The sequence below is a fragment of the Oricola sp. genome, assembly GCF_022763245.1.
Taxonomy (GTDB): Bacteria; Pseudomonadota; Alphaproteobacteria; order Rhizobiales; family Rhizobiaceae; genus Oricola.
Window position 1 is genome coordinate 1 of the sequence record NZ_JALEGV010000028.1, and the last position, 56838, is coordinate 56838.

A 56838-nucleotide genomic window follows, 5' to 3' on the forward strand; every position below is an offset into this window, starting at 1 on the left:
GCGGCTGCATGGGCTGGATCTGGCCGGATTGGCCCTGGCTCGGCGCGGCGGGCGTCGGTTGCATCGGCGCGGGCTGGCCGGGGCCGGACTGCATCGGTTGCGGCGGCTGCATGGGTTGCATCTGCCCGGACTGGCCCTGGCTCGGCGCGGCGGGAGCCGGCTGCATCGGCGCAGGCTGGCCGGGGCCGGACTGCATTGGCTGCGGCGGCTGCATGGGCTGCATCTGGCCGGACTGGCCTTGGCTCGGCGCGGCGGGTGTCGGCTGCATCGGCGCGGGTTGACCGGGCCCGGATTGCATCGGCTGCGGCGGCTGCATGGGCTGCATCTGTCCGGACTGGCCCTGGCTCGGCGCGGCGGGAGTCGGTTGCATGGGCGCGGGCTGGCCGGAGCCGGACTGCATCGGCTGCGGCGGCTGCATGGGTTGCATCTGGCCGGACTGGCCCTGGTTTGGCGCGGTAGGTGTCGGCTGCATCGGAGCGGGTTGCATCGGTGCAGGTTGCATGGGCTGCATCGGTTGCATGGGTGACGGCTGGTTGGGATCGGGCTGGGGCTGCATCGGCTGAGCCGGTTGCGGCGGGACCGGCGGCGTCATCGCGGGGGCCGATTGCGCGTTTCGCTGCAGGTTCTGCTGGTAGCCCTGCGGCGTCCATCCGCAATGCGCCTTGAAGATGTCGAGCGCGCTTCTGGAGCCCCTGAGGCCGATTTCCGACCGGCCGCCGTTGAAGAAAACGATCGCGACATGGCCGGCCTGCAGGGCAGGGATCAGCGGATCGTCATAGGCGACCGACAGGACCGGCGTGAACCCGATCATGCCGAACTCGACGGTTTCGGCGGTGTAGGTGTAGGCGGTGCCGTCGATCAGGAAGGAGATCGGCGCGTATTCGCCGTTGCGGCCGTTTTCGGTGGCCGCCGCGTTGACCGTGATGGTGGCCGGCTGGCCGTTGCCGGTGCAGGCGATGATGATGCCGGTCTCTTCCTCGCAGTTGCGGCAGTCGATCGCGGCGATCTCTTCATAGACGCCGGTGTTGGACCAGACGGGCTCATAGGCGGATGCCGATGCAACGGGGAAGGCGAGGGCCGCCAGCAACGCTGCGGCTGCGTAGTCTTGCCGGGGTCTGAAACGGGAATGCGCTGCCGAAAAACCTAATACTCGCGCGCACTTCCACATCTGCACCCCACCATTTTTCGCAAGCCCCGCGCCACCTTAGAGAAAACGCCGGGTTGTTCAATGCGGTTTCGGGATTTTTGTTCCGCTACGACAGTGCGGGCAAGAGAGGGCGGTCGCGAAGCCAGTATCCGCGCGGTTCCTCCAGGCGGTGGCGCAACAAAAAAGGGCGCCCCGAAGGACGCCCATGACTGGATGGTCGTTGTCCGAAACGCCTTAGCGCTTGGAGAACTGGAAGGACCGGCGGGCCTTCGCCTTGCCGTACTTCTTGCGCTCGACGACGCGGCTGTCGCGGGTCAGGAAGCCGCCCTTCTTCAGGACACCGCGCAGCTCCGGCTCGTAATAGGTGAGCGCCTTGGAGATGCCGTGACGAACGGCGCCCGCCTGGCCGGACAGGCCGCCGCCGGACGCGGTGGCGACGATGTCGTACTGGCCGGCGCGGTTGGCCGCGACGAGCGGCTGCTGCAGGATCATCTGCAGGACCGGACGTGCGAAATATTCGGTGAAGTCCTTGCCGCCGACGGTGATGCGGCCGGTGCCCGGCTTGATCCAGACGCGGGCGACCGCGTCCTTGCGCTTGCCGGTCGCGTAGGCGCGGCCGTGGGCGTCGAGCTTCTGGACATGAACCGGAGCTTCGGGAGCGTCGGCAGCGACGGCGCCGGTTGCTTCGCCGAGTTCTTCGAGGGAGTTGAGTTCAGCCATGGTGATCAGGCCACTTTCTTGTTCTTGGGATTAAGCGCGGCGATATCCAGCACTTCCGGCTGCTGCGCCTCGTGCGGATGTTCGGTGCCGGCGTAAACACGCAGGTTCTTCATCTGGCGACGGCCGAGCGGGCCGCGCGGGATCATGCGTTCGACAGCCTTCTCGAGGACGCGCTCCGGGAACCGGCCGTCGAGAAGCTTCTCAGCGGTGCGTTCCTTGATGCCGCCCGGATGGCCGGTGTGCCAGTAATACTTCTTGTCCGACCGCTTCTTGCCGGTGAAGACCACTTTCTCGGCATTGATGATGATGACGTTGTCGCCGTCATCGACATGCGGGGTGAAGGTGGGCTTGTGCTTGCCGCGAAGGCGCATGGCGACGATGGATGCGAGACGTCCGACGACGAGACCTTCGGCGTCGATCAGCACCCATTTCTTCACCACGTCCGCGGGCTTCTGGGAGAAGGTACCCATTGGTGTGTTCCTTGGTTCACGATCCCGAACCGGCCGGGCCGGAGCGGGCTTTTCTTGTTGCTTGGATTGCCGATTGACCGGCAAAAACATATCGCGCCGGACGGGTCCATGCGCGATTGGCGGTGTCATTAGGCGGGATCGGTGCGCGCGTCAAGCGGTATTTTGCGCACCTTTTGCGATTATATCAATGAAAACAATGACTTGAAAATACGGTATTATTTTACCGTATAGAATTGAGTGCAATCGCGAGGTTTCCTGGTCGCATGTCGCGCGCTGGTTCGCCTGACGGCAACATGATGAAGCATCGCGCAGGGGAACGATTGTATTCGTCCGAAAGGCAGGTGGATTGACCGCCGGGCGGCAAGTGTTGCCAGACGACGATGTTTCGCCGATTGTGTCGTCATGAGAAGACGCGATCTCGCCGACCTGCTGTTTTCATGGATTGTCCTGATGTCGCTGTCGGGCACCGCGACTGCGGCGACCTGCGCGGGCGGGCCGGGCTGGGAGAGCCGGGAGATCGCCGGCGAGGTGAGGCATCCGGACCCGTTCCTGCACGAGGCCGGCGCGCAGACATTCCTGCTGGCCCCGTTCGAACACGGGTGGCGGATCGGGATGCTGGACCGCGACGGACTGGACGTCCCGGTGTTCGCGGCGCCTCGGCATCCGGTCGAGACCAATCCGGCGACGCTCGCCGGATGGCATTTCCGCAATCGAGACAACACCGCGCCGAACACCGGCGATGTCAACGCGCCGCAGCGTGAGCGGCGATTCGCATTCGGCACGCTGGCGGAGGATGCCGCCAATCCCGGCGCATCGCCGCCGGGTGCCGAGGGGCTGGGCGGCCTCGGCGTCCTCACGATCGCGGATTTCGAGCTGACGCCGCCCGCGGCCGGAGAGCGGGCGGGCTTCAGGTCGCTCGCCTTCACCGTCTGCCTGGTCTGGAAGGGCGGCGGCGACAGGCTCGCGCCGATTGTGGACGACGATCCGAGCGTGGCCTTCGACGCGGCCGTGGCGACGATGAAGGGATGCGGGCTGGATACAGCGCTCTTCGCGGTGTCCGACCACATGGGGAAGCGGGGAGACTTCGTGCAAACCGCCTTTTTGACGCCCGACATGGACGGCGACGCCGTTCCCGACCTCGTCGTGCCGGTGTTGCGGCGCGATGACAACGCGCCGGCTCTCGCGGTCTGCCTTGCGGGCACGGACACGCTGCTGCTGGCGGGGTTCGACGGCCGGATCGGGCGGCATCTCGATCCGGCCTACTTCGGCCGCGCGGACGGTTGGGGCGTTCACGAGGGTCCGGTCGGGTCATCGCCCGAGGAGGGCGCGCCGCCGCAACTGACCGCGGACGCGATCAGGCTGAGCAAGGAGGAAAGCTCAAGCGTCCTCCTTTATCTGACGCCTGACCTTACATTCTCAAGCTATTGGCAGGGTGACTGAAATGATCGGCAAGAAGACGATCGTCATCGCGTTGGTGCTGGTGTGGGCCGGCGTGTTCTTCGGCTCGTTCCTCGCTTCGTCGGCGATCGAGGGGCCGCGCAACATCGACACCGGCTTCAGGCGGCTGGACGTGCTCGCGCAATACCACATCGTCGCCATTTCGCTGGCGATCGTCTCCGCAGTGCTGGGGATTGTCTGGCGCCGGCAGGCGGCGCGGATCTTGCCGATCGGTCTTGTGCCGCTTTCGGTGACGGCGCTGCTGGTGGTTGGCGTCCTGGTCGTGGCGACGTTCCTGCGGGATAGCCCGGCGCCTCAGCCGCCCCTCACGCCGACGGCGCCGGCAGCGTCGGCCGTCGATCAGCCGGCGACGTGACCCGGCCTCAGCGCGGCGGCACCGAATAGGTCAGCGATCCCTGCGCGATCAGGTCGTCCTCGGCGTCCTTGATCGCGACGCTGGTGACGACCAGGCGCTTGCCGAGTTTCAGGAGCGTGCAGGTGGCGTAGAGCGGGCCGGGGGCGGCCTTGCGCATGAAGTCGAGATGGACGCTCGTCGTCACCGAGAGGCCCTTCAGGCCGATATGCGCCATGATCGCGTAATAGGCGGCGAGGTCGGCCAGCGTGAAGAGCGTCGGGCCGGAGACGGTTCCGCCGGGGCGCAGATGGGCGTCGGTGGCGTCGAGCCGGAGCGTCAGGTAGCCCGGACCGAGGTCCTCGATGTGATAGACCTTGCCGTCCCTGAAGGCCTGGGAAAACTCGCGGACGATGTAGTCCTCGAGTTCTTCTGCGGTGACGACCGGTTCGGGGTGCTTGCTCATGCGCGGGCCTTGATCGGAGTGCGGTGAAGGATTGACTCGGTACGTCTGACTTGCCGCCGGGTTTGGCGTGCTGGTAGATATCCGTCAACCGATACCTTTGGGAGGAGCCCCGATGTCCGCACGTCCCGCCCTTGTCGAAACGCCGCCCGTCACCAGCGACCGGATCGGCCCCGTCTTGCGCCTGACGCTCTCCAACCCGCCGGCAAACGCGCTGTCGATCGCCACGATGGAGGCGCTGATGGCGGCGCTTGCCGAGGGGCGCGAAGACGCCGACGTGCGCGTGATCGTCATCGCGGCGTCGGGCAAGGTGTTTTCCGCCGGCCACGACCTGAAGGAAATGACCGTGCACCGCGCCGACGAGGACCGGGGCAGGGCCTTCTTCGAAAAGACCATGCGCATGTGCGCAGAGCTGATGCAGGCGATCGTCACGCTGCCAAAGCCCGTGATCGCCGAGATCGACGGGCTGGCGACGGCGGCGGGCTGCCAGCTCGTCGCGTCCTGCGACCTGGCCATCTGCACCGACACGTCGAGCTTCGCGACGCCGGGGGTCAATATCGGGCTGTTCTGCTCGACGCCGATGGTGGCGCTGACGCGCAACGTGCACCGCAAGCAGGCGATGGAGATGCTGCTGACCGGCGAGACGATCGACGCATCGACGGCGCGCGAATTCGGCCTCGTCAACCGGATCGTGCCGAAGGACTACCTCAACCAGGTTGTCCAGAAATATGCCGAAGTGATTGCCTCGAAATCGCCTCTGACACTGAAGACCGGCAAGGAGGCGTTCTACCACCAGGCCGAGATGAGCCTTTCGGACGCCTACGACTATTGCGCCAATGTGATGGTGGAAAACATGCTGTTCCGCGACGCCGAGGAGGGGATCGGAGCGTTCCTGCAGAAGCGCAAGCCGGAGTGGACGGGGGAGTAGGGGCGCCTCGTTCAAGGGCATGCGATTTGCGTTGGAGGACGCCCTGACGGCTGCTAACCTTGCGTCATGGTTGAACCTCGGAAAACAGTTTTCACGCGAGAGCTGATCACGGCCGATTCCCTCGGCGAACCGTGCGAGCGAGTTTCGCGCGTCGCGGTGGCCGCGGTTTTCCGCAATTCGCTGGCCGGCCGTTTCGAGCGTGACCTGTCCGCCCTTTTCGAGATCGGCGCCGTTCTGGGCCAAGATCTCGCGCGGCAGGCCGTCGCGATGCTCGACGGGCCGGCGGTGTCCTATGGCAAGGCTGCAATCGTCGGCGCTGACGGTGACATGGAGCATGGCGGAGCCGTCATTCATCCCAAGTTGGGCGCGCCCATGCGCGCCGCCGTCGATGGCGGGGAGGCCGTCATTGCCTCCAATGTGAAAGTCGGGGGCATCGGCGCGTCGATCGATCTGCCGCTCGGCCACAAGGACAATCCCTGGTCGTTCGACCATTTCGACACGATGACGCTGTGCGTGCCGGACGCGCCGCGGCCTGACGAGATCGTCATGTTCATCGCCTATGCCACGCGCGGTCGACCGATTCCGCGATGCGGCAGCGGGCCGGTGAAATAGACGGGAACCGTCGCCGCGAACCGGCGCGGCCTGGTCGCGCGGCTGAATTGACAGTCGTTTCCGTTCCCTTTATGTTCTTCTTTTGAGAGAGGGCCGCCATGAGTTTCGATCCACGCATATCCATGATCACGCTCGGCGTCGCCGATCTGGCCGCCGCGACGGCGTTTTACGAGAAGCTCGGTTTCGAGAAGTCGTCTGCCTCGCAGGAGAGTGTCACCTTCTTCAAGATGAAGGGCACGGCTCTGGGGCTGTTCGGGCGCGACTCGCTGGCGGAGGATGCCGGCGTCGCGGAGGAAGGATCGGGGTTTCGCGCGGTTACGCTGGCGCATAATCTGGGCAGCGAGGCGGAAGTGGACGCGGCATATGCGCATGCGCTGGCCTGCGGCGCGACGGCAGTGAAGAAGCCCGAGAAAGTGTTCTGGGGCGGCTATTCCGGCTATTTCGCGGATCCGGACGGGCATCTCTGGGAACTGGCGTTCAACCCGTTCATGGAAAACGACGAGAACGGCTTCATGCAATTGCCGTAATGGCGCCTAGGATCGCGCCCCGGGCCGAAAGAGACCGGGGGTGGCGACGATGGCACGCTTCAGACGGGTTGCGCGGGGCCGTTTCGGGCCGGTGCTGGCTGCGATCGCGATGCTCATGCCGATGGCGGCGGATGCTGCCTCGGACGACGGAACGCGGCCCGGCTACGAGACGATCATTCTGGACGCGGACGACACCGCGAATGCGGAACTGGCCCGGTTCATGGAAAGCGCGGGCCGGGCGCTGTGGCGCTTTTCCTCGGGCTTCGGCAAGAGCCGGCCGGCAAGCCCCGCCGGCGAGGTCTTCACGGAAAGCGTCGCCGTCTATCTCGGCACGACGGAACTGACACCTGACGATCGGTTCGACCTTTTGGGCCGGATCCCGCGCGACGAGGTTCTTGCCATGCTCGGCCAGATGGCGGCCGACGAGCCGATCCGGACCATCGGCGCGCAGGCGGGCGGGGCAAGGATCGTCAACGCGCTGATCTCCGACGGAATGACCCGGCCGAACGTCCAGTTGCGGGAAGAAATCTGCACAGCGTCGTTCGAGCGGCTGACGCATACGCGGATGACCGCGCTGCTCGAAGCGACCGGCACGACGATCGAGGCCTGGGGCGTCGCCGCCGCCCCGGGTGACGAGGCCGATTATCTTCGCGACAGCCTGCCGCTGCGTTGGGAGCGCGGGCAGTTGCTTCATGTCGATCTGGACGCGCCGCCCATCCGGTCGTGCTGCTGGGGCTATGTCGTGATGCCGGACGGCAGCGGCTCCTATGTGCAATTCGCATTCGGCCGGGGCGCGTTCCTGCCTTACCTGTCGAGCCATGCCTGTTTCACGCGCACGCCGGATGGCTGGCGCGTGAGCACGATCGCTCTGCGGATGCGACCCCGGTGAGGGCGACGCGGCTCGACATCAAGGCGCGAAACGGGAAGAGTGCGCGCGACGGGACCGGGGCACACGCAGGGTCGGAGGAGCATCGATGACGAAACGCATGACGACGAGAGGCCTGTCGCTGGCCGCCGCGCTCTTCCTGGCCATCGTCCAGCCGGTTGCGTCGGCGGCGCAGGGCATGTCCTATCCCGCCACGTCGGTGCGCATTTCCTTCCCGCCGGACTTCCTGATCGAGGATGTCGTGGCGCGCGCGCTGGAAGCCACACGCGCCTATGAGGCGGGCGACGAGGAGACGTTTGAGCGCGTCGAAAGCTTCCTGGCCGACAGCGTGGTCTTCTATATCGGCGACGTCGAACTCTCCGGCGACGAGCGGTTCGACCATTGGGGCCGCTACGACAAGACGGACGTGTTTTGGCAACTGGGCCGCAAGACCGCCTACGGCAACATCAAGATCGATGAAGCGGAGGCGCGCGGGGTCGGGCTGCTGGAGGAACTGCTCGCGGATGGCGTGATCGGCCTCAATTCATGGCTCGGCGGGGAATATTGCACGTCGTCCTACGGCAAGCTCGCGCATGACGAGATGGCCGCGCTGGTGGAGGAGACCGGCACGCTGGTTCATGACTGGCGCGTCGCCACCAAAGCCTCCGGCGCGTTCGAGTTTCGCGAGGGCGAGACGCCGCTGACATGGGAGGAGGGGCAGTTGCTCCTGGTCGATCCCAAGTCGCCATTCATCCGGGGACATCTTCGCATCGTCACGCCCGACGGCAGCGGCGCCTATGTCCGCATGGACGACGGGCAGACCGGGCTGCAGCCCTATCTGAGCAGTCATGTCTGTTTCGAGGAACGCGAGGACGATTGGGCGATCAGCGCGATCGCCCTGCGCATTCCCTAGTTTCGCTTCGCCACCACCGCGCAGAAAAAAGACGGCCCCATGAACCACGACAGCTATTCCGACGCCTATGTCCGCTCCATCCTCACCAAGGTGAAATCCATCGCCGTGGTCGGCGCTTCGGCCAACGAGGTGCGGCCGAGCTACTTCGTCATGAAATACATGCTCGACAAGGGCTTCGACGTCATCCCGATCAATCCCGGGCGCGCCGGCAAGACCATTCTCGGGCAGATGACCCATGCGCGCCTGGCCGACCTGCCCGAACCGGTCGACATGGTCGACATCTTCCGCGCGTCGGCGGCGGTGCCGGGTGTCACCGACGAGATACTGGCGATGAAGACGCTGCCGAAGGTCGTCTGGATGCAGCTCACGGTGCGCGACGATGAAAGCGCCGCGCGGCTGGAGGAGAAGGGCATAGAGGTCGTCATGAACCGCTGCCCGAAGATCGAATATGGCCGGCTTTCCGGCGAGATCGGCTGGACCGGCGTCAATTCCGGCACGATCTCTTCGCGGCGACCGGAATTGCGCCAAGGGTTCCAGAGCTTCGGCATTCGGCGGAGCTAGCCTGCGGCCCGCCGGGCAAAACGCGTTCGCTCGCAGGGCAAAAGATAGAAAAAATCGTCTTTGACAGCTTCGTCATTCCCCGCCACAACGTGCGACGACATTGATCAGGAGGAGGGAAGCATGTCCCAGCGTATACCCGGTTTCGACACCCTGGCGATCCATTCCGGCGCACAGCCGGACCCGGCGACGGGCGCCCGCATCACGCCGATCTACCAGACCACGGCCTATGTCTTCAACGATGCGGACCATGCCGCCTCGCTGTTCGGCCTGCAGGCGTTCGGCAACATCTACACCCGCATCATGAACCCGACCCAGGCCGTGCTCGAAGAGCGGCTGGCCGCGCTGGAAGGCGGCACGGCGGCGCTGGCGGTGGCTTCGGGCCATGCCGCGCAGATGATCGCGCTGCACACGCTGATGACGTCGGGCGACAATTTCGTCGCCGCGCGCCGGCTCTATGGCGGCTCGATTAACCAGTTCGGCCATTCCTTCAAGAATTTCGGCTGGGAAGTGCGCTGGGGCGACGTCTCCGATCCGGCGAGCTTCGCCGCCCAGATCGACGACCGCACCAAGGCGATCTTCATCGAAAGCTTCGCCAATCCGGCCGGCTACGTCACCGACATCGAGGCGATCTCCAAGGTCGCGCGCGAGGCTGGCGTTCCGCTGATCGTCGACAACACGATGGCGACGCCCTATCTGATGCGCCCGATCGAACACGGCGCCGACATCGTCGTGCATTCGCTGACCAAGTTCCTCGGCGGTCACGGCAACTCGATGGGCGGCGTGATCGTGGACGGCGGGACGTTCGACTGGTCGGCGTCCGACAAGTTCCCGATGCTGACGCAGCCGCGCGACGAATATGCCGGCATCGTGCTGCACGAGACCTTCGGCAATTTCGCCTTCGCCATCGCCTGCCGCGTGCTCGGCCTGCGCGATCTCGGCCCCGCGATCGCGCCGATGAACGCCTTCCTGATCATCAACGGCATCGAGACGCTGGGCCTGCGCATGCAGCGCCATTGCGACAACACGCTGGCCGTCGCCAAGCACCTGAAGGACCATCCGATGGTCGAGTGGGTGGAGTATTCCGGCCTGGAGGACCATGCCAACCACGCGCTGCAGCAGCGCTACAGCCCGAAGGGCGCCGGCGCGGTGTTCACCTTCGGCGTCAAGGGCGGCTACGAGGCGGGCGTGAAGTTCGTCGAGGCGCTGGAGATGGTGTCGCACCTCGCCAATATCGGCGACACGCGCACGCTGGTGATCCACCCGGCTTCGACGACGCACCGCCAGCTGACCGACGAGCAGCGCGCGGCGGCGGGTGCCGGCAATGACGTCGTGCGCCTGTCGATCGGCATCGAGAATGTCGATGACATCATCGCCGATATCGATCAGGCGCTGGCCAAGGCGGGCTGATTGATCTTGCGCAATGGATTGCGCCGCCGGTTTCGATAGGCTCCCCGTTCATCTGAAACGGTGGAGGTCGCATGACACGTCTTCGAAACACGGCCGGCGGCGCGATCGCCCTTCTCGGGGCCATCGCCGCCGGCGTGCCGTCCGCGAACGCCCAGTCGTCCGATCCGGCCTGGCTCGACCAGCTGTCGGAACAATTGGCGAGCGAGCAGGACTGCGCGGTCGATTATTACCTGAACATCCGCGAGAGCGAACTGGCCGGGCGCCATACGTTCGAGGCGCGCGCGCAGTGCCGCGACGGACGCCAGTTCGACGCCAGCCTGACCGAGCCGGCCGAGGCGTTCACGATAAAGGAATGCGGCGTGCAGGTCTGCTAGGCGGCATCCTTCAGCGCTGACGTCTCGTTCGTGCGCACCATCAGGAAGGCCACGATCGCCATCAGCACGCAGATCGATGACAATCCGATGGCGGTTCGAAAGCTGAAGAACTGGCCGAGAAGGCCGACGGCCGGTCCCGAGACGACGCCGGTGATCATGATCGTGTTGACGTAGAGCGACGTGGCGCGGCCCATGCGGTTGCGGGCGAAGCTCTGGACGAAGCTGACGCCGACGCTCGCATAGATCCCGTAATAGGCGCCCTCGAGTGCTTGCGCGACGATCATCGTCGGCAGGCTTGTGACGCGCCAGAGTGCGAAGATCGCGACGAGCGCCAGGAGCGACGCCGAGAGCAGGATGGCGCGGTGGGAGAACCGTTTCATCATGACGGGAGTCGTCGCGATGATGGCGATCTCGACGGCGGTCTTGACGGAAAAGGCGAGGCCAGGCGCGAAATCCGGCAGGTGCACCTCTTGCGTGTAGAAGAGTGGCAGCGCGACGAAGCAGAGGCTGTGGGCAAGCGAGAGCAGGAAACACGCGGACAGGGCTTGCCACAGCGCGGTGTTGATCCCCCCGGCGGCGTTCGCCCCGGCTGCCGGCGTGTCCTGCCCGCCGGCGAAAGTCCGCGGCACGGCCCAGAGGCCCGCCACGAGGCGGATCGCGCCGATGAGGAAGGCCGCGGCGAAGACCTGGTGCGGGCCGATCCCGTCGACGAGCGTGAAGGCGAAGGCGGGGCCGAGCATCCAGGCCGTGGAGGTGGTGCCGCGCAGGAAGGCGTTGAAGCGGGACGCGTCGAGGCCGCTTCGATCGGCGAATTGGCGGCCGAAGGTGAACACTACCGCCATGAAGGTGCCGCTCACCGCGAAGCCGAGCGCGCCGATCGTGACCAGGACCCAGAAAGCCGGGAAGAGGTAGACCGTGAGGCAGGCCGCCATGTAGGCGACGGACGAGGCCGCGATGAGCGGAAAGAAGCGGCCGCCCTCGTCGAGCCATCGTCCCGTGAGCCGGTTGAAGGTGACCGTCAGGAGGACGGCGGCGCCAGTGTAGAGGCTGATGCGCCACGGCTCCGCGCCAAGGCCTTCCACGATGTAGTAGGGCATGAACGGCACGATCATGGAGTTGGATACCGTGCCGACGAGAAGCAGCAGCAGAAGGGAAAGGGCCTGCCTGTTTCTGAAAACGTCCATCGGAAATCGCCTTGGGAGAATGCGTGCGCACGCAGCGTCTGCGCGAGGGGGAAGGCCTCATATCGAAAGCGACTGTGACAAGCGCATGAATGATGCTTAGGTATCTTGAAACACGCCGTTCCAACGAAGATCGAAACGATGAGAATCGCAGTCGTCGGGGCCGGGATCGCCGGCCTTTCCACCGCCTGGTCGCTGGCCAAGCAGGGGCATCAGGTGATCCTGTTCGAGCAGGCGACGGTGCCGAACCCGCTCGGCGCGTCGGGCGACCATCATCGAATCATCCGCCGCGCCTACGGGGCCGGGTCGGGTTACGGAGCGGCGATCACCGAGGCCTATGACGCCTGGGACGAATTGTGGGCCGATCTCGGCGCCTCATGGCTCGACGCGCGCGGCTTCATGGCGGTCAGCCGGGAGCCGGGAGACGAGGCGGAAGACTACCTGAACGGGCTGCGCGAGGGCGGCTGGCCCTGCGAGGTGCTGGAGCCGGGGGCGGCGGCCGAGCGCTTCCCGTTCCTCGATCCGGACACGCTGCGCTATGCCTTCGTGTCGCCGGAAGGCGGCGTACTGCATTGCCGGCGCATCGCGTTCGGACTGGCCGCCTGGCTGCAGGCGAACGGCGTGTCGCTGCGCCAGGGAATGCGCGTGACGGAGGTCGATCCGGCTGCCGCGTCGGTGACGACGGAGGACGGCCGCCAGATCGAGGCCGACTACGTGATCGTGACGGCGGGCGCCTGGGTGACCAAGCTGTTTCCCGATCTCGTTTCCGACCTGACGACCTATCGCACGGCCGTGGTCTATCTGAAGCCGCCGGCGCATCTGGCGGACGCCTGGGCGCATGCGCCGGTCGTTCTCGACGTCGGCGGGGAAACCGACGGCTACATCCTGCCGCCGACGGCGGAAGGCGGCCTCAAATTCGGGTCCGGCCTGCACAAGTTCCGGAACGCGGACGCCGACGCCAACCGGGACGCGGTGGAGGGCGAGGGCGAGATCCTGCGCAACCTGTTCTCGCCGCCGATGCGCGACATCGAGCAATATGGCGTCGAGAACGTCGTGACCTGTGCCTACACGTTTACCGCCGACGAGCGCTTCTTCGTGCGCCGGCAGGACCGCTGCCTCGTCGTCTCGGCCTGTTCGGGCCACGGCTACAAGTTCGGCGCGGCCGTGGGCCGGCGGGTCGCCAAGTTCGTCGATCATGGCGATTTCGAAGCCCTGCAGGCGTGGATGCGGGCCGAGGCGTAGAGGCTCCGGAGGGAGGTGGATACCGGGCTCGATACCGAAAGCGTCGAGTAGTCTGGCCGGTGATTCTGCACGTGGCTTGCGCAAATCGATGCCATGCGAAGTCGCGGGTTCGCGGGCGCTTGCGGTCAGCCGCGTGTGTCGCGCAGGAAGGCGAGAAGCCGGTCGGTGACCTCGTCCGGGCGTTCCAGCGGCAGCCAGTGGCCGGCGCCCGCAAGGACGTGGGAGCCGCGCAGGTCGGGCACCAAAGACGGCATGGCGGCGATGATGTCCGTCATGCCGGGAATGGCGAGGCCCGGGTCCCGTTCGCCGATCATGAAGAGGGCCGGGACTGTGACCCTGGTTCCGGCAAACGCCTGCTGCAGCTGCCAGTTGCGGTCGAGATTGCGGTAGTAGTTGAGGCCGCCGGTGAAGCCCGACCGTTCGAAGGCCTCGACCATGGCGGCGAAATCCGCCTGGGGCACGAAGGCCGGCGGGCTGCCGGGATCCGGCAGGGGAGACAGGAGACCGCGGGCGCGGTCGACCATCCCGAAAGGATTGGGCGTCGCGTCGCCCGGCGCGCGCGGTCCGGCCTCGCCGCTCGCCGCGAAGAGCAGTTTTCGGAGCGTCGTCGCGGTGTCGCGTGCGAACTCGGCGTCCGCGACGCCCGGTTCCTGAAAATAGAGGGTGTAGAATTCGGCGTCTTCGGTCCGCGGGAAGATCTGCGTCGGCGGCACGGGCGGCTGGCCCATCATCGGAACGCTCATCGCCGCCACGGCGCGAAAGCGGTCTGGCCGCATCAGGGCCGCCTGCCAGGCGATGGTGGCGCCCCAATCGTTGCCGACGATGACGGCCTGCTGTTCGCCCAGGGAGTCGAGCAGCGCCACAAGGTTGCCGACCGCGTGGATGACCGAATAGCGGTCGACCTCCGCCGGTGCCTCGGACGCGCCGTAGCCAGGCATGTCCGGCGCGACGGCCCGGTATCCGGCGCCGACCAGCGCGGGAATCTGGTTCTTCCACGACAGCTTCGTTTCCGGGAAGCCATGGCACAGGAGCACGAGCAGGCCGTTCCCCTCGTCGAGGACACTGAATTCGAGGGTTCGGGTGGTGACGGTTTTTTCTGTCATGTCTTGTCTCTTGGCGCGCCGCCCGGCTGGCTGGCGCGCGACGAGCGCGATCGGGGCCAACAGGACGTTGCGGCGCAGCATGGGGTTTTCCAAATTATGCGTAACTGTATATGTTGCGGAAAATCGCTGACGTCAAGTTTGTGAAACATAAAAAGTTACGGAAAGCTCCGATGAGAAAAAACGCGCAGTTGCCCCGCATGCTTCACGTGCTGGTTCACATGGGTCTGCTGGACGGCCGGGAGACGTCGGAGACGATCGCGCAGATGCTCAACACCAATCCGGTGGTGGTGCGCCGGACCCTCGGGGCGCTGCGCGACGCGGGGATCGTCGCGTCGGAGGGCGGACGGGGCGGCGGCTGGAAGCTGGTGAAGGCGCTGGCGGATATCACGGTCCTGGATGTCCAGAAGGCGCTGAACCCCGGCGCGATCCTGCCGGCGGCGCTGTCCGACGATCATCCGGCCTGTCCCGTCGAGCGGGCGTCCAACGCGGTCCTGGAAAGCGCCCATGCGGCGGCCGAGCGAGAACTGATGCGCAGCTACGGCGCGACGACGCTTGCCGACATCGCCGCGACGGCGCTCGAAAGCGCGGCTGCAGGTGCCTCGGAACGTCCGGGTTGACGCGCGCCGGCGGATGCGGTTTTCACCGCGCGCCGCCGGTTAAGCTAAACACCATCGCCCGTCTTGCGGAACCGGAGGGGGGCGCCCTATCTATTGGGCGACAAAACAGCCGATTCCCGGGCGCGATTCGTGTCGCGCCGCAATTCGAAATTCCGAAAGGGCTCACATGGGCAATCCGATCGACGCCGCAATGTATCTCATTCCGACGGTTATTGAGCAGACCAACCGCGGTGAACGCGCCTATGACATCTATTCGCGCCTTCTCAAGGAGCGCATCGTCTTCGTGACCGGTCCGGTCGAAGACGGCATGGCGTCTTCCGTCTGCGCCCAGCTCCTGTGGCTGGAAGCGGAGAACCCGAAGAAGGAAATCGCGATGTACATCAACTCGCCGGGCGGGGTGGTGACGTCGGGTCTGGCGATCTACGACACGATGCAGTTCATCAAGCCGCCGGTTTCGACGCTGTGCATCGGCCAGGCCGCCTCCATGGGCTCGCTGCTGCTGGCCGCCGGCGCCAAGGACATGCGTTTCTCGCTGCCGAATTCGCGCATCATGGTCCACCAGCCTTCGGGCGGCTACCAGGGGCAGGTGACCGACATCCTGATCCATGCGCGCGAAGTTGAATCGCTGAAGCGCCGCCTCAACGAGATCTACGTGCAGCACACCGGCCGCTCCTATGACGACATCGAAGATGCGCTGGAGCGCGACAACTTCATGACGGCGCAGACGGCGCTCGAATTCGGCCTGATCGACCGCGTGATCGAATCCCGCGCGGCGATCGAGACGACCGACAGCTCGGCCGGTTAGCGCGTCGCGGGTGTCGCGGCATGGTTACGCAACGTCGGCTTGTGCAAGCCGGCGTTCGATCTTTGGCCTTAAAGGTTCTGTAAAGGTCAGGCGTCGAATGTGTGGAATCGTTGCGTACGCCGCTGATATGTGTACGAATGCGGTTTGAAGCATTTGTGACGCGGCATGTGTTCGATCCGGACGCCGGGTCGTGAAATTGAAGTCGGGATCGCATGATCGGACGGGTTGTCCGGAGGGCGCGATCCTCTGAAAGGAACGAGAATGAGCAAGGTTGGCAACAGTGGCGGTGGTGGAGGAGGCGACTCCAAGAACACCCTCTACTGCTCTTTCTGCGGCAAGAGCCAGCACGAGGTGCGCAAGCTGATCGCGGGCCCGACCGTCTTCATCTGCGATGAATGCGTCGAACTTTGCATGGACATCATCCGCGAGGAGAACAAGTCCTCCATGGTCAAGAGCCAGGAGGGCGTTCCGACGCCGCAGGAAATCCTCGGCGTGCTCGATGACTATGTCATCGGCCAGGGCCATGCCAAGCGGATCCTCTCGGTGGCCGTGCACAACCACTACAAGCGTCTCGCCCATGCCGAGAAGAACGAGGATGTGGAGCTCGCGAAGTCGAACATCCTGCTGATCGGGCCGACGGGTTGCGGCAAGACGCTGCTGGCGCAGACGCTGGCGCGGATTATCGACGTGCCCTTCACCATGGCCGACGCGACCACGCTGACGGAAGCCGGCTATGTCGGCGAGGACGTTGAGAACATCATCCTGAAGCTGCTGCAGGCCTCCGACTACAATGTCGAGCGCGCCCAGCGCGGCATCGTCTACATCGACGAGATCGACAAGATTTCCCGCAAGTCGGACAATCCGTCGATCACGCGCGACGTGTCGGGTGAGGGCGTCCAGCAGGCGCTTCTGAAGATCATGGAAGGCACGGTCGCTTCGGTTCCGCCGCAGGGCGGGCGCAAGCATCCGCAGCAGGAATTCCTGCAGGTGGACACGGCCAACATCCTGTTCATCTGCGGCGGCGCCTTCGCCGGCCTCGACAAGATCATCTCCGATCGCGGCCGCAACACGTCGATCGGTTTCGGCGCCTCCGTCGAATCGGCCGATGACCGGAAGGCGGGCGAACTGTTCCGCAAGGTGGAGCCGGAAGACCTGTTGCGCTTCGGCCTGATCCCGGAATTCGTCGGCCGACTGCCGGTCCTGGCGACGCTGGAGGATCTCGACGAGGAAGCGCTGGTGCGCATTCTGACCGAGCCGAAGAACGCGCTCGTCAAGCAGTATCAGCGCCTGTTCGAGATGGAGGATGTGAGCCTCATCTTCCACGAGGACGCACTGCGCGCGATCACCCGCAAGGCGATCGAACGCAAGACCGGTGCGCGCGGCCTTCGTTCCATCATGGAAGCGATCCTGCTCGACACGATGTTCGAACTGCCGGCGCTGGAAGGCGTGCGCGAAGTGGTGATTTCCGAGGAAGTCATTTCCGGAAGCGCGCGACCGCTCTACATCTATGCCGACCGGGCAGACGACAAGGAAAACGCGTCGGCCTGACGCTCGTCCTTCATCGCAGTTTCGTGAAAAGGCCGGGCGACCGGCCTTTTCCTTTTTGAACTGTGCGTCGCACCATTGCGCAACGCGCGCAACGGCGCGAAACTCATCCCCGAATCCGCGATGCTGCTTTGCAACAAGCGTCACGCGGCTTGGTTTCAATCCGTTGAAATCGGCGGCCCGCAGAACCAAGTAGAAGGGACGTTCCCGAAACGGGGCCATCAGGCACGGCAGGGAGCGTCCGAAAGCCTACAAAGGCACGAAAGGAAGTGACTATGGCTGAAGCCGAACAGAAAACGACAACGGGTGGAAATGACGGGCTCTACGCCGTTCTTCCGCTGCGTGACATTGTTGTTTTCCCGCACATGATCGTACCGCTCTTCGTCGGCCGCGAGAAATCGATCCGCGCGCTCGAAGACGTGATGGAAAACGATCGGCAGATTCTGCTCGTGACACAGAAGGACGCGGGTGACGACGACCCGACGCCCGACGCGATCTACACCCACGGCACGGTCGCCAACGTTCTCCAGCTCCTCAAACTTCCCGACAACACGGTGAAGGTGCTGGTCGAGGGCGTCTCGCGCATGGAGATCAGCGGCTATTCGGACCGCTCGAACTACCTGGAAGCAGAGGCCACGTCGATCGGCGAGCCCGAGGAAGACGAGGTCGAACTGGCCGCGCTGGCGCGTTCGGTCGTCTCCGAGTTCGAGAGCTACGTGAAGCTCAACAAGAAGATTTCGCCGGACATCGTCGCGGCGGTGACCCAGATCGAGGAGCCCTCCAAGCTCGCCGACACGGTCGCCTCGCACCTGTCGATCAAGATCGGCGAGAAGCAGGACATTCTCGAAACGTCGAGCGTGAAGTCGCGCCTTGAAAAGGCGCTCGGCCACATGGAGTCGGAGATTTCCGTGCTGCAGGTGGAGAAGCGCATCCGCAGCCGCGTGAAGCGGCAGATGGAGAAGACGCAGCGCGAATATTACCTCAACGAGCAGATGAAGGCGATCCAGAAGGAGCTGGGCGACGGCGAGGACGGCCACAACGAGTTGGCCGAGCTGGAGGAGCGCATCGCCAAGACCAAGCTCTCCAAGGAAGCGCGCGAGAAGGTCGACACCGAGGTCAAGAAGCTCAAGCAGATGAGCCCGATGTCCGCGGAAGCCACCGTCGTGCGCAACTATCTGGACTGGATGCTGTCGATCCCGTGGAAGAAGAAGTCGAAGGTCAAATACGACCTCGACGTCGCCCAGGAGGTGCTCGACCACGACCATTACGGCCTCGAAAAGGTCAAGGACCGGATCGTCGAGTATCTCGCCGTCCAGAAGCGCCAGAACAAGCTGAAGGGCCCGATCCTGTGCCTCGTCGGACCGCCCGGCGTCGGCAAGACCTCGCTCGGCAAGTCGATTGCGCGGGCGACGGGTCGCGAATTCGTGCGCATGGCGCTTGGCGGCGTGCGTGACGAGGCCGAGATCCGGGGTCACCGGCGCACCTATATCGGCTCGATGCCCGGCAAGGTCATCCAGTCGATGAAGAAGGCGAAGAAGTCCAACCCGCTCTTCCTGCTCGACGAGATCGACAAGATGGGCATGGATTTCCGCGGCGATCCGTCGTCGGCGCTTCTCGAGGTGCTGGATCCGGAACAGAACGCCACGTTCATGGACCACTATCTGGAGGTCGAATACGACCTGTCGGACGTGATGTTCATCACCACGGCGAACACGCTCAACATTCCGGCTCCGCTGATGGACCGCATGGAGATCATTCGCATCGCCGGCTACACCGAGGACGAGAAGGTGGAGATCGCACGCAGGCACCTGCTGCCGAAGGCGATCCGCGACCATGCCCTCCAGGAGGGCGAGTTCTCGATCTCCGACGAGGCGCTGCGGCAGGTCATCCGCACCTACACCCGCGAGGCGGGCGTGCGTAACCTCGAGCGCGAGCTGATGACGCTGGCGCGAAAGGCGGTGACGGAGATCCTGCGCACCGACAAGACCGAGATCGAGGTCACGCCGGACAATCTGGACGATTTCCTCGGCGTGCCGCGGTTCCGGTTCGGCCAGGTCGAGGGCGAGGACCAGGTCGGCGTGGTCACGGGTCTGGCGTGGACCGAGGTCGGCGGCGAGTTGCTGACGATCGAGGGCGTCATGATGCCCGGCAAGGGCAAGATGACGGTCACGGGCAACCTGCGTGACGTGATGAAGGAATCGATTTCGGCTGCGGCGTCCTACGTCCGTTCGCGCGCTGTCGATTTCGGCATCGAGCCGCCGAGCTTCGAGAAGCGGGACATCCACGTCCACGTGCCCGAGGGCGCGACGCCAAAGGACGGTCCGTCCGCCGGCATCGCCATGGCCACGGCCATCGTCTCGGTGCTGACCGGCATTCCGGTGCGCAAGGACATCGCCATGACCGGCGAGATCACCCTGCGCGGCCGCGTGCTGCCGATCGGCGGTTTGAAGGAGAAGATGCTTGCGGCCCTGCGCGGCGGCATCAAGACGGTGCTGATCCCCGAAGACAACGTCAAGGATCTCGCCGACATTCCGGAAAACGTGAAGAGCGAGCTCGAAATCATCCCGGTCGGCCGCATCGGACAGGTTCTGGATCATGCGCTCACGCGCAAGCCTGAACCCATCGAATGGAAGGAAGCGGTCGATTCGGTGACGGGCGATGTCGCCCCGATCGAGGACGATGGCGTCACCAACCTGGCGCATTGACCCACCTGAGATGGTGAGAAGTTGTAAACGCCGCTGAAAAGCGGCGTTTTTCCTTTGATTTTCCGGCGTTTCCGGGGCATTGCGCTTCGGCTTGGCGACGAATCCGTTTATGGTCGCGCCTGTTTACGGTCGGTCAGGTCGCGCAAGCGTCCGGCGACCGCTCTGATCGAGAAGGAATTTGACAATGAATAAGAACGAGCTTGCCGCCGCAGTGGCGGAAAAGACGGGGCTAGGGAAGGGTGATGCGGCGTCTGCGGTCGACGCCGTGTTCGAAACGATCACCGAAACGCTGAAAGCCGGCGGCGACGTCCGCGTGCTGGGCTTCGGCAATTTCGGCGTGAACCAGCGTGCCGCCACCACCGGCCGCAACCCGCTGACCGGTCAGCCCGTCGACATTCCGGCCAAACGCGTGGCGAAGTTCTCCGCCGGCAAGGGCCTGAAGGACGCGCTCAACAGCTGACGTCAGCGACATCGCGAATGTCATCTGAACCGCGGTCATCGGAAGATGGCCGCGGTTTTTCTTGTTCAGGCCGGGATCAGCGGCGGCGGGCGCGGTTGAAGGAGGCGGTCAGGAGCTGCGTCATGTGGGCGTCACGCGCCGAGCCGGACTTGCCGCCCATGACCACGGCGACGAGCGAGCGGCCGTTGCGGCGCACGGAGGCTGCGAGATTGTAGCCCGAAGCGCGCGTGTAGCCCGTCTTCAGCCCGTCTGCGCCGGAGACCATGCCGAGGACCTTGTTGTGGCCGCGCACGGTCTTGCCGCGATACTCGAAGCTCGTGAGGCGGAAATAAGAATAGTGCTGCGGGAAGTCGCGGCGCAGCGCGAGCGCCAGCGTCGCCATGTCGCGCGCGGTGGTGCGCATCGCGGAATCGGGCAGGCCGGACGCGTTGGTGAAGACGGTGCGGCTCATGCCGAGCGCGCGCGCCTTGGAGGTCATGCGGCGGGCGAAGGCCTTTTCGCTGCCGCCGAGCTTTTCGGCGACCGCGGTGGCGACGTCGTTGGCCGACTTGACGACGAGGGCCCGCAGGGCGGTGTCGACGTCGATGCTGGAGCCGGCCTTCATGTAGAGCTTCGACGCCGGTTGCTTCGCTGCATTGGCCGAAATGGTGATCTCGGAGGTTTTGGACAGCCGGCCGGTCTCAAGCGCCTCGAAGACGAGATAGATGGTCATCATCTTCGTCAGCGACGCGGGATAGCGCGTCTGGTCTTCGGCGACGGCGTAGAGCGTCTTGCCGGAGTTGGCGTCGATGACGATCGACGCGTATTTTGAGGCCTCGGCCTGCGGGGCGGCGATTTCGAGCGTGTCGGACACCGAGCAGGCCGAAAGCGCGGTGACGGCCAGGACAAGCAGGAGAGAGGCGAACGATCGGCGGATGCGGGAAGCGGGGCTCAGAGCGGGCTCCATCGGCGAAGTCGGTCGGTGGCGGGGCTACTCAGCGTCAATAGCATGAAGACGGCGCGTGTCCAGCGAAGCTTGGCGCGGCAGCCGCAACGCCCGAAAAAGCCCGCGCGGACGGCGCGGTCCAGGTGCTCTTTGCGGGCTTTGTGGCTTGCTGGCGGCGCCTCGGAGGCAGGGTGATTCGCCGGCGGTGCGGCGGCCGCCGGGCGTCTGTCAGCCTTGCGTGAAGGCGTCTCCATAGGTGTCGCGCAGCACGTTCTTCTGCACCTTGCCCATGGTGTTGCGAGGCAGGGTATCGACGAAGCGCCAGGCGCGCGGATGCTTGAAGCGGGCGAGGTCGGCGTCGATGGCGGCCTGGAGCGGGCCGAGATCGAGCGGTTGGCCATCGTCCGTGACGATGACGGCGACGACGCCTTCGCCGAAGTCGGAATGCGGCGCGCCGATGACGGCCGATTCGACGACGCCGTCGAGCTTGTCGAGAACGGATTCGATTTCCTTGGGATAGATGTTGTAGCCGCCGGCGATGATCAGGTCCTTGCCGCGGCCGACGATGGCGACGCGGCCGTCTTCCGTCTGGGTGCCGAGGTCGCCGGTGACGAAGAAGCCGTCCCCGGTGAATTCCTCGGCGGTCTTCTCCGGCATGTTCCAATAGCCCTTGAAGACGTTCGGCCCGCGCACCTGGATGCTGCCGACCTCGTCATGAACCGGATCGCCGGCGTCGTCGCAGACGCGCACCTCGACGCCGGGCAGGGCGTAGCCGACGGTGCCGGCGATTCGGTCGCCCTCATAGGGGTTGGAGGTGATCATGCCGGCCTCGGTCATGCCGTAGCGCTCCAGGATGCGGTGGCCGCTGCGTTGTTCGAAGGCTTCGTGGTTTTGCGCGGTCAGCGGCGCCGAGCCGGAGATGAACAGGCGCATATGCGCGCATTCGTCGGCGGAGAAATCCGCCTGGTCCATCAGGCGGGTGTAGAAGGTCGGCACGCCCATCATCACGGTGGCGTCGGGCAGGGCGGCGCGCACCGCCGCGACGTCGAATTTCGGCATGAACAGCATCGGCGAGGCGTTCAGCATGGCGCAATGCAACGCGACGAACAGGCCGTGGACATGGAAGATCGGCAGCGCGTGGAGCAGCACGTCGCCCGGCTGGAAGCCCCAATAGTCGACAAGCGTCAGGCCGTTGGAGGAGAGGTTCGCGTGGGTGAGCATCGCGCCCTTGGAGCGCCCCGTCGTGCCGGATGTGTAGAGGATCGCGGCGAGATCGTCGTCGGCGCGCTCCAGGATGCTTTCATGAGGCGCGGCGTCGGCCGCGTGCTGCATCAGCGTTCCGCCGCCCTCGGCGTCGAGGGTGAGAATCGTCGGCGGGGTCCAGTCGAGCGTGCCGGCTGCGTAACGGTCGCGATTCTCCGGGGTGCAGACGAACAGAGCGGGCTCGGCGTCGCCGAGGAAATAGCCGACTTCCGACGGCGTATAGGCCGTGTTGAGCGGGATGAAGACGGCGCCGGTGCGCAGGCAGGCGAGATAAAGGGCGACGGCTTCGGCCGACTTTTCCACCTGAACCACCACGCGATCGCCGGGCTTGACGTTCGAGGCGACAATCACGCCGGCGATGCGCGCGGCCAGCGCGTCGACGTCGCCATAGGTCAGCGTTCTGCCGGTCATGACGAGGCAGGGCCGGTCGAGCCGATCGCGGAAGCGCTCGCTCAGAATGGCGTAAAGGTTCTGGTTCATCGGATTGTCCTCCCGTCAAAGTCCGGCCCCATGGGCTTTGTCGAGCCGGGCGGCCGTGTCAAGGCGGGCGCGCGTGACGCGTTATTCACGTCAGGTTTGCCCTGCCTGGACCGGAAAACATTCTTTGGAAAAGGTGGTGGGCGGTGAGAGGCTCGAACTCCCGACATCTTCGGTGTAAACGAAGCGCTCTACCAACTGAGCTAACCGCCCGGACCGTGGCGCGTATCTAAGCGCGAAACCTTCCCGATGCAAGCATTTGTCGGCTCGCGCGCCGCTCTCGGGCGAGGGGAAATCGGTCGTCGTCACAAATTTGCAATTCGGGTGAATTCGTACGCTTGACAGGGTTTGGGATACACCTTAAGTCACCGCTCACGCTTCGACCAACAAGGTCGTCGCAACCGCGCGGGTGTAGCTCAGTTGGTTAGAGTGCCGGCCTGTCACGCCGGAGGTCGCGGGTTCGAGCCCCGTCACTCGCGCCATTTTTTCAATGGCTTAGGTTGCAAAGTGAAACTTCCCCTTCTGGGGGAAGCAAAGCGTTCGCGCTCCGCGCGGCCCTGCGTCGCGCAGGCTTTCCAGACCGCAAATTCGACATCAAACGACCGGCCATCAGGGCGTCCACGGACTGTGGGCAATCGACGCGAAGCCGCTCGATCCATCGGGTCCTTTCCGGATGGCTCACGGGGCGAATCGGATTCGCACCGCTTCCGGCCAGAACCTTCAAGACAGTGTCGATCGTTTCGGACGTTTTTTCGATCACGTCCTCATCGAAGACGGGCGACGAGCAATCGGCGGTCCGCGCATGCGCCGCGCTCTTCGGATCTCTTCGCTGTTGTCCAGAAGGGGAGGTGCATTGGCGCGCCGTCGGAATCATATCATGACAAAAATTGTCAGGTTTTTTCCGTGGCTTGCGATGGCAAGCCGTTGACGCCGAGAGCGAATTTTCGCGCTGCTTTTGGCCTATTGTGCACTTGCGTAGAGCCTCCCCAAGGTCTAACCCGTCACCATCGGAAAAGCGGCAGGCGCCCCTTGTTGAGGCCCGCGGGAAACGCCCTCGACGCCGTGTGCCGCGCAACGAAACGGTGAAGCCCTATCATGGACGCAGTCGTCGCCTCCTATTTGCCAATCATCATCTTTCTTGTGGTTTGCGCCGTCATCGGCGGCGCCCTGATGATTGCCCCCTTTGTCGTCGCCTACAAGAACCCGGATCCCGAGAAGCTGTCCGCCTATGAGTGCGGCTTCAACGCCTTCGACGATGCGCGCATGAAGTTCGACGTGCGCTTCTATCTCGTCGCGATCCTGTTCATCATCTTCGACCTGGAAGTCGCCTTCCTGTTTCCCTGGGCGGTTTCCTTCGGCGAACTCGGCATGTTCGGATTCTGGTCGATGATGGTGTTCCTCGGCGTGCTGACCATCGGCTTCATCTATGAATGGAAGAAAGGGGCGCTGGAATGGGATTGAGCGACACCACTCTCGTCGCGCCGCAGCCCAGGGGCGTGATCGACCCGAAGACCGGCAAGCCGATTGGCGCCGATGATCCGTTCTTCGGCGAGATGAACAACGAGCTCGCCGACAAGGGCTTCCTGGTCACCTCGACCGACGAGCTGATCAACTGGGCGCGCACCGGCTCCCTGATGTGGATGACCTTCGGTCTCGCCTGCTGCGCCGTCGAGATGATGCAGATGTCGATGCCGCGCTACGACTGCGAGCGCTTCGGCTTTGCGCCGCGCGGCTCTCCGCGCCAGTCCGACGTGATGATCGTCGCCGGCACGCTGACCAACAAGATGGCGCCGGCGCTTCGCAAGGTCTACGACCAGATGCCCGAGCCGCGCTACGTCATATCAATGGGCTCCTGCGCAAACGGCGGCGGCTATTACCACTATTCCTATTCGGTTGTGCGCGGTTGCGACCGGGTCGTTCCGGTCGACATCTACGTGCCGGGCTGCCCGCCGACCGCCGAGGCGCTGCTCTACGGCGTCCTCCTCCTGCAGAAGAAGATTCGCCGCACCGGCACGATCGAACGCTGATCGCGCACAGGCAACGGAGCCGCACAGACGATGGCAACCACCGAAACGCTCACCGACTTGTCCAGCACGCTTTCCGATTCGCTGGAAGGGATCGATTACGAAGCGTCGATCGCCTATGGCGAACTGACGCTCGTCACCGATTCCGGCAATCTGATCGAACTGCTCACGGCGCTTCGCAATGACGTGCAGTTGAAATTCGTGTCGATCATCGACGTGACCGCCGTGGACTATCCCGGCCGCGCGCGCCGCTTCGACGTCGTCTATCACCTGATGTCGCCGACCCTGAACCAGCGCCTGCGCGTCAAGATCGAGACCGACGAGGACACGCCTGTGCCGAGCGCCGTCAGCGTCTTCCCGGGCGCCAACTGGTTCGAGCGCGAAACCTACGACATGTATGGCGTGCTGTTCTCCGGCCATCCGGACCTGCGCCGCCTGCTGACCGATTACGGTTTCGAGGGACACCCGCTGCGCAAGGACTTCCCGGTCACCGGGTTCGTCGAGGTGCGTTACGACGACGAGCAGAAGCGCGTCGTCTACGAGCCGGTGAAGCTGCGCCAGGAGTTCCGCGATTTCGATTTCCTTTCGCCATGGGAAGGCACGGATTACGTGCTGCCGGGCGATGAGAAGAAGAGTCAGTAGTGGGTAGTCGGTAGCGAGTAGGGTTATGTTGGTTTGACGAGGTGGCTAGGAAACCTGCGCAGTCATACAGGGACCTTCTGGTCTGGGACGCCGCAATGGCGCTCGCCGAAGTTGTCTATCGTTTCACGCAGTCGTTTCCAAAGGAAGAGGCATACGGACTGACTTCGCAGATGAGGAGAAGCGGCGTATCTATCGCTTCGAACATCGCCGAGGGATATGGCCGGGAAAACCGCGGATCGTTTGTCCAGTTTCTTCGTGTGGCGCAGGGCTCGCTGAAGGAACTCGAAACGCAAGCGATGATCGCGAAACGAGTTGGAATAATGCCGGCAGAGGACGAAAAAGCGCTTCTGGACCGATGTGAAGAGACAGGGAAAATGCTGCGGGCCTTGATACGTACGGTCCAGAGCAAGCAGGCGGGCGAATAGACAGAGTGATCCATGAAAACTACTGACTTCTCACTACTGACTACTGACTTTCCCGCGCGGAGCGCGTCATGATCGAGCATAACGTTCGTAACTTCACGATCAACTTCGGCCCGCAACACCCTGCGGCGCATGGTGTTTTGCGTCTCGTCCTCGAACTGGACGGCGAGGTGTGCGAGCGCGTCGATCCGCATATCGGCCTCCTGCATCGCGGCACCGAGAAGCTGATGGAGCAGAAGACCTATCTGCAAGCCGTGCCCTATCTCGACCGGCTCGACTATGTCGCGCCGATGAACCAGGAGCATGCCTATGCGCTCGCCGTCGAGCGGATGCTCGACCTCGAGGTGCCGAAGCGCGGCCAGCTGATCCGCGTTCTCTATTCCGAGATCGGCCGTATCCTCTCGCACATCCTCAACATCACCACGCAGGCGCTCGACGTCGGCGCGCTGACCCCGCCGCTGTGGGGCTTCGAGGAGCGCGAGAAGCTGATGGTGTTCTACGAGCGGGCCTGCGGCGCGCGCATGCACGCGGCCTATTTCCGGCCCGGTGGCGTGCACCAGGACATCCCGCAGCAGCTCGTCGAGGACATCGGCAACTGGATCGACCCGTTCCTGAAGGTGGTGGACGATCTCGACAACCTCCTGACCGCCAACCGCATCTTCAAGCAGCGCAATGTCGATATCGGCGTCGTCAAGCTGGAGGACGCCTGGGCGTGGGGTTTCTCCGGCGTCATGGTGCGCGGCTCGGGCGCCAAATGGGACCTGCGCAAGTCGCAGCCCTATGAGTGCTACGAGGAGATGGATTTCCAGATTCCGATCGGCAAGAACGGCGACTGCTTCGACCGCTACCTCATCCGCATGGAAGAGATGCGCCAGGCCGCCAAGATCATGCGGCAATGCGTGGATCGTCTGCTCGGCACGGAAGCGGTCGGCCCGGTCTCCAACACCGACGGCAAGGTGGTTCCGCCGAAGCGCGGCGAGATGAAGCGCTCGATGGAAGCGCTCATCCACCACTTCAAGCTCTATACCGAGGGCTATCACGTGCCCGCCGGCGAAGTTTACGCCGCCGTCGAGGCGCCGAAGGGCGAATTCGGGGTCTATCTGGTCTCCGACGGATCGAACAAACCCTACAAGGTGAAGCTGCGCGCGCCGGGTTTCGCGCATTTGCAGGCGATGGACTTCCTGTGCCGCGGCCACATGCTGGCCGACGTCTCCGCCGTGCTCGGCTCCCTCGATATCGTGTTTGGTGAGGTGGACCGCTGATGTCTGTTCGTCGTCTCGCAGAAGAAAACGTCCAGCCGGCCGAATTCGCCTTCAATCCGGCGATGTCCGCCGAGGCGGAAAAATGGATCGGGAAATACCCGGAAGGCCGCCAGCAATCCGCCGTCATTCCGCTGCTCATGCTTGCGCAGGAACAGGACGGATGGGTGACGCGTGCCGCCATCGAGCATGTCGCCGCGAAGCTCGACATGCCGAAGATCCGCGTGCTCGAGGTCGCGACCTTCTACACCCAGTTCATGCTGCAGCCCGTGGGCACGAAGGCGCATGTGCAGGTGTGCGGCACGACGCCGTGCATGCTGCGGGGCGCAGAGGACCTCAAGCGGGTCTGCCAGAACAAGATCGCGCATGATCCCTTCGCGCTGAACGGCGACGGCACGCTGTCTTGGGAAGAGGTCGAGTGCCAGGGCGCCTGCGTCAACGCGCCGATGGTGATGATCGGCAAGGACACCTACGAGGACCTGACGCCGGAGCGCCTGGAAGAGATCATCGACGCCTTCGAGGCGGGCAATGGCGACACGATCACACCCGGACCGCAGATCGACCGCGCCTTCTCGGCGCCGGCCGGCGGCCTGACGACGCTGACCGACGACGGGCCGGCAACGCCGGGCTACGGCAGCGACGCCAGCTCCACGATCAAGGTCGCTGCGACGGCGAGCAGCCTGATGCCCAAGGTAAAGCCGGTCGAACAGACCGTCGAAGGCGGCAATCCGACCATGAAGCTTGCCGCGACCGCATCAGGCCGTGCGAAGGCGCCGGACGCGGAAGAGGCGGCATCGGACGATGCCGAACCTGCGCTCGACGACGCCAACCGTCCCGCCGGCATCGACAAGCCGGACCAGCCGGACGACCTGAAGCTGATCTCGGGCGTCGGCCCGAAGATCGAGGGCGTCCTCAATTCGCTTGGCATCTACACCTTCGCGCAGGTCGCGCAGTGGAACGAAGCCGAGCGCGCATGGGTGGACAGCTATCTGAAATTCAAGGGCCGGATCGACCGCGACGAGTGGGTCAAGCAGGCCGACGCCCTGTCGAAAGGCCCTGAGGAATATGCCAGGGTGTTCGGCAAGGAGCCGCGGTGAAGGGACTGAGTGATGCTCGCTGACAAGGATCGCATTTTCACCAATATCTACGGCCTGCGCGACAAGAGCCTCGACGGCGCGATGGCGCGCGGCCATTGGGACAACACCAAGGGCCTGATCGACAAGGGTCGCGACTGGATCATCGACGAGATGAAGGCGTCGGGCCTGCGCGGGCGCGGCGGTGCCGGCTTCCCGACGGGCCTGAAATGGTCGTTCATGCCGAAGCAGAATGACGGGCGGCCGCATTACCTCGTCGTCAATGCCGACGAGTCCGAGCCGGGCACCTGCAAGGACCGCGACATCATGCGCCACGATCCGCATACGCTGATCGAGGGCTGCGTGATCGCCGGCTGCGCCATGGGCGCGAACACGGCCTACATCTACATTCGCGGCGAATATATCCGCGAGCGCGAGGCGCTGCAGCGCGCCATCGACGAGTGCTACGCCGCCGGCCTTCTCGGCAAGGACAACAAGTGCGGCTGGGACATGGACGTCCATCTGCATCACGGTGCCGGCGCCTATATCTGCGGCGAGGAAACCGCGTTGATCGAAAGCCTGGAAGGCAAGAAGGGCCAGCCGCGCCTGAAGCCGCCATTCCCGGCCAATGTCGGACTCTATGGCTGCCCGACGACGGTCAACAACGTCGAATCCATCGCGGTTGCACCGACGATTCTGCGGCGCGGCGCGTCGTGGTTCTCGTCGATCGGCCGCGAGAACAATGTCGGCACGAAGCTCTTCATGGTGTCGGGGCACGTCAACAATCCCTGCACCTTCGAGGAAGCGATGGGACTGCCGTTCCGCGACATCATCGAAAAGCATTGCGGCGGCATTCGCGGCGGCTGGGACAATCTGCTGGCGGTGATCCCCGGCGGCGCGTCCTGTCCGGTCGTGCGCGGCGAGGACATGGCCGACGCGATCATGGATTTCGACGGCATGCGCGAGCTGAAGTCCTCCTTCGGCACCGGCGGCATGATCGTCATGGACAAGTCGACCGACATCGTGAAGGCGATCTGGCGCATCGCGGCCTTCTTCAAGCACGAGAGCTGCGGCCAGTGCACGCCGTGCCGCGAGGGCACAGGCTGGATGATGCGCGTGCTGGAGCGCATGGTGCAGGGCAACGCCCACAAGCGCGAGATCGACATGCTGTTCGAGGTGTCCAAGCAGGTCGAGGGTCACACGATCTGCGCGCTCGGCGACGCGGCCGCATGGCCGGTGCAGGGCCTGATCCGCAATTTCCGCCCGGAGATCGAGCGCCGTATCGACGAATTCTCCCGCAATTCGCACGGGGTTCCGCCGGTCTTGGAAGCCGCGGAATAAGACATCAATTGGCCGCGTGACGGCCGGGCGGATCAACCGCCGAAACGAGGAAACGCAAGGGGTAGGGGAAAACGAACGGACGCTGAATACCCAAGGAGGTTTCAATGCCGGAATCGACGCACCCGGAAGTGAAAATGAGCACCGATACTCCCTTCGCCGGTCTGGCCGGCGAGATGACCGAAATGCAGAAGGACGCCATCGCCTGGATGACGAATGCCTCTGCGACGCGATTCGGCGGGCTCCCCAACCTCGCGGCCCATCCGATGGGCGCGGTGGCCGCGGCCTCGGCGATCGGCATGGGCATGGCCAGCCAGATGTTCGGCATTTTCGCCGGTTCGATGGCGGGCGCGATGCAGGCCGCCAACATGCTCGCCAATGAGACGACCGGCGGGCCGCCGGCACCGTTCGGCCTCGTCAATCCGATGAGTTTCGACCTGGCGGCGGGTTCGTTTGCCGACGACAAGACCGAACAACCGGAAGCGGTCGTCGCCCCGGTCGTGGAAAAGGTCGCGCCGAAGCCTGTCGCAGCCCACAAGCCGGTTGCCGGCAAGCTGGAAGCCAAGACGCCGGCAGTGAAGACGCCAGTCGCCAAGAAAACAGAAGCCAAGAAGAGCGAGACCAAGGAGCCCGAGGCGAAGGCCGTCGAGGCCAAGACGCCAGCGGTGAAGAAGTCCGTGGCCAGGAAGCCGGCAGCCAAGAGCGTGGCCGCCGCACCGGCCGTGAAGGCAAAGGCTGCACCGGCGAAGAAGGCAGCGCCTGCGAAGGCGAAGCCGGCGAAAGCCGCACCCGCCGCGGCGGCGAAGCCCGAGCCCGTGGCACTCGCGGAACCTAAGGCGGCTGCGACGGTCGCGCCCGAAACGGTGATGCCTGAGGATTTCGTCAAGCCGAAGGCGCTTGCCAAGCCGGAGAAGCCGGACGATCTGAAGGCGATTTCCGGCGTCGGTCCGAAGCTCGAAAGCGTGCTGAACTCGATCGGTCTGTGGACCTACGAGCAGATCGCCGCCCTGACGCCCTACGAGGTCGCCTGGGTCGACGACTACCTGCAGTTCAAGGGTCGAATCCAGCGCGACGGCTGGATCGAGCAGGCAGCCCAACTCGCGAAGAAGGGCTGACCGGTACCGCCATGCATTTCGCCGAACTCAACATCGCAAGGCCGCTCTACGATCTCGACGATCCCCGCATCGCCGATTTCGTCGATCGGCTGGACGCGGTCAACGCGATCGCCGAGCGGTCGCCTGGCTTCGTCTGGCGGTTGAAGGAAGAGGCGGGAAATGCGCTGTCCGTTCAGGCGTTTGACGATCCGAGGCTGATCGTCAACATGAGCGTCTGGGAGACGCCCGAGCACCTAGAACATTTCGTCTGGAACACGGTGCACAAACAGGTTTACCGCCGCAAGGCGGAGTGGTTTAAGGCGCTCGCCGCACATCACTTCGTCATGTGGCGCGTCGAGGAAGGACACGTCCCGACGCTTGCCGAGGCCCGCGAGAAGCTCGAGCATCTCGACCGCCACGGCGACAGCGACGAGGCATTTGGATGGGCGCACCTGCCGCATGTCAGGCTCTGGCAAACGCAGCGTTGCGCTTGAGGATCGAAGGTTGGATTTCTTACCATGGCAGTGATCAAGGTTGACGGCAACGAGGTCGAGGTCCCCGACCACTACACGCTGCTGCAGGCGTGCGAGGAAGCGGGCGCGGAAGTGCCGCGCTTCTGTTTCCACGAGCGCCTGTCGATCGCGGGCAACTGCCGCATGTGCCTTGTCGAGGTGAAGGGCGGACCGCCCAAGCCGGCCGCGTCCTGCGCCATGGGCGTGCGCGACCTGCGCCCCGGGCCGGAAGGCCAGCCGCCGGAAGTCTTCACCAACACGCCGATGGTCAAGAAGGCCCGCGAAGGCGTGATGGAATTCCTGCTGATCAACCATCCGCTCGACTGCCCGATCTGCGACCAGGGCGGCGAATGCGACTTGCAGGACCAGGCGATGGCCTTCGGCGTCGATTCGACGCGCTACCAGGAAAACAAGCGCGCGGTCGAAGACAAATATATCGGCCCGCTGGTCAAGACGATCATGACGCGCTGCATCCACTGCACGCGCTGCGTCCGCTTCACCACGGAAGTCGCCGGCATTTCCGAACTCGGCCTGATCGGCCGCGGTGAGGACGCCGAGATCACCACCTATCTCGAACAGGCGATGACCTCTGAAATGCAGGGCAACGTGATCGACCTGTGCCCGGTCGGCGCCTTGACCTCGCGGCCTTACGAATTCCACGCCCGTCCGTGGGAACTGTCGAAGACCGAATCGATCGACGTGATGGACGCGGTCGGGTCCGCCATCCGCGTGGACACCCGCGGCCGCGAAGTGATGCGCGTCATGCCGCGCATCAACGAGGCGGTGAACGAGGAGTGGATCTCCGACAAGACGCGCTTCATCTGGGACGGCCTGCGCACGCAGCGCCTCGACCGGCCCTATGTGCGCAGCGCGGACGGCAAGCTGAAGCCGGCGTCGTGGGGTGAAGCCTTCGCGGCGGTCAAGACGGCGCTTGACGGCAAGTCCGGCGGACAGATCGGCGCGATCGCGGGTGACCTCGCGGGCGTCGAGGAAATGTACGCGCTCAAGGAACTGATGACGTCGCTCGGTTCGCCGAACATCGACTGCCGCCAGGACGGCGCGGCGCTCGATCCGTCGCTCGGCCGGGCGTCCTACCTGTTCAACCCGACCATCGAGGGCATTGAGCAGGCCGACGCGCTGCTGATCATCGGATCCAATCCGCGTTTCGAGGCGGCGGTGCTCAATGCGCGCATCCGCAAGGCCTGGCGCGCCAGCGAGATGAAGATCGGCGTGATCGGCGACATGGGCGACCTGCGCTACGATTACGAGATGCTGGGCGCCGGCGCGGAAACGCTGACCGACCTGGCCAACGGCTCGCATTCCTTCTTCGAGACGCTGAAGGGCGCCGAACGTCCGATGATCATCGTCGGGCAGGGCGCCTTGTCGGGGTCCGACGGCGCCGCGGTGCTGGCGCTTGCGGCGGCGATTGCCGACGCGACCGGCGCGCTCACCGAGGACTGGAACGGCTTTGCGGTGCTGCACACGGCGGCGGCGCGTGTCGGCGGTCTCGATCTCGGCTTCGTGCCGGGCGAGGGCGGCATGAATGCGGGCGCGGCGCTCACCGGCGCCGACGTGCTGTTCCTGCTCGGCGCCGACGAGATGGACCTTTCCGCACGCAAGCCGGACGGCTTCACGGTCTATATCGGCACGCATGGCGACATCGGCGCGCATCATGCCGACGTCATCCTGCCGGCCTCGGCCTATACCGAGAAGTCGGCGACCTATGTGAACACCGAGGGCCGCGTGCAGATGACGACGCGGGCGGGTTTCGCACCGGGCGACGCGAAGGAAGACTGGGCCATCCTGAGGGCGCTTTCCGACGTGCTCGGCCACAAGCTGCCCTTCGATTCGCTGGCCGAATTGCGCGCGAAACTGTACGAGGCGTATCCGCATTTCGCGCGGATCGACGCGATCGAACCCGGCGCTGCAGGCGGTATTGCTGCGCTTGCGAAAAAAGACGGGTCTTCGGACAAGTCTGCGTTTGCATCGCCGATCAAAGACTTCTATCTCACCAACCCAATCGCGCGGGCCTCCGCCGTCATGGCGGAATGTTCCAGCCTGGCGCAGCGCGGCTTCGCGCAGGCTGCAGAGTGATGCGGGGCAGAGGGCAGGACACGGACGGCATTCATGTTTGAGACCTACGTCATTCCCGGGCTGATCATCCTCCTGCAGACGCTCGTCCTGCTGGTCGCGCTGCTGGTGTTCACGGCCTTCATCCTCTACGCCGACCGCAAGGTCTGGGCCGCCGTGCAGTCGCGGCGCGGCCCGAACGTCGTCGGCCCGTGGGGTCTGCTGCAGTCCTTCGCCGACCTGTTGAAATTCGTGCTCAAGGAGCCGGTCGTTCCCGACAGCTCCAACAAGGGCATCTTCCTGCTCGCGCCCTTCATCTCGGCGACGCTGGCGCTGGCCGCATGGGCGGTGATCCCGCTGGCCGACGGCTGGGCGATCGCCTCTGTGAACGTAGGCATCCTCTACGTCTTCGCGATCTCCTCGCTGGAGGTCTACGGCGTGATCATGGCCGGCTGGGCGTCGAACTCGAAATATCCGTTCCTCGGCGCGCTGCGCTCTGCGGCGCAGATGGTCTCCTACGAGGTGTCCATCGGCTTCGTGATCGTCACCGTGCTGCTCTGCGTCGGTTCGCTGAACCTGTCGGACATCGTGCTCGCCCAGAAGGACGGCATCGGCACCTATGTGGGCCTGCCGAACACCTTCCTCGACTGGCACTGGCTCGGCCTCTTGCCGATGTTCGTGATCTTCTTCATCTCGGCGCTGGCCGAGACCAACCGCCCGCCCTTCGATCTGGTGGAAGCCGAATCCGAGCTCGTCGCCGGTCACATGATCGAGTATTCGTCGACGCCCTACATGCTGTTCATGCTGGGTGAGTACATCGCCATCCTGCTGATGTGCGCGCTGACGACGATCCTGTTCCTGGGCGGCTGGCTCCCGCCGTTCGACTTCGCGCCGTTCACCTGGCTGCCGGGCGTGTTCTGGTTCGTGCTGAAGCTCTGCATGGTCTTCTTCATGATCTCGATGGTGAAGGCCTTCGTGCCGCGCTACCGCTACGACCAGCTGATGCGTCTGGGCTGGAAGGTCTTCCTGCCGATCTCGCTGTTCATGGTGGTGGCGACCGCGGCGTTCCTGAAACTGACCGGCTGGGCCTGAGACGAGGGGACGATCACATGACCACACTCGCACACGCCGCCAAGCAACTGCTGCTGCTGGAGTTCATCTCCGCCTTCTTCCTGTCGATGCGTCGCTTCTTCGAGCCGAAGTTCACGGTCAACTACCCCTTCGAGAAGGGGCCGGTCAGCCCGCGCTTCCGTGGCGAGCATGCGCTGCGTCGTTATCCGAACGGCGAGGAACGCTGCATCGCCTGCAAGCTCTGCGAGGCGATCTGCCCGGCACAGGCGATCACGATCGAGGCCGGACCGCGCCGCAACGACGGCACGCGCCGCACGGTGCGCTACGACATCGACATGGTGAAATGCATCTATTGCGGCTTCTGCCAGGAAGCCTGCCCGGTGGACGCCATCGTCGAGGGTCCGAATTTCGAGTTCGCCACGGAGAGCCGTGAGGAACTCTACTACAACAAGGAAAAGCTTCTGGAGAACGGCGACCGGTGGGAGCGCGAAATCGCGCGCAACATCGGCATCGACGCGCCGTACCGCTAGGGGCACCACATCAAGACGCCGTTCCTTCGGAGCGGTGAAAAAATCCGGACCGGCGCTTCGCCGCGGGATCCGGGCAAGGAGATCGGGGAAGCGATCATGATTACTGGTTTGGGGGCGGCGTTCTTCTACCTCTTCGCCTTTGTCGCCGTTGCGAGCGCGTTCATGGTGATCGCGGCACGCAATCCCGTGCATTCGGTGCTCTATCTGATCCTGACGTTCTTCAACGCGGCAGCGCTGTTCCTGCTGACGGGTGCGGAATTCCTGTCGATGATTCTGCTCGTCGTCTATATCGGCGCGGTGGCGGTGCTGTTCCTGTTCGTCGTCATGATGCTGGACGTGGACTTCGCCTCGATGAAGCGCGGGGCGCTGGAATACGCGCCGATCGGCGCGATCGTCGGCGTGGTGCTCGGCGCGGAACTGGTGCTGGTGCTGGCCGCCTCGGCCTTCGATCTCGGCCGGCCGGCGACCACGTCGCTGCCGATGCCCGATCCGGCGGTTCGCCACAACACGGCGGCGCTGGGCGACATTCTTTACACGGACTACGTCTTCTTCTTCCAGATCGCGGGCATCGTCCTGCTGGTCGCCATGATCGGCGCGATCGTGCTGACGCTGCGCCCGCAGCGCCCGCATGTGAAACGCCAGAACATGGCCGCGCAGGTTGCGCGCAAGCCGGCCGACGCCATCGAGGTGGTCGATGTCGATACAGGCAAGGGGATCTGAGGCCCATGACCATCACCATTTCCCATTATCTGACGGTCAGCGCGCTGCTCTTTGTCATCGGCGTGTTCGGCATCTTCCTGAACCGCAAGAACGTGATCGTCATCCTGATGTCGGTCGAACTGATCCTGCTTTCGGTGAACCTGAACTTCGTCGCCTTCTCCGCGCATCTGCAGGACATGGTCGGCCAGGTCTTCGCCCTGTTCGTGCTGACGGTGGCCGCCGCCGAAGCGGCGATCGGGCTCGCAATTCTCGTCGTCTTCTATCGCAATCGCGGCTCCATCGCGGTCGAAGACGTCAACATGATGAAGGGCTGACGGCACCATGTATCACGCCATTGTCTTCCTGCCCCTGATCGGCGCGCTGATCGCCGGCCTCTTCGGCCGCTCGATCGGCGCCAAGGCCAGCGAATACATCACGTCGGGCATCATGGTGCTCGTCGCGGTCCTGTCCTGGATCGCCTTCGGCATCTTCGCCTTTTCCGACGAGCCGACCATCACCATCGAGGTGCTGCGCTGGATCCAGACCGGAACGCTCGACATTTCCTGGGCCTTCCGCATCGACACGCTGACGGCGGTGATGCTGGTCGTGGTCAACACGGTCTCCTCGCTCGTGCATGTCTACTCGATCGGCTACATGCATCACGATCCGGACCGTCCGCGCTTCTTCTCCTACCTGTCGCTGTTCACCTTCGCGATGCTGATGCTGGTGACTTCCGACAACCTGGTTCAGATGTTCTTCGGCTGGGAAGGCGTCGGTCTCGCCTCCTATCTGCTGATCGGCTTCTGGTACAAGAAGCCGTCGGCATGCGCCGCGGCGATGAAGGCCTTCATCGTCAACCGCGTCGGCGACTTCGGTTTCGCGCTCGGCATCTTCGGCGTCTTCGTGCTGTTCGGCTCGGTCAATTTCGAGACGATCTTCGCCAATGCAGCTTCCTACCTGCCGACCGGCGACGCGCATGGCGCGGCCGAGGCGGCCACGGAAGCGATGCACGCCGCCGACACCGAGACCGTTCTCAATTTCCTCGGCTACCATCTCGACAAGGCGCATGCGCTGACCATCGTCTGCCTGCTCTTGTTCATGGGCGCGATGGGCAAGTCGGCGCAGTTCTTGCTGCACACCTGGTTGCCGGACGCGATGGAAGGCCCGACGCCGGTCTCCGCGCTCATCCACGCCGCGACCATGGTCACGGCCGGCGTCTTCATGGTGGCGCGCATGTCGCCTCTGTTCGAACTGAGCGCGACCGCCCTGACCGTGGTCACCGTGGTCGGCGCGATCACCGCCTTCTTCGCTGCGACCGTCGGCCTCGTGCAGAACGACATCAAGCGCGTCATCGCCTATTCGACCTGTTCGCAGCTCGGCTACATGTTCGTCGCGCTCGGCGTCGGCGCCTACGGGGCGGGCGTGTTCCATCTCTTCACCCACGCCTTCTTCAAGGCGCTGCTGTTCCTCGGTGCCGGTTCGGTCATCCACGCCGTCTCCGACGAGCAGGACATGCGCCGGATGGGCGGGCTGCGCTCGCACATTCCCATGACCTACTGGATGATGGTCATCGGCACGCTGGCGCTGACCGGCGTCGGCCTGCCGGGCACGATCATCGGCACGGCCGGCTTCTTCTCCAAGGACGCCATCATCGAGAGCGCCTATGTGGGGCACAATCCGGCCGCCGGGTTCGCCTTCGGCCTGCTGGTGATCGCCGCGCTGTTCACCTCCTTCTATTCCTGGCGCCTGATCTTCATGACCTTCCACGGCAAGCCGCGCGCGTCTGCCGACGTGATGCACCATGTGCATGAATCGCCGCCGGTGATGCTGATCCCGCTCTACGTGCTCGCCGCGGGCGCTCTGCTGGCCGGCTTCGTGTTCCACGATTTCTTCATCGGGCACGCCGCCGAGGGGCATCACGAGGGCTGGTACAACGAGTTCTGGCGCACCGCGCTGTTCGCAGGCGAGGGCAACCACATTCTCGAGGAATTCCACCATGTGCCCTGGGCGGTCAAACTCAGCCCGTTCATCGTCATGGTGCTCGGCGTGATCACCGCCTGGTACATGTATATCCGCTCGCCGCAGACGCCGAAGACGCTGGCTGCGCAGCATGAGGGGCTCTACAAGTTCCTCCTCAACAAGTGGTATTTCGACGAGCTTTACGACTTCCTGTTCGTCAAGCCGGCGATGCGCCTCGGCCGCTTCCTGTGGAAGCGGGGCGACGGCTGGCTGATCGACGGGTTCGGCCCGGACGGCGTCGCCGCCCGGGTGCGTGAGGTCACAGGCCGCGTGGTGCGGCTGCAGACCGGATATCTCTATCATTATGCGTTCGCGATGCTGATCGGCGTTGCCGCGCTTGTCACGTGGATGATGCTCGGGGGCAGCGTCTGATGGCCGGTATGCCGATCCTTTCACTGGTTACGTTCCTGCCGCTCGTCGGCGTGCTGATCATCCTGTTCATCAACGACGACAGCGATCTGGCGCGGCGCAACATCCGCATGGTTGCGCTGTTGACGACGGCCTTCACCTTCCTGATCTCGCTTCTGATCTGGATCGGCTTCGACACCGCCGATCCGGGCTTCCAGTTCGTCGAGAAGGTCGATTGGCTGGACAGCGGCATTTCCTACCACATGGGCGTCGACGGCATTTCGATGCTGTTCGTGATCCTGACGACTTTCCTGATGCCGCTGTGCATCCTGGCAAGCTGGGAAGCGGTGCAGAAGCGCGTCAAGGCCTACATGATCGCGTTCCTGATCCTGGAAACGCTGATGGTCGGCGTGTTCTGCGCGCTCGACATCGTGCTGTTCTACGTCTTCTTCGAAGGCGGCCTGATCCCGATGTTCATCATCATCGGCGTGTGGGGCGGCAAGCGCCGGGTCTACGCCTCGTTCAAGTTCTTCCTCTACACGCTGCTCGGCTCGGTGCTGATGCTGATCGCGATCATGGCGATGTACTGGGACGCGGGAACGACCTCGATCCCGGGTCTGCTCGAGCATGACTTCCCTGTCTCGATGCAGACATGGCTGTGGGTCGCCTTCTTCGCCTCCTTCGCCGTGAAGATGCCGATGTGGCCGGTGCACACCTGGCTGCCCGACGCGCACGTGGAAGCGCCGACGGCGGGTTCCGTGATCCTGGCGGGCATCCTCCTGAAGCTCGGCGGCTACGGCCTGATCCGCTTCTCGCTGTCGATGTTCCCCGTCGCCTCGGCCGAACTCTCCGGCTTCGTCTTCACCCTGTCGGTGATCGCCATCGTCTACACGTCGCTGGTCGCGCTGATGCAGGAAGACATCAAGAAGCTGATCGCCTATTCCTCCGTCGCCCACATGGGTTACGTCACAATGGGCATCTTCGCCGCCAACCACCAAGGCCTGGACGGCGCCATCTTCCAGATGCTGTCGCACGGTCTTGTCTCGGGCGCGCTCTTCTTGTGCGTCGGCGTCGTCTACGACCGCATGCATACCCGCGAGATCTCGGCCTATGGCGGACTGGTCAACATCATGCCGCGCTACGCTGTGGCGTTCATGGTCTTCACCATGGCCAATGTGGGCCTGCCGGGCACGTCCGGCTTCGTCGGCGAGTTCCTGACGCTGATGGGCATCTTCCAGGCCAACACCTGGTTTGCCGTCGTCGCGACGCTCGGCGTGATCCTGTCGGCGGCCTACGCGCTGTGGCTCTACCGCCGCGTGATCTTCGGCGTATTGGAAAAGGAAAGCCTGAAGGCCATGCTCGACCTGTCCGGGCGCGAGAAGGTGATCCTTTATCCGCTGATCGTGCTCACCATTTTCTTCGGTGTCTATCCGGCGCCGGTCTTCGATGTCACCACCGCGTCCGTGGACGCGCTCCTGTCCGACTATTCCGCAGCGTTGGAGGCGGCACGCGCCGTCGCCGATGTCGCGATGGCGGCTCACTGATCCGGGGAGCAGAGAACGATGTCCGCCGAATTGCTGTCTGAGAGCCTGACGCTCGCACTTCCCGAAGTGATCCTCGCCGTGGGTGCGATGATCCTGCTGATGATCGGCGTGTTCGCGCCGGCCGGGCGCGCCAACTCCACCGTCACCGGCCTTGCCGTCGCGATCCTGATCGGCGTGCTGGGCTGGATGCTGCTGATGAGCGGGCAGGGCGAGGCCTTCAACGGGGCCTTCGTGCAGGACGGTTTCTCCGCCTTCATGAAGACGCTGACCCTCATCGGCTCCATCGTGGCGCTGGCCATGTCGGCCGGTTTCGCGCGCGCCGAGAAGTTCGACCGGTTCGAATTCCCGATCCTGATCGTGCTGGCGACGCTTGGCATGATGCTGATGATCTCGGCCAACAGCCTGCTGACCCTCTATATGGGCCTCGAATTGCAGTCGCTGGCGCTCTATGTCGTCGCGGCCATCAATCGCGACAGCGTGCGTTCGACCGAGGCGGGCCTGAAATATTTCGTCCTGGGCGCCCTGTCGTCGGGCATGATGCTCTACGGCATTTCGCTGGTCTACGGCTTCACCGGCCATATCGGCTTCGACCAGATCGCGGCCGCGCTGACCGGCGCGGAGCGGTCCGTCGGCGTGCTGTTTGGCCTCGTCTTCCTGATCACGGGTCTCGCCTTCAAGATCTCCGCCGTGCCGTTCCACATGTGGACGCCCGACGTCTACGAGGGCGCGCCGACGCCGGTGACGGCCTTCTTCGCCGCCGCGCCGAAAATGGCCGCCATGGCGATGTTCGTGCGGGTCGTCATCGACGGTTTCGGGCCTGTGACTTCGGAGTGGCAGCAGATCGTCGTCTTCATCGCGATCGCCTCGATGATCCTCGGCGCCTTCGCTGCCATCGGCCAGCGCAACATCAAGCGACTGATGGCCTATTCGTCGATTGGCCACATGGGCTATGCGCTTGTCGGCCTGTCGGCGGGCACGCTCGTCGGCGTGAAGGGCGTGATCATCTACATGACGATCTATCTCGCCATGACGCTCGGCACTTTCGCCTTCATCCTGGCCATGCGCCGCAAGGACGAGGGCAATGTCGAGAACATCGAGGATCTGGCCGGCCTGTCCGCGACCAATCCGGTGATGGCGACGATCCTGACGATCCTGATGTTCTCGCTGGCGGGCATCCCGCCGCTCGCGGGCTTCTGGGCCAAGTGGTACGTCTTCCTCGCCGCTGTCGAAGCCGGTCTCTATCCGCTCGCCATCATCGGCGTGCTCGCCTCGGTCGTCGGCGCGTTCTACTATCTGCGCATCATCAAGATCATGTGGTTCGACGAGCCTGCCGGCGGGTTCGTTCCGGCAGCCGGCGAATTGCGGCTCGTGATGGGCGTGTCGGGCCTGTTCGTGCTCGGCTATGTGCTGATCGGCGGGCCGATCGCCGCAACGGCCGAAGCCGCCGCGCGGGCGCTGTTCTGATCGCCGGGGCCGGACCCCTCGCGTGACGGGATCACCGATAGACGGCCTGGCGCACTGGCGCCGGCTCGACCTCATGGCCGTCGGCTCGACCAATGCCGAGGCGGTAGCGATCGCCGAAAAGGGCGATCCCGGTCGCCTTTGGGTGACCGCCGCAGAACAGACGGCCGGTCGCGGTCGTCGAGGGCGCGAATGGTCGTCTCCGCCCGGCAATCTCTACGCTTCCGCGCTGATCGTCGATCCCGCGCCCGTCGCGCGTCTGGGTACGCTGCCGCTGGTCATCGCCGTCGCGGTGCGTGAGGCGATCGCGGCCTGCGGACTGCCGGAGGGGACGTCGCTGCAGATCAAGTGGCCCAACGACATCCTCCTCAACGGCGCGAAATGCTGCGGCCTTCTGCTTGAGAGCCGTTTTCTGTCCGACGGGCGCATGGCGGTCGTCATCGGGTGCGGCGTCAATGTCGTTTCTTATCCCGACCCCGGCATCTACAAGGCGACAGCGCTGAACCGGGAGGGCGTCGGCGCGACCCCCGACATCCTATTTCTGCAACTCGCGCGGGCGCTCGATCGCGCGCTGGCGCTGTGGGACGGCGGGCGAGGCGTCGCCGCCATCCGCGACGAATGGCTGCACCACGCCAAGGGGCTGGGTGAACCGATCGTGGTCAACCTTGCAACGGAACGGGTCGAGGGCCTATTTGAAGGCATAGACTCCGAGGGGACATTGCTGCTCCGCACCGACGACGGGACGATCCGGCCCATATCGGCCGGCGATCTTTTCTTTGGCATTGGCGGAGGCGGCGCAGGGCGCTGACGCCAACAACAACAAGAACGAATATGGACGAACTGGTATTTGTGCCGCTTGGCGGCGTCGGCGAAATCGGCATGAACCTGGCGATGTACGGCTTCGGTCCCGCGGACAATCGCGAGTGGATCGTGGTCGATTGCGGCGTGACCTTTCCCGGACCGGATCTGCCCGGCGTGGACCTGGTGCTGCCGGATACGCGGTTTCTGGAATCGGAGCGCCACAATGTCCGCGCGATGGTGATCACCCATGCGCATGAGGACCATTACGGCGCCTTGCTCGCGCTCTACCCTCGCATCTCGCCGGAGGGATCGCTTCCCGTCCATGCGACCGCGTTCACGGCAGGGTTGCTGGAGGCCAAGGCCCAATCCGAGCCGGGTGCGTCGAAGATCGACGTGACGGTGTTCACGCCGGGCGAGACGCTGCGTGCCGGACCGTTCGAAATCGACACGGTGACCGTGACCCATTCGATCCCCGAACCGGTGTCGCTGGTCATCCGCACGCCGCTCGGCGCCGTGCTGCATACCGGCGACTGGAAGGACGACGACGAGCCGTCGCTCGGACCGAAGACGGACCGCAACGCCTTCCAGACCTATGGCGACAAGGGCGTCTTGGCGCTGATCTGCGATTCGACCAATGCCATGCGCGAGGGCGTTTCGCCGTCGGAGCGCGAAGTCGGCGAGGGCCTGCGCAAGGTCATCGAGGCGGCCGAGGGGCGGGTGGCCGTCACCACCTTCTCGTCCAATGTCGGCCGGATACGCTCGATCGCCGAAGCGGCGCGCGATTGCGGACGCGAAGTGCTGCTGCTCGGCCGTTCGATCAAGCGTGTCGTCGATGTCGCGCGCGAGCTTGGCTACATGGAGGGTCTGCCGCCGTTTCTCGCCGAAGAAGACTTCGCGCATATTCCGCGTTCGAAGGTGGTGATCATCCTGACCGGTTCGCAGGGCGAGCCACGCGCCGCGCTGGCGAAACTGTCGCGTGACGAGATGCGCGACGTGGCGCTGACGGCCGGCGACACGGTCGTTTATTCGTCGCGCATGATCCCCGGCAACGAGAAGGCGGTGCTGGAGACGCAGAACCGGCTGATCGACATGGGTATCGAGATCATCGAGGACAGGGATGCGCTCGTGCACGTCTCCGGCCATCCGCGCCGCAACGAATTGCGCGCGATGTATGAATGGACCCGGCCGGCCATCGGCGTGCCGGTGCATGGCGAGGCGGCGCATCTGACCGCGCATGCGAAATTGATGCGCGAATGCGGCATCCGCGACGTGGTGCCAGCGCGCAATGGCGACGTCGTGCGCCTGGCGCCGGGCGATCCGGAGATCGTGGACGATGTGCCGCATGGCCAGATCTACAAGGATGGCCGATTGATCGGCGACGAGGAGGAACTCGGCGTCATCGATCGTCGGCGGCTGTCGTTCGCCGGCCATGTCGCGGTCTCGATCGTGCTGAACAAGCGCCACGAGCTGATCGCCGATCCGGAGATCGTCGCGATCGGCGTGCCGCAGACCGACGCCACAGGCGAGGACATGGAAGACCTGATGTACGACGCGGCAGTGGAAGCCGTGGAGAGCATTCCGCGGGCGCGTCGCCGCGATCTCGATCTCGTGGAGCGTGCGGTGCATGGCGCGGTGCGTGCCGTCGGCCGCAATGCCTGGGGCAAGAAACCGATCGTCACCGTGCTCGTGTCGAGCGCCTAGGAGGCCGTCATGCTTGGACGTTTGAACCATGTCGCCATCGCCGTTCCGGACATCGAGGCGGCGGCGCGCAAATACCGCAACGTGCTCGGCGCCGACGTGTCGGAGCCGCAGGCCTTGCCCGAACACGGCGTCACGGTCGTCTTCGTGGAACTGGACAACACCAAGACGGAACTGCTCGAACCGCTGGGCGAGAATTCGCCGATCGCCGCGTTCCTTGCCAAGAACCCGTCCGGGGGCATCCATCACATGTGCTACGAGGTGGGCGACATCATCGCCGCGCGCGACACGCTGAAAGGCGAGGGCGTGCGCGTTCTCGGCGACGGGGAGCCGCGAACCGGCGCGCATGGCAAGCCGGTGCTCTTCCTTCACCCGAAGGATTTCGACGGCACGCTCATCGAACTTGAACAGGCATAGGCGCTTCTCGTGAACTGGATTTCCGCAGTCGCGATCTATTTCATCATCTGGTGGGTGGTTCTGTTCATGATCCTGCCCGTCGGCGTGCGCAGCCAGGTCGAGGAGAACGACGTCACGCTGGGCACGGAACACGGCGCGCCGGTCAAGCCGGCGCTCGGCAAGAAGATGGCACTGACCACCGTGGTGGCGGGCATCATCTTCGGCGTGTTCTACTTGGCCACCGTGGTCATGGGCTACGGCATCGACGACCTGCCGCGGATCGTGCCGAAATATCAGTGAGCTGAGCTGAAAAAAATTAAGTGGCAGGGCTTGCACCCTGCCACTCAGAACCGGCCTGATTTTCATCCATCGGTTACCCGACGTCGCAGCTCGTCATCCGAGCGCGGAAAATCTGATCCTCCCAAGACTTTGGCCGCGTTCACGGCCCCTGCGGGCGAACCCGGTCAGGACCGGCGTCTTAACTAGCAACGCTTGGGCCGCTTGTCATCGAAAAAATGCAAGTTATCCGCGCAGAGGGGCCGCCAGCGCCGGTAATTGGGGCGGTGGCGGCGCGCCGAGCCGTTTCCTTTGCGCGCGATCCCCTTTATGAACACTGCCGTCAGGCCGGAATTACGCCTGATTCTCATCGTAGCCGTAGCCCGTTTGCTGGAAACCGTCATGCGTTTGTCGCGTTATTTTCTGCCCCTTCTCAAAGAAAATCCCAAGGAAGCCGAGATCGTTTCGCATCGGCTGATGCTGCGCGCCGGCATGATCCGCCAGCAGGCTGCGGGCATCTATTCCATGCTGCCACTGGGCAAGAAGGTTCTCGACAAGGTCTGCGGCATCATTCGCGAGGAGCAGAACCGCTCGGGTGCGATCGAGATCCTCATGCCGACCGTGCAGCCGGCCGATCTGTGGCGGGAAAGCGGTCGCTATGACGACTACGGCAAGGAGATGCTGCGTATCGTCGACCGGCACGAGCGCGACATGCTCTACGGTCCGACCAACGAGGAGATGGTCACCGACATCTTCCGCTCCTACGTGAAGTCCTACAAGGACCTGCCGCTCAATCTCTACCACATCCAGTGGAAGTTCCGCGACGAGGTGCGGCCGCGCTTCGGCGTCATGCGCGGGCGCGAATTCCTGATGAAGGACGCCTATTCGTTCGACCTGGATTACGAAGGCGCGCGGGCGGCCTATAACCGCATGTTCGTTGCCTATCTGCGCACCTTCGAGCGCTGCGGACTGAAGTCGATCCCGATGCGCGCCGACACCGGCCCGATCGGCGGCGACCTGAGCCACGAGTTCATCGTGCTCGCCGACACCGGCGAATCCGAGGTGTTCTGCCACAAGGACTATCTCGACATGCCCGTGCCCGGCGCGGATGTCGATTTCGCGGACGACGCCGCGCTTGCCGCGATCGTCAAGGATTGGACGACGCCCTACGCCGCGACCGACGAAATGCACGACGAGGCGGAATGGGAGAAGACGCCCGACACCGAACGCCTGTCGGCGCGCGGCATCGAGGTGGGCCACATCTTCCATTTCGGCACGAAGTATTCCGAGCCGATGGGCGCGACCGTCACCGGTCCGGACGGAAAGCTGCACAGCGTCTCGATGGGCTCCTACGGCATCGGGCCGACCCGCCTGATCGCCGCGATCATAGAAGCGTCGCATGACGACAACGGCATCATCTGGCCGGAGAGTGTCGCGCCCTTCGGTGCGGCCATCGTCAACATGAAGCCGGGCGATGCCGGCTGCGACGGCGTCGCCGACCGCCTGTATGACGCGCTGGTCAAGGCCGGCGTCGATCCGCTGCTCGACGACACTGACGAACGCGCCGGCGCCAAGTTCGCCGCCATGGACCTGATAGGTCTGCCCTGGCAGGTGGTGGTCGGCCCGCGCGGCGTCGGGTCCGGTGTGGTCGAGGTGAAGAATCGCAAATCCGGAGAACGCACGGAAATGACGCCCGAGGCCGCCGTCAACATGATCGCCGGGAAAGCCTGACGCGTGGTGGCTGCGACCGAAACCGAGACGCCACCAGCGAACGACCGGCGCGACGGCTCCGCCAGGCCGTTCTCCGCCTTCGAGCGGCTGGTGGCGTGGCGCTATCTGAAGCCGCGCCGCAAGGAAGCCTCGGTTTCCATCGTGACGATCATCTCGCTGGTCGGGGTGACGCTCGGCGTCGCCGCGCTGATCATCGTCATGGCGGTGATGAACGGTTTTCGCGCCGAACTGCTCGACCGCATTCTCGGCCTGAACGGCCATCTCGTCATCTCGCCGATCGAGCGCTCGCTAGATGATTACGAGGCGGTGGCGGGGCGCGTGGCCAAGCTTCCCGGCGTCGAGATGGTCATGCCGATCGTCGAAGGGCAGGCGCTGGCGACGGGCAATGTCGGCGCCGGCGCGGGCGTGCTCGTGCGCGGTGTCCGCGGCGAGGATTTCGTCGAACTCAAGTCGATTTCCGGCAACATCAAGGAAGGCTCGGTCGAGGCCTATCTGACCGGCGACGGCGTCGCCATCGGGTCGCGCATGGCGCTCGACTTGGGGCTCGTGATCGGCGACCGCATCAAGGTCATCTCTCCGGAAGGCGACGTCACGCCGTTCGGCACGACGCCAAGGGTGAAATCCTATCCCGTGCGGGCGATCTTCGAGATGGGCATGTCGGAATATGACCGCTCGATCATCTTCATGCCGCTGGAGGAAGCGCAGCTCTATTTCAACCAGGAGGGGGAAGCGCAGGTCATCGAGGTCTTCGTCGACGATCCCGACGCGGTCGATGCCTTCCAGGTGGCGATCGAGAAAGCCGCCGAACGGCCGATCTTCGTGAGCGACTGGCGGCAACGCAACCAGGCGTTCTTCTCCGCGCTGATCATCGAGCGCAACGCCATGTTCCTGATCCTGTCGATCGTCGTGCTGGTGGCGTCGCTCAACATCATCTCCAGCCTGATCATGATGGTCAAGGAGAAGGCGAGGGGCGTGGCGATCCTGCGCACCATGGGGGCGACGCAGGCTTCTGTCATGCGCATCTTCATCATGGCGGGCATTGGGGTCGGCTTCGTCGGCACGGCCGCAGGCTTCCTGCTCGGTCTGCTGATCTGCCTGAACATCCGCTCGATCCAGCGGCTGATGAACTGGATGGCGGGCGCCGACGTCTGGGATCCGACGATCCGGTTCCTGAGCGAGATCCCGGCGCGCATCAATCCCTACGAGACCTTCGCCGTGGTCGTGCTGTCGCTCAGCCTTTCCCTTCTGGCCGCGATCCTCCCGGCGTGGCGGGCCGCCAAGCTCGACCCGGTCGAGGCGCTGAGGTACGAGTGATGGCATCCGGCAAGACCGTTCTGCGCCTCGAAGGCGTGCATCGCGCCTATTCGGAAGGCGATCATGTCCTCGAGATCTTGAAAGGCGCGGATTTCGAACTGCGGACCGGCGAAATGGTCGCGCTCGTCGCGCCGTCGGGTGCGGGCAAGTCCACACTTCTGCATCTCGCCGGCCTGCTGGAACGACCGGATTCGGGCGAGGTCTATATCGACGGTGCCGCCTGCGGCACACTGAGCGACGCCAACCGCACCGCGCGCCGCCGCAACGATGTCGGCTTCGTCTATCAGTTCCATCACCTGCTGCCGGAATTCTCGGCGCTGGAAAACGTGATGATCCCGCAGATGATCAAGGGCTTGCCCCGCAGCGAGGCGGCGGAGCGGGCAGGGCAGTTGCTGGACTATCTGCGCATCGGTCCGCGGGCCGAACATCGCCCGGCCGAACTCTCCGGCGGCGAGCAGCAGCGGGTCGCCATCGCGCGCGCCGTCGCCAATGCGCCGCTCGTCCTGCTTGCCGACGAACCGACCGGCAATCTCGATCCCGAAACGTCAGGCTACGTCTTCGACGCGCTTGCCGCGCTGGCGCGTCAGTCCGGCCTGTCGGCCCTTGTGGCGACGCATAACCACGACCTTGCGAAACGCATGGACCGGGTGGTCACTTTGCATGACGGGCTGATCGCGCCGCATATCGGCTGAAGGCTGATTCACCAATCATTAACCGCAGTTTTCCTGCTCGCTCGGGCAGGAATATTTTCACTTGAAATGAGAACAAAATGCAAACATAAATGAGACAGAAGCAAAACAAGGAGTACGAGCCATGACGACCTTCATTCGCGACATCGCCTCTTTCGTTTCCGTCGCCGCTTTCATCGCCACTTTTTCCGTCTGCATCAACGCGCTCTGAGGACGGCTTTCCACAGCCGCGTCGCTCGTTGTTCCTCGGCGAGGCTGGACCCGGCCTTCGCGCCTTTCCATAGTGCCTGAGAGGCGACTCGAAATGCGGGTCGCAATCACCCGACACGGCGCGTAGCCGGAAGGCAGGATGGACATGGGCGAAGTGGACGCAGGCAAGCCGCAGGGAGAATCGGTGCTGGTCTCGCCGCGCTTCGTGCATCTGAGAGTCCACTCGGCCTATTCCCTGCTCGAAGGGGCGCTGCCCCTGAAGAAGATCATCGGTTTTGCGGATGCCAACCGCATGCCGGCCATCGGGATCGCCGACACCGGCAACCTCTTCGGCGCGCTGGAATTCGCGCAGAAGGCCTCGGGCGACGGCATCCAGCCGATCGTGGGATGCCAGCTCGATCTGGCCTTCGCCGGCGAACTGGCGACGCCGCGGTCCGGAAACGCCAAGACGGTGTCGATCCGGCAGCCGGAGCCGGTCGTGCTGATCGCGGCAACCGAGACGGGCTATGCCAATCTGGTCGAGCTCGTCTCCAAATCCTATCTCGACACCGACGAGAATGCGCGTTCGCAGCTGCGCCTCGATTGGCTGGCGGAGTTCTCCGATGGCGTCATCTGCCTGACTGGCGGGCCGCTGGGTCCGGTCGGTCGCATGATTTCCGATGGCCACCAGCCGCTTGCCGAACAGCGCCTGCTGGCGCTGAAGGCCATCTATGGCGACCGGCTCTATTACGAATTGCAGCGCCACAAGGGTTATGACCGTGCGGTGGAACATGCAGGCGTTGAACTCGCCTATGCCCACGACATCCCGCTGGTCGCGACGAACGAGGCCTTCTTCCTCAAGCCGGACGATTTCGAGGCGCATGACGCGCTGATCGCCATCGCCGAAGGAACACTCCTGTCGATCGACGATCGGCGCCATCTGACGCCGGATCACTGGCTGAAGCCGGAAGCCGAGATGGTGGAACTCTTCGCTGACCTTCCGGAGGCCACGAAGAACACGGTGGAGATCGCGCGGCGTTGCTCCTACTTCCCCGAGACGCGCAAGCCGATCCTGCCGCGCTTCGCCGCCGATGCGAAGGGCGTCGGGCATGACGAGGCGGTGGCCGCCGAGGCAGCCGAGTTGCGTCGCCAGGCGCAAGAAGGTCTCGACAAGCGGCTGGCCGAACAGGGCATGAGCGAGGGCTACGAGCGCGGCGACTACGACAAACGCCTGGAATATGAGCTCGGTATCATCGAAAAGATGCAGTTTCCGGGCTACTTCCTGATCGTCTCGGACTTCATCAAATGGGCGAAGGCGCATGACATTCCGGTCGGGCCTGGGCGTGGTTCGGGCGCGGGCTCGCTGGTCGCCTGGGCGCTGACGATCACGGATGTCGATCCGCTGCGCTTTTCGCTTCTGTTCGAGCGCTTCCTCAACCCGGACCGCGTTTCGATGCCGGACTTCGACATCGACTTCTGCCAGGATCGCCGCGAAGAGGTGATCCGCTACGTGCAGGTGCGCTACGGGCGCGACCAGGTCGGCCAGATCATCACCTTCGGAACGCTCCAGGCGCGCGCGGTGTTGCGCGATGTCGGGCGCGTCCTTGAAATGCCCTACGGCCAGGTCGACCGGCTCTGCAAGCTGGTGCCGAACAATCCGGCCAATCCGACGCCGCTCGGCAAGGCGATCGAGGGCGAGCCGAAATTCGAGGAGGAGAAGGTAAAGGAGCCGATCGTCGGGCAGTTGCTCGACATGGCGCTGAAGCTCGAAGGCCTTTACCGCCATGCCTCGACGCACGCCGCCGGCATCGTCATCGGCGACCGGCCGCTGTCGCATCTGGTGCCGATGTACCGAGACCCGCGATCCGACATGCCGGTCACCCAGTTCAATATGAAATGGGTCGAGCAGGCGGGGCTGGTGAAGTTCGACTTCCTCGGCCTGAAGACGCTGACGGTGTTGAAGATGGCGGTCAACCTGATCGCGCGGCGGGGCGTGGAGATCGATCTTTCCAATCTGCCGCTGGATGACGCGCCGACCTACGAGATGATGTCGCGGGGCGAGGTCGTCGGCGTGTTCCAGGTGGAATCGGCGGGCATGCGCAAGGCGCTGATCGGCATGAAGCCGGACCGCATCGAGGACATCATCGCGCTTGTGGCGCTCTATCGCCCGGGTCCGATGGAGAACATCCCGACCTACAACGCCCGCAAGCATGGTGAGGAGGAGATCGCCTCCATCCATCCGAAGATCGACCACCTGGTGAAGGAGACGCAGGGCGTCATCGTCTACCAGGAGCAGGTGATGCAGATCGCGCAGGAGCTGGCCGGCTACACGCTCGGACAGGCCGACCTTCTGCGCCGCGCCATGGGCAAGAAGATCCGCGCGGAGATGGAGAAGCAGCGCGGCATCTTCGTCGAGGGCGCGACCGAGCGCGGTGTCTCCAAACAGCAGGCCGACTTCATCTTCGACCTTCTGGCGAAGTTCGCCGACTACGGCTTCAACAAGTCGCACGCGGCGGCCTACGCGATCGTCTCCTATCAGACCGCCTATCTGAAGGCGCATTATCCGGTGGAGTTCCTGGCCGCGTCGATGACCTACGACATGGCCAATTCAGACAAGCTGAACGATTTCCGCCGCGACGCGATGCGTCTCGGAATCGAGGTCAGGCCGCCGTCGGTGCAGACCTCCTACCGGATCTTCGAGGTCGGCGAGAACACAATCTTCTACGCGCTGGCCGCCATCAAGGGCGTCGGCGAAGCCGCGGTCGATCATATCGTGGAGAAGCGCGGCGACACGCCGTTCCGCGACATCGAGGATTTCGCCGGCCGGATCGACACGCGCATCGTCAACCGCCGCACGCTGGAAGGTCTGATCGCCGCCGGTGCGCTCGACTGTTTCGGCCATGACCGTGCGGCGCTCGTCGCTGGCCTCGACCGGATCATGGGTCTTTCCCAGCGCGCCGTGGAACAGAAGGAAAGCGGGCAGGGCGACATTTTCGGCGCGCTGTCGGCCGTCGAGCCCGAGCGCCTGCATCTGCCGCATGCCGATCCGTGGACGACGTCCGACAAGCTGATGCGCGAATTCCAGGCGCTCGGCTTTTACTTCTCCGCCCATCCACTGGATGAATACGCGACCGTCTTGGAGAAGATGCGGGTGCAGCAATATGCCGATTTCGCGCTTGCCGTGAAACGCGGCGCGACGGCCGGCCGCCTGGCCGGAACCGTCGCCTCCAAGCAGATCCGGCGCACGCGCATGGGCAACAAGATGGGCATCTTTGTCCTGTCGGACGCGACCGGGCAGTTCGAGGTCGTGATGTTCTCCGAGATGCTGCTGGCCTTCGAGGACCTGCTGGAGCCGGGCAATTCGGTCGTGCTGACCGTTGGCGCGGAAAACCGCGAGGAAGGCATCAGCCTGCGCGCCAACACGGTGCAGCGGCTGGACGACGAGGCGCACCGGCAAAACCACGCGCTGCGCATCTATCTGCGCGACCAGAAGCCCATCAAGAGCATCGCCGCGCATCTGAAGAAGAAGGGCGACAGCCCGGTCTCGCTGATCGTCATCAAGGGCGAAGGCGGCGGCGAGGTGGAGATCGCCTTGCCGGAAACCTACCAGGTGTCCCCGCCGCTCGCCGGTGCGGTGAAGGCGATCCCTGGCGTGGTGGATGTGGAGCTTGTCTAGTAAAGTCCATACGATACGGGAATAGTTGTCGTCCTATTTCTGAATCGGACTATAGGTGAATTGATGGGCATCTATATACCATTTGAGGACTATTCTGCGCTCCTCTTCAAGGGCAACGGAACGGGCTTGTCTTTGTCTCTCGTAGCGGCGGCTAACGTCATACCGAAGCAAGATTTCAGCTTTTCAATGGTTCCTAGCATTGTCTATTTTGCTGGTGTCTTGGCGGCGTTTGTCGTCCATTTCATCGCGCTATCTATCAATTCTGACATCGAAGCTAGAAAGCGTCGCAAGATGGCGATGGATGGAATTGTCGAGGTTCAATCTTCGCCTCATTTTACGCCTGACTTGCAGACCTTGGTGGATCGCACGCTTGAGCAAATCGAGGGTGTTGATCGGCGGTTGTTGAAGCCGGAGGCGACTGCCGCGATGCAAAGCATCTCTGCATTGTGCTATTTGATCTCAGTTGTTTGTTTCGCTGCGGCAACTGCAATTGCAATCGCGATTTTGGCGGCGGCATAGTGTTGCGTACCCCTCCGGGTCTGCGGGTGTCGAACTTGTCTAGAAAAGGCTGATCGAAGGTCGGGCCAGCATCAGCCAGACGATGGCAAGAACCGCGGCGAAGGCGGGAAAGCCGAAGGCGAACCAGATGCGGTAGAGGCGGTGGAAGCGGTCGGGCAGGGCGGTGCCTCGTGCGTCCGCGGCGCGGGCCAGGTCACGCAGCCGGATCTGGATCCAGACGACGGGCAGCCAGAACAGGCCGATGACGCCATAGAGGATCAGCGACAGCGCGACCCAGCCTTCCGTCAACGGCCAGCCGATCGTGCGGGCGAGGAGATAGCCGGTGATCGGCTGGACGATCACGGCCGTGGCGGTGAACAGCGTGTCGGCGATCACGACGGTGGATGCGACATGGGCGATCAGCGCCGGCTTTGCGGTGCGCACGGCGACAACCATGAAGAAGGCGATACCCGCGCCGGTGCCGAGCAGCACGCAGGCGCCGATGACATGAAGCCAGCGCAGGATGAGTTCGATGTCCATCAGCGCTCCTGCAGCATCGCGGATGTGACGAGGGCGAGGACGATGATCGGCACGATCTTGACCAGCGAACCCAGCGGATCGGCCCAGAGCCACGGCGTGAAAAGGCTCGCGGCTGCGAGGTAGACCAGGCTGACGCCGGCCATGGCGAGGCAGGCGCGGGCCGCGTAGCGGCGGATCAGGATCAGCATCGCGAGCGCGATATCGACCGCCGACCAGAACAGCACGGACGCGCGCGCCAGCCCGTCCGGCCAGCCGCCCGCCGTCAACACGCCGGATGCGGCATCGACACGCAGGAAACCGACAACGCCCGACACGGCCCAGAGGATAAAGAGGGCGGCGACCGCAAAGGGCATGGCGAGCGCCATGCGCGCGGCGATCCGGTCCTCGGAGCGCGCGGGCATGGACGCCAGCGTCTGTTCGAAGGAGGAGACGGCGCGACCGGTCAGCGCGCGCCACCGCGCCGGCTCGCCGTCGACACCGTCCTGCATCACGGCTATGGCGGTGCTGCGCAGGGGCGAGCGCCAGCCGAGGAGGCCGAGAGCATCCGCGCCGCTGCTCACCAATCTCGTGACTGCCGGCGGCATCGTGATCTGCAGCCGTGCGGGGGCGAAGCCCAGCCACTTCCGCATGCCGGCGACGATGGCGGAGAGCGTGTGCGGGCGTTCCTCGACGAGGTCGATCGTCTCGCCCGTCCCAAGTTCCCCCGTGGCTGCTTTCTCCACGGCAAGTGCCAGATCGGAAAGCGATACGGTGCGCAGCAGCGTGTCGGGAAGCGCGATCGGCTGAACAGCGGGGAAGGCGGCGAGCATGCGCAACAGCGTGGTGCCACCATAGGCGGTGGGAGCGAGGACAAGGCCGGGGCGCAGGATCGTGAAATCGCCGCCCGCGGCGCGGATCGCGGCATCGCCCGCAGCCTTGGTGCGGAAGAAGGAAGTCGACGCCTGGTCGGACACTCCCGCGGCCGAAATCTGCACGAGCCGCACGCTTTTCTGCCGGCAGGCTTCGGCCAGTGCTGCCACCGCGTCTGCATGGATCGCCTGCAACTGGTCGCGCGGGCCGTCCTGCAGCGCTCCGGCGCAATTGACCACGGTGTCATGGCCCTCGACGACGGGCAGCCAATCGGCCGCAGCGAGCAACGTCGCCATGTCGCGGATGATCCAGCGTGTGTGCGGTAGAACGCGCCGGGCGGTGGCATCGCTGCGGCCAAGCCCGCTGACGTGATGGCCGGCGGCGCGCAGATGTCGCGCGACGCCGGAGCCGATGAGGCCGTAGGCCCCAAGGACGAGAACGCGCCGCGGTTCGGCCGGTCCGGATGCTGGCGCGTTCACTGTCTTCGGTTCGCTCCGTGGATCGAGTCGCCGGAGCATAGCCAAGCCGCCCCGCGGATGCGAGACGGCGACGGCTATCCGCCTTTTTTCGCTGTCTTTTCCTTCATGACGGTCTTCACCATCTTGCCGAAGGCCTTGTCGCGCGCGCGACGCTCGGCGAGGCTGGCGGAGTTGTAGGCTTCCTCGGCCGCCAGTTTTTTCCAGCGGCGCACACGATCGGGATCGAGCGTGCCGTCGGCGATGGCGGCATTGACGGCGCAGCCCGGCTCGTCCTCGTGGCGGCAATCACGGAAACGGCAGCCGCCGGCGATCTCGACGACGTCGGAGAACACCTCGTCGATGCCGGCGTGCACGTCGACAAGCTGGATTTCGCGCATGCCGGGCGTGTCGATGAGCCAGCCGCCCGAGGCGAGCCTGTGCAGCATGCGCCCTGTTGTCGTGTGCCGGCCCTTGGCGTCGTCCTCGCGGATACCGCCGGTCGCGATCTCGTCCGAGCCCGCCAGCGTGTTGATCAGCGTGGACTTTCCGACGCCGGAGGAGCCGACCAGCGCGACGGTCTCGCCCTTGCCGCACCATGCGGCGAGGCGCGCGACGCTGGCCGGATCGCGCGCGTCCACGATCTCGACGAAGAGGCCGGGGGCGAGGCCGGCGGCCTCTCGCTCGAAGTCTTCCGGCGTGTCGGTGAGATCGGCCTTGGTGAGGACGACGACCGGCATGACGCCGGCTTCACGTGCCAGCGCCAGATACCGCTCCAGCCGGGCGACGTTGAAATCCTGGTTGCAGGAGGTGACGATGAAGAGCGTGTCGACATTGGCCGCGATCAGCTGCAGCTTGCGGCCGGTGCCGGCGGCGCGACGCTTGAACAGGCTCTTCCTGTCCAGAAGATGCCGGGCACGCAGCGTCTCGGGTTCCAGCAGCAGCCAGTCGCCGACGGTCGCCGCGCCTTCCTCGTCGTCGGACGAAAAGGGCGGGATGGCGGCGTCGATGCCGACGCCCGCAATGTGCAGGCCGCTGCGATGCACGGCGGTCACGCGCGCGGCGGTGAAGGTGCCGAAATCGTCGGCGTCGAGTTGCGATGTGAAATGCGAGTTCCAGCCGTAATCGGCCAGTTGGGAAGGGTTGATTGTCATTGGTCCAAAACCGGTTGGCGCTTCCCGGGCACGGGAAGACGCCGCAAAACAGTCCAGTCGCGCCGCCCCGGAACGTGTGTTCCGCACGGTCGCGCCTGCATGAATGCAGCCGGTAAAGGAGGTGTCAGGTCATCCTTGGCCATGCGGGCGTCGCCGCATCAGCCGAAGGGACCGACTAGTCTCTCCGCCCGGCCTGCCGGGTTGCGAGCACAATCATAAAAAACCTTCCCTCCAATTCGTTCAGACGAAATTTGCCGGATCCTGTCCGACACAGCCCTCATGTAGGACGCGCCGCCGCGGCGCGCAATATGGCCGCGTCGCGATCGGCTCAACCTTTCTTGCGGCCGGCCGCGCCTTTCCGGCGAATTCGGATCGTCCCGCCTTCGGGGTGATCGATCTCGAAGGCGCCAGTCTTGCGGACAAGGTCGGACAGCTTGCCGGAGCCGAAGGTGCGTGGATCGAAGTCGGAGGCGAGGTTGGACAATTGCTTGCCGAGCACGCCGAGCGACACCCAGGCATCTTCCTCGATCTCGAGCTGTTCGAGCGCCTTGTTGATCAACGGCGTCGCCTTGGAGGGGGGCTGGTGCTTCGGCGCCTTGTCCGGCGAGGGGCCGGTCTCCGGAAGCAGGTTTTCGGTGTAGATGAAGCGCCGGCATGCCTGTCGGAAGCTTTCCGGCGTCTTCTTCTCGCCGAAGCCGTAAACGTCGATTCCCTGTTCGCGGATCCGCGACGCCAGACGGGTGAAATCGCTGTCGGAGGAGACCAGGCAGAAGCCGTCGAACCGGCCGGAATGGAGGAGGTCCATCGCGTCGATGACCAGCGTGATGTCGGAGGCGTTCTTGCCGGTCGTATAGGCGAATTGCTGTTGCGGCACGATGGCGTGGCTGAGCAGGATCTCGTTCCAGCCCTTCATGCGGGAACTTGAGAAATCGCCATAGATGCGCCGAACGCTGGCTTCGCCGATCTTCGCGATCTCCTCGAACAGGCCGTCGGCGATTCGCGCGGAGGTGTTGTCGGCGTCGATCAGGACGGCGAGGCGGGGGGAGCGGTCTTCGGCCATGCTGATATGTCCTCCGTTAGTGTGTCGGGCGCATCATAACCGGGCGCGCGACACTGTCGATGCGGGAGGTCGTCCGAACGCGTTTTCGGACGGGATTCTCATAATATGATTTATCTTGTGTACACCTATTACCGTTAGGTTAGCCCCGTCTCTAGGGAGCAATGCGTGCTTAAAGTTCTGTCCTGTCTGGCAACCGAGCATAATCCTGTGTTCACGTTGCTGGCCGCGCTGGTGTGTGTCAGCGGTGTTTTCCTCACATTTCGACTGTTGGCCCGGGGGAGGCGCGCAGAGGCTGCGCAAAGCATCC

53 protein-coding genes, 2 tRNA genes and 1 pseudogene are annotated in these 56838 nt (G+C 64.4%); 43 read left to right on the forward strand and 13 right to left on the reverse strand.

Annotation, left to right across the window (positions count from 1 at the left end):
• From MRY80_RS12025 to rplM, 3 genes and pseudogenes are all read right to left on the reverse strand, one after another.
• A pseudogene (locus MRY80_RS12025) lies at positions 1–1087 on the reverse strand (hypothetical protein); the annotation flags it as partial.
• A 294-nt stretch (positions 1088–1381) separates the two neighbouring features.
• Positions 1382–1867: a 30S ribosomal protein S9 gene (gene rpsI / locus MRY80_RS12030; protein WP_293291264.1), complete on the reverse strand. Its 486-nt coding sequence runs from the start codon at positions 1865–1867 to the stop codon at positions 1382–1384.
• Positions 1868–1872: 5 nt separating this feature from the next.
• A complete protein-coding gene (rplM, locus tag MRY80_RS12035) occupies positions 1873–2337 on the reverse strand; it encodes a 50S ribosomal protein L13 (RefSeq protein ID WP_293291265.1) in 465 nt (154 codons plus the stop codon).
• Positions 2338–2739: 402 nt separating this feature from the next.
• Here rplM and MRY80_RS12040 point away from each other — a divergent pair, with 402 nt between their 5' ends.
• Positions 2740–3777, forward strand: a complete 1038-nt coding sequence (locus MRY80_RS12040; protein ID WP_293291266.1) for a hypothetical protein — start codon at positions 2740–2742, stop codon at positions 3775–3777.
• 1 nt (position 3778) lies between these two features.
• Positions 3779–4150 (forward strand): hypothetical protein, encoded by a 372-nt coding sequence (locus tag MRY80_RS12045; protein ID WP_293291267.1) that lies wholly within the window; start codon positions 3779–3781, stop codon positions 4148–4150.
• Positions 4151–4157: 7 nt separating this feature from the next.
• Here MRY80_RS12045 and MRY80_RS12050 read toward each other — a convergent pair whose 3' ends face one another.
• Positions 4158–4592, reverse strand: coding sequence for a PaaI family thioesterase (locus tag MRY80_RS12050; RefSeq protein WP_293291268.1), 435 nt, complete (start codon positions 4590–4592; stop codon positions 4158–4160).
• A 112-nt stretch (positions 4593–4704) separates the two neighbouring features.
• Here MRY80_RS12050 and MRY80_RS12055 point away from each other — a divergent pair, with 112 nt between their 5' ends.
• The 8 genes from MRY80_RS12055 to MRY80_RS12090 all read left to right on the forward strand — a co-directional run bounded on the left by MRY80_RS12055 (position 4705) and on the right by MRY80_RS12090 (position 10776).
• Positions 4705–5517 carry an enoyl-CoA hydratase gene (locus MRY80_RS12055; protein WP_293291269.1) on the forward strand — a complete coding sequence of 271 codons (813 nt, stop codon included), beginning with the start codon at positions 4705–4707 and terminating at the stop codon, positions 5515–5517.
• A gap of 66 nt (positions 5518–5583) precedes the next feature.
• Complete coding sequence (locus MRY80_RS12060; protein ID WP_293291270.1) at positions 5584–6129, forward strand: amino acid synthesis family protein; 546 nt, start codon at positions 5584–5586, stop codon at positions 6127–6129.
• A 98-nt stretch (positions 6130–6227) separates the two neighbouring features.
• A complete protein-coding gene (locus MRY80_RS12065; RefSeq protein WP_293291271.1) occupies positions 6228–6656 on the forward strand; it encodes a VOC family protein in 429 nt (142 codons plus the stop codon).
• Between the two features lie 49 nt (positions 6657–6705).
• Entirely contained in the window at positions 6706–7545 is an 840-nt protein-coding gene (locus MRY80_RS12070; RefSeq protein WP_293291272.1) for a hypothetical protein, read from the forward strand.
• A gap of 85 nt (positions 7546–7630) precedes the next feature.
• Positions 7631–8434, forward strand: coding sequence for a hypothetical protein (locus tag MRY80_RS12075; protein WP_293291273.1), 804 nt, complete (start codon positions 7631–7633; stop codon positions 8432–8434).
• A 39-nt stretch (positions 8435–8473) separates the two neighbouring features.
• Positions 8474–8995, forward strand: a complete 522-nt coding sequence (locus MRY80_RS12080) for a CoA-binding protein (protein WP_293291274.1) — start codon at positions 8474–8476, stop codon at positions 8993–8995.
• Positions 8996–9115: 120 nt separating this feature from the next.
• Positions 9116–10402, forward strand: a complete 1287-nt coding sequence (locus MRY80_RS12085) for an O-acetylhomoserine aminocarboxypropyltransferase (RefSeq protein WP_293291275.1) — start codon at positions 9116–9118, stop codon at positions 10400–10402.
• Positions 10403–10473: 71 nt separating this feature from the next.
• Positions 10474–10776 carry a hypothetical protein gene (locus MRY80_RS12090; protein WP_293291276.1) on the forward strand — a complete coding sequence of 101 codons (303 nt, stop codon included), beginning with the start codon at positions 10474–10476 and terminating at the stop codon, positions 10774–10776.
• Here MRY80_RS12090 and MRY80_RS12095 read toward each other — a convergent pair.
• The gene (locus MRY80_RS12095) at positions 10773–11960 is read right to left on the reverse strand and encodes an MFS transporter (protein WP_293291277.1); all 1188 of its coding nucleotides are present in this window, start codon (positions 11958–11960) and stop codon (positions 10773–10775) included. The two genes, MRY80_RS12090 and MRY80_RS12095, sit on opposite strands and share 4 nt — an antisense overlap.
• A gap of 138 nt (positions 11961–12098) precedes the next feature.
• On the opposite strand from MRY80_RS12095, the gene MRY80_RS12100 reads away from it, so the two are divergent.
• The gene (locus MRY80_RS12100; RefSeq protein WP_293291278.1) at positions 12099–13199 is read left to right on the forward strand and encodes an FAD-dependent oxidoreductase; all 1101 of its coding nucleotides are present in this window, start codon (positions 12099–12101) and stop codon (positions 13197–13199) included.
• 125 nt (positions 13200–13324) lie between these two features.
• On the opposite strand, the gene MRY80_RS12105 is transcribed toward MRY80_RS12100, so the two are convergent.
• Positions 13325–14302 (reverse strand): alpha/beta hydrolase, encoded by a 978-nt coding sequence (locus tag MRY80_RS12105; protein ID WP_293291279.1) that lies wholly within the window; start codon positions 14300–14302, stop codon positions 13325–13327.
• Positions 14303–14472: 170 nt separating this feature from the next.
• On the opposite strand from MRY80_RS12105, the gene MRY80_RS12110 reads away from it, so the two are divergent.
• From MRY80_RS12110 to MRY80_RS12130, 5 genes are all read left to right on the forward strand, one after another.
• Positions 14473–14919 carry an Rrf2 family transcriptional regulator gene (locus MRY80_RS12110; protein ID WP_293291280.1) on the forward strand — a complete coding sequence of 149 codons (447 nt, stop codon included), beginning with the start codon at positions 14473–14475 and terminating at the stop codon, positions 14917–14919.
• A 166-nt stretch (positions 14920–15085) separates the two neighbouring features.
• Positions 15086–15724: an ATP-dependent Clp protease proteolytic subunit gene (locus MRY80_RS12115; RefSeq protein WP_293291281.1), complete on the forward strand. Its 639-nt coding sequence runs from the start codon at positions 15086–15088 to the stop codon at positions 15722–15724.
• A gap of 261 nt (positions 15725–15985) precedes the next feature.
• On the forward strand, positions 15986–17272 hold the full coding sequence (gene clpX / locus MRY80_RS12120) for an ATP-dependent Clp protease ATP-binding subunit ClpX (RefSeq protein WP_293291282.1): 1287 nt from the start codon (positions 15986–15988) through the stop codon (positions 17270–17272).
• A 272-nt stretch (positions 17273–17544) separates the two neighbouring features.
• Positions 17545–19974, forward strand: coding sequence for an endopeptidase La (lon, locus tag MRY80_RS12125; protein WP_293291283.1), 2430 nt, complete (start codon positions 17545–17547; stop codon positions 19972–19974).
• A gap of 184 nt (positions 19975–20158) precedes the next feature.
• Positions 20159–20434, forward strand: a complete 276-nt coding sequence (locus tag MRY80_RS12130) for an HU family DNA-binding protein (protein WP_293291284.1) — start codon at positions 20159–20161, stop codon at positions 20432–20434.
• Positions 20435–20510: 76 nt separating this feature from the next.
• On the opposite strand, the gene MRY80_RS12135 is transcribed toward MRY80_RS12130, so the two are convergent.
• From MRY80_RS12135 to MRY80_RS12145, 3 genes are all read right to left on the reverse strand, one after another.
• Positions 20511–21380: a D-alanyl-D-alanine carboxypeptidase family protein gene (locus tag MRY80_RS12135; RefSeq protein WP_293291285.1), complete on the reverse strand. Its 870-nt coding sequence runs from the start codon at positions 21378–21380 to the stop codon at positions 20511–20513.
• Between the two features lie 207 nt (positions 21381–21587).
• On the reverse strand, positions 21588–23102 hold the full coding sequence (locus MRY80_RS12140; RefSeq protein WP_293291286.1) for a malonyl-CoA synthase: 1515 nt from the start codon (positions 23100–23102) through the stop codon (positions 21588–21590).
• 134 nt (positions 23103–23236) lie between these two features.
• Positions 23237–23312: transfer RNA gene (locus tag MRY80_RS12145), tRNA-Val, on the reverse strand.
• 192 nt (positions 23313–23504) lie between these two features.
• Here MRY80_RS12145 and MRY80_RS12150 point away from each other — a divergent pair.
• The 27 genes from MRY80_RS12150 (at position 23505) to MRY80_RS12280 (ending at position 52494) form a co-directional block, all read left to right on the forward strand.
• Positions 23505–23581, forward strand: a tRNA-Asp gene (locus MRY80_RS12150).
• A 613-nt stretch (positions 23582–24194) separates the two neighbouring features.
• Positions 24195–24560 carry an NADH-quinone oxidoreductase subunit A gene (locus MRY80_RS12155; protein WP_293291287.1) on the forward strand — a complete coding sequence of 122 codons (366 nt, stop codon included), beginning with the start codon at positions 24195–24197 and terminating at the stop codon, positions 24558–24560.
• Entirely contained in the window at positions 24551–25126 is a 576-nt protein-coding gene (locus tag MRY80_RS12160; RefSeq protein ID WP_293291288.1) for an NADH-quinone oxidoreductase subunit B, read from the forward strand. Before MRY80_RS12155 ends, MRY80_RS12160 begins: the two co-directional genes overlap by 10 nt.
• A gap of 30 nt (positions 25127–25156) precedes the next feature.
• Positions 25157–25765 (forward strand): NADH-quinone oxidoreductase subunit C, encoded by a 609-nt coding sequence (locus tag MRY80_RS12165; protein ID WP_293291289.1) that lies wholly within the window; start codon positions 25157–25159, stop codon positions 25763–25765.
• Positions 25766–25806: 41 nt separating this feature from the next.
• A complete protein-coding gene (locus MRY80_RS12170) occupies positions 25807–26190 on the forward strand; it encodes a four helix bundle protein (protein ID WP_293291290.1) in 384 nt (127 codons plus the stop codon).
• Between the two features lie 68 nt (positions 26191–26258).
• Positions 26259–27449 carry an NADH-quinone oxidoreductase subunit D gene (locus MRY80_RS12175; RefSeq protein WP_293291291.1) on the forward strand — a complete coding sequence of 397 codons (1191 nt, stop codon included), beginning with the start codon at positions 26259–26261 and terminating at the stop codon, positions 27447–27449.
• Entirely contained in the window at positions 27449–28543 is a 1095-nt protein-coding gene (gene nuoE / locus MRY80_RS12180; RefSeq protein WP_293291292.1) for an NADH-quinone oxidoreductase subunit NuoE, read from the forward strand. The genes MRY80_RS12175 and nuoE overlap by 1 nt, the downstream gene beginning before the upstream one ends.
• Positions 28544–28555: 12 nt before the next feature.
• Positions 28556–29860 carry an NADH-quinone oxidoreductase subunit NuoF gene (gene nuoF, locus MRY80_RS12185; RefSeq protein ID WP_293291293.1) on the forward strand — a complete coding sequence of 435 codons (1305 nt, stop codon included), beginning with the start codon at positions 28556–28558 and terminating at the stop codon, positions 29858–29860.
• Positions 29861–29994: 134 nt separating this feature from the next.
• Entirely contained in the window at positions 29995–30972 is a 978-nt protein-coding gene (locus MRY80_RS27295) for a hypothetical protein (protein ID WP_346433399.1), read from the forward strand.
• 11 nt (positions 30973–30983) lie between these two features.
• Positions 30984–31445: a DUF3291 domain-containing protein gene (locus MRY80_RS12195; RefSeq protein ID WP_293291294.1), complete on the forward strand. Its 462-nt coding sequence runs from the start codon at positions 30984–30986 to the stop codon at positions 31443–31445.
• 24 nt (positions 31446–31469) lie between these two features.
• Positions 31470–33557: an NADH-quinone oxidoreductase subunit NuoG gene (gene nuoG / locus MRY80_RS12200; RefSeq protein WP_293291295.1), complete on the forward strand. Its 2088-nt coding sequence runs from the start codon at positions 31470–31472 to the stop codon at positions 33555–33557.
• Between the two features lie 33 nt (positions 33558–33590).
• Positions 33591–34625, forward strand: a complete 1035-nt coding sequence (gene nuoH, locus MRY80_RS12205; protein WP_293291296.1) for an NADH-quinone oxidoreductase subunit NuoH — start codon at positions 33591–33593, stop codon at positions 34623–34625.
• 17 nt (positions 34626–34642) lie between these two features.
• Complete coding sequence (gene nuoI, locus MRY80_RS12210; protein ID WP_293291297.1) at positions 34643–35134, forward strand: NADH-quinone oxidoreductase subunit NuoI; 492 nt, start codon at positions 34643–34645, stop codon at positions 35132–35134.
• A gap of 96 nt (positions 35135–35230) precedes the next feature.
• A complete protein-coding gene (locus tag MRY80_RS12215; RefSeq protein ID WP_293291298.1) occupies positions 35231–35854 on the forward strand; it encodes an NADH-quinone oxidoreductase subunit J in 624 nt (207 codons plus the stop codon).
• A gap of 5 nt (positions 35855–35859) precedes the next feature.
• Positions 35860–36168 carry an NADH-quinone oxidoreductase subunit NuoK gene (nuoK, locus tag MRY80_RS12220; RefSeq protein WP_293291299.1) on the forward strand — a complete coding sequence of 103 codons (309 nt, stop codon included), beginning with the start codon at positions 35860–35862 and terminating at the stop codon, positions 36166–36168.
• 7 nt (positions 36169–36175) lie between these two features.
• A complete protein-coding gene (gene nuoL / locus MRY80_RS12225) occupies positions 36176–38224 on the forward strand; it encodes an NADH-quinone oxidoreductase subunit L (RefSeq protein WP_293291300.1) in 2049 nt (682 codons plus the stop codon).
• A complete protein-coding gene (locus MRY80_RS12230; RefSeq protein ID WP_293291301.1) occupies positions 38224–39744 on the forward strand; it encodes an NADH-quinone oxidoreductase subunit M in 1521 nt (506 codons plus the stop codon). The genes nuoL and MRY80_RS12230 overlap by 1 nt, the downstream gene beginning before the upstream one ends.
• Before the next feature lie 18 nt (positions 39745–39762).
• Complete coding sequence (nuoN, locus tag MRY80_RS12235; RefSeq protein ID WP_293291302.1) at positions 39763–41208, forward strand: NADH-quinone oxidoreductase subunit NuoN; 1446 nt, start codon at positions 39763–39765, stop codon at positions 41206–41208.
• A 22-nt stretch (positions 41209–41230) separates the two neighbouring features.
• A complete protein-coding gene (locus MRY80_RS12240) occupies positions 41231–42013 on the forward strand; it encodes a biotin--[acetyl-CoA-carboxylase] ligase (RefSeq protein WP_293291303.1) in 783 nt (260 codons plus the stop codon).
• 23 nt (positions 42014–42036) lie between these two features.
• On the forward strand, positions 42037–43707 hold the full coding sequence (locus MRY80_RS12245) for a ribonuclease J (RefSeq protein WP_293291304.1): 1671 nt from the start codon (positions 42037–42039) through the stop codon (positions 43705–43707).
• A gap of 9 nt (positions 43708–43716) precedes the next feature.
• Positions 43717–44121, forward strand: coding sequence for a methylmalonyl-CoA epimerase (gene mce, locus MRY80_RS12250; protein ID WP_293291305.1), 405 nt, complete (start codon positions 43717–43719; stop codon positions 44119–44121).
• A gap of 9 nt (positions 44122–44130) precedes the next feature.
• Complete coding sequence (locus MRY80_RS12255; protein WP_293291306.1) at positions 44131–44400, forward strand: DUF1467 family protein; 270 nt, start codon at positions 44131–44133, stop codon at positions 44398–44400.
• Positions 44401–44778: 378 nt separating this feature from the next.
• Entirely contained in the window at positions 44779–46107 is a 1329-nt protein-coding gene (proS, locus tag MRY80_RS12260; protein WP_293291307.1) for a proline--tRNA ligase, read from the forward strand.
• A 3-nt stretch (positions 46108–46110) separates the two neighbouring features.
• Positions 46111–47421 (forward strand): lipoprotein-releasing ABC transporter permease subunit, encoded by a 1311-nt coding sequence (locus MRY80_RS12265; RefSeq protein ID WP_293291308.1) that lies wholly within the window; start codon positions 46111–46113, stop codon positions 47419–47421.
• A complete protein-coding gene (locus MRY80_RS12270; RefSeq protein WP_293291309.1) occupies positions 47421–48113 on the forward strand; it encodes an ABC transporter ATP-binding protein in 693 nt (230 codons plus the stop codon). The genes MRY80_RS12265 and MRY80_RS12270 overlap by 1 nt, the downstream gene beginning before the upstream one ends.
• A gap of 352 nt (positions 48114–48465) precedes the next feature.
• Positions 48466–51975, forward strand: a complete 3510-nt coding sequence (dnaE, locus tag MRY80_RS12275) for a DNA polymerase III subunit alpha (RefSeq protein WP_293291413.1) — start codon at positions 48466–48468, stop codon at positions 51973–51975.
• Positions 51976–52038: 63 nt separating this feature from the next.
• On the forward strand, positions 52039–52494 hold the full coding sequence (locus MRY80_RS12280; protein WP_293291310.1) for a hypothetical protein: 456 nt from the start codon (positions 52039–52041) through the stop codon (positions 52492–52494).
• Between the two features lie 39 nt (positions 52495–52533).
• Here MRY80_RS12280 and MRY80_RS12285 read toward each other — a convergent pair whose 3' ends face one another.
• The 4 genes from MRY80_RS12285 to MRY80_RS12300 form a co-directional block, all read right to left on the reverse strand.
• Complete coding sequence (locus tag MRY80_RS12285) at positions 52534–53013, reverse strand: DUF2269 domain-containing protein (protein ID WP_293291311.1); 480 nt, start codon at positions 53011–53013, stop codon at positions 52534–52536.
• Positions 53013–54341 carry an SDR family oxidoreductase gene (locus MRY80_RS12290; protein ID WP_293291312.1) on the reverse strand — a complete coding sequence of 443 codons (1329 nt, stop codon included), beginning with the start codon at positions 54339–54341 and terminating at the stop codon, positions 53013–53015. The genes MRY80_RS12285 and MRY80_RS12290 overlap by 1 nt, the downstream gene beginning before the upstream one ends.
• A 74-nt stretch (positions 54342–54415) precedes the next feature.
• The gene (gene rsgA, locus MRY80_RS12295; RefSeq protein WP_293291313.1) at positions 54416–55471 is read right to left on the reverse strand and encodes a ribosome small subunit-dependent GTPase A; all 1056 of its coding nucleotides are present in this window, start codon (positions 55469–55471) and stop codon (positions 54416–54418) included.
• Between the two features lie 328 nt (positions 55472–55799).
• Positions 55800–56531: an NYN domain-containing protein gene (locus tag MRY80_RS12300; protein WP_293291314.1), complete on the reverse strand. Its 732-nt coding sequence runs from the start codon at positions 56529–56531 to the stop codon at positions 55800–55802.
• Positions 56532–56838 lie beyond the last annotated feature (307 nt).

Coding starts and splice junctions, on each gene's coding strand:
- MRY80_RS12280 (WP_293291310.1), top strand. CDS start 52,039: ATGGGCATCTATATACCATTTGAGGACTATTCTGCGCTCCTCTTCAAG.
- MRY80_RS12285 (WP_293291311.1), bottom strand. CDS start 53,013: ATGGACATCGAACTCATCCTGCGCTGGCTTCATGTCATCGGCGCCTGC.
- MRY80_RS12040 (WP_293291266.1), top strand. CDS start 2,740: ATGAGAAGACGCGATCTCGCCGACCTGCTGTTTTCATGGATTGTCCTG.
- MRY80_RS12090 (WP_293291276.1), top strand. CDS start 10,474: ATGACACGTCTTCGAAACACGGCCGGCGGCGCGATCGCCCTTCTCGGG.
- rpsI (WP_293291264.1), bottom strand. CDS start 1,867: ATGGCTGAACTCAACTCCCTCGAAGAACTCGGCGAAGCAACCGGCGCC.
- MRY80_RS12165 (WP_293291289.1), top strand. CDS start 25,157: ATGGCAACCACCGAAACGCTCACCGACTTGTCCAGCACGCTTTCCGAT.
- nuoL (WP_293291300.1), top strand. CDS start 36,176: ATGTATCACGCCATTGTCTTCCTGCCCCTGATCGGCGCGCTGATCGCC.
- nuoE (WP_293291292.1), top strand. CDS start 27,449: ATGTCTGTTCGTCGTCTCGCAGAAGAAAACGTCCAGCCGGCCGAATTC.
- MRY80_RS12175 (WP_293291291.1), top strand. CDS start 26,259: ATGATCGAGCATAACGTTCGTAACTTCACGATCAACTTCGGCCCGCAA.
- proS (WP_293291307.1), top strand. CDS start 44,779: ATGCGTTTGTCGCGTTATTTTCTGCCCCTTCTCAAAGAAAATCCCAAG.
- MRY80_RS27295 (WP_346433399.1), top strand. CDS start 29,995: ATGAGCACCGATACTCCCTTCGCCGGTCTGGCCGGCGAGATGACCGAA.
- nuoK (WP_293291299.1), top strand. CDS start 35,860: ATGACCATCACCATTTCCCATTATCTGACGGTCAGCGCGCTGCTCTTT.
- MRY80_RS12105 (WP_293291279.1), bottom strand. CDS start 14,302: ATGACAGAAAAAACCGTCACCACCCGAACCCTCGAATTCAGTGTCCTC.
- MRY80_RS12060 (WP_293291270.1), top strand. CDS start 5,584: ATGGTTGAACCTCGGAAAACAGTTTTCACGCGAGAGCTGATCACGGCC.
- MRY80_RS12215 (WP_293291298.1), top strand. CDS start 35,231: ATGATTACTGGTTTGGGGGCGGCGTTCTTCTACCTCTTCGCCTTTGTC.
- dnaE (WP_293291413.1), top strand. CDS start 48,466: ATGGGCGAAGTGGACGCAGGCAAGCCGCAGGGAGAATCGGTGCTGGTC.
- MRY80_RS12050 (WP_293291268.1), bottom strand. CDS start 4,592: ATGAGCAAGCACCCCGAACCGGTCGTCACCGCAGAAGAACTCGAGGAC.
- MRY80_RS12230 (WP_293291301.1), top strand. CDS start 38,224: ATGGCCGGTATGCCGATCCTTTCACTGGTTACGTTCCTGCCGCTCGTC.
- MRY80_RS12300 (WP_293291314.1), bottom strand. CDS start 56,531: ATGGCCGAAGACCGCTCCCCCCGCCTCGCCGTCCTGATCGACGCCGAC.
- MRY80_RS12195 (WP_293291294.1), top strand. CDS start 30,984: ATGCATTTCGCCGAACTCAACATCGCAAGGCCGCTCTACGATCTCGAC.
- MRY80_RS12075 (WP_293291273.1), top strand. CDS start 7,631: ATGACGAAACGCATGACGACGAGAGGCCTGTCGCTGGCCGCCGCGCTC.
- MRY80_RS12070 (WP_293291272.1), top strand. CDS start 6,706: ATGGCACGCTTCAGACGGGTTGCGCGGGGCCGTTTCGGGCCGGTGCTG.
- mce (WP_293291305.1), top strand. CDS start 43,717: ATGCTTGGACGTTTGAACCATGTCGCCATCGCCGTTCCGGACATCGAG.
- MRY80_RS12135 (WP_293291285.1), bottom strand. CDS start 21,380: ATGGAGCCCGCTCTGAGCCCCGCTTCCCGCATCCGCCGATCGTTCGCC.
- MRY80_RS12155 (WP_293291287.1), top strand. CDS start 24,195: ATGGACGCAGTCGTCGCCTCCTATTTGCCAATCATCATCTTTCTTGTG.
- nuoN (WP_293291302.1), top strand. CDS start 39,763: ATGTCCGCCGAATTGCTGTCTGAGAGCCTGACGCTCGCACTTCCCGAA.
- rplM (WP_293291265.1), bottom strand. CDS start 2,337: ATGGGTACCTTCTCCCAGAAGCCCGCGGACGTGGTGAAGAAATGGGTG.
- nuoG (WP_293291295.1), top strand. CDS start 31,470: ATGGCAGTGATCAAGGTTGACGGCAACGAGGTCGAGGTCCCCGACCAC.
- MRY80_RS12160 (WP_293291288.1), top strand. CDS start 24,551: ATGGGATTGAGCGACACCACTCTCGTCGCGCCGCAGCCCAGGGGCGTG.
- nuoF (WP_293291293.1), top strand. CDS start 28,556: ATGCTCGCTGACAAGGATCGCATTTTCACCAATATCTACGGCCTGCGC.
- MRY80_RS12140 (WP_293291286.1), bottom strand. CDS start 23,102: ATGAACCAGAACCTTTACGCCATTCTGAGCGAGCGCTTCCGCGATCGG.
- nuoI (WP_293291297.1), top strand. CDS start 34,643: ATGACCACACTCGCACACGCCGCCAAGCAACTGCTGCTGCTGGAGTTC.
- MRY80_RS12095 (WP_293291277.1), bottom strand. CDS start 11,960: ATGGACGTTTTCAGAAACAGGCAGGCCCTTTCCCTTCTGCTGCTGCTT.
- MRY80_RS12130 (WP_293291284.1), top strand. CDS start 20,159: ATGAATAAGAACGAGCTTGCCGCCGCAGTGGCGGAAAAGACGGGGCTA.
- lon (WP_293291283.1), top strand. CDS start 17,545: ATGGCTGAAGCCGAACAGAAAACGACAACGGGTGGAAATGACGGGCTC.
- MRY80_RS12055 (WP_293291269.1), top strand. CDS start 4,705: ATGTCCGCACGTCCCGCCCTTGTCGAAACGCCGCCCGTCACCAGCGAC.
- MRY80_RS12085 (WP_293291275.1), top strand. CDS start 9,116: ATGTCCCAGCGTATACCCGGTTTCGACACCCTGGCGATCCATTCCGGC.
- MRY80_RS12045 (WP_293291267.1), top strand. CDS start 3,779: ATGATCGGCAAGAAGACGATCGTCATCGCGTTGGTGCTGGTGTGGGCC.
- nuoH (WP_293291296.1), top strand. CDS start 33,591: ATGTTTGAGACCTACGTCATTCCCGGGCTGATCATCCTCCTGCAGACG.
- MRY80_RS12245 (WP_293291304.1), top strand. CDS start 42,037: ATGGACGAACTGGTATTTGTGCCGCTTGGCGGCGTCGGCGAAATCGGC.
- MRY80_RS12115 (WP_293291281.1), top strand. CDS start 15,086: ATGGGCAATCCGATCGACGCCGCAATGTATCTCATTCCGACGGTTATT.
- rsgA (WP_293291313.1), bottom strand. CDS start 55,471: ATGACAATCAACCCTTCCCAACTGGCCGATTACGGCTGGAACTCGCAT.
- MRY80_RS12270 (WP_293291309.1), top strand. CDS start 47,421: ATGGCATCCGGCAAGACCGTTCTGCGCCTCGAAGGCGTGCATCGCGCC.
- MRY80_RS12110 (WP_293291280.1), top strand. CDS start 14,473: ATGAGAAAAAACGCGCAGTTGCCCCGCATGCTTCACGTGCTGGTTCAC.
- MRY80_RS12080 (WP_293291274.1), top strand. CDS start 8,474: ATGAACCACGACAGCTATTCCGACGCCTATGTCCGCTCCATCCTCACC.
- MRY80_RS12065 (WP_293291271.1), top strand. CDS start 6,228: ATGAGTTTCGATCCACGCATATCCATGATCACGCTCGGCGTCGCCGAT.
- MRY80_RS12100 (WP_293291278.1), top strand. CDS start 12,099: ATGAGAATCGCAGTCGTCGGGGCCGGGATCGCCGGCCTTTCCACCGCC.
- clpX (WP_293291282.1), top strand. CDS start 15,986: ATGAGCAAGGTTGGCAACAGTGGCGGTGGTGGAGGAGGCGACTCCAAG.